The sequence below is a fragment of the Methanosphaerula palustris E1-9c genome, from assembly GCF_000021965.1.
GTDB classification, from domain to species: Archaea; Halobacteriota; Methanomicrobia; order Methanomicrobiales; family Methanospirillaceae; genus Methanosphaerula; species Methanosphaerula palustris.
Window position 1 is genome coordinate 2634794 of record NC_011832.1, and the last position, 53493, is coordinate 2688286.

At 53.6% G+C, this 53493-nt stretch carries 69 protein-coding genes, 2 tRNA genes and 1 pseudogene (1 of these 72 running past the window's edge); 38 read left to right on the forward strand and 34 right to left on the reverse strand.

The window, feature by feature from the left end; genetic code table 11:
- The 8 genes from MPAL_RS12430 to MPAL_RS12465 all read left to right on the forward strand — a co-directional run.
- Nucleotides 1-69: the 3' portion of a hypothetical protein gene (locus MPAL_RS12430; RefSeq protein WP_012619086.1), read on the forward strand. 951 nt of this gene lie to the left of the window's left edge; only the last 69 of its 1020 coding nucleotides appear in the window; its start codon lies beyond the left edge, outside the window; it ends in the stop codon at nt 67-69.
- Nucleotides 70-343: 274 nt separating this feature from the next.
- On the forward strand, nt 344-1297 hold the full coding sequence (locus tag MPAL_RS12435) for an IS5-like element ISMepa1 family transposase (protein WP_012619087.1): 954 nt from the start codon (nt 344-346) through the stop codon (nt 1295-1297).
- 333 nt (nt 1298-1630) lie between these two features.
- Nucleotides 1631-1783 carry a hypothetical protein gene (locus MPAL_RS16365; RefSeq protein ID WP_158303683.1) on the forward strand — a complete coding sequence of 51 codons (153 nt, stop codon included), beginning with the start codon at nt 1631-1633 and terminating at the stop codon, nt 1781-1783.
- Nucleotides 1770-2216 carry a serine hydrolase gene (locus tag MPAL_RS12445; protein WP_048145392.1) on the forward strand — a complete coding sequence of 149 codons (447 nt, stop codon included), beginning with the start codon at nt 1770-1772 and terminating at the stop codon, nt 2214-2216. The genes MPAL_RS16365 and MPAL_RS12445 overlap by 14 nt, the downstream gene beginning before the upstream one ends.
- A 58-nt stretch (nt 2217-2274) precedes the next feature.
- Nucleotides 2275-2535, forward strand: coding sequence for a CDGSH iron-sulfur domain-containing protein (locus tag MPAL_RS17110; RefSeq protein WP_012619089.1), 261 nt, complete (start codon nt 2275-2277; stop codon nt 2533-2535).
- Nucleotides 2532-2819, forward strand: a complete 288-nt coding sequence (locus tag MPAL_RS12455) for a hypothetical protein (protein WP_048145393.1) — start codon at nt 2532-2534, stop codon at nt 2817-2819. The genes MPAL_RS17110 and MPAL_RS12455 overlap by 4 nt, the downstream gene beginning before the upstream one ends.
- A 53-nt stretch (nt 2820-2872) precedes the next feature.
- Nucleotides 2873-3217, forward strand: coding sequence for a winged helix-turn-helix transcriptional regulator (locus MPAL_RS12460; RefSeq protein ID WP_012619090.1), 345 nt, complete (start codon nt 2873-2875; stop codon nt 3215-3217).
- Between the two features lie 24 nt (nt 3218-3241).
- Nucleotides 3242-3601, forward strand: a complete 360-nt coding sequence (locus tag MPAL_RS12465) for a winged helix-turn-helix transcriptional regulator (RefSeq protein ID WP_012619091.1) — start codon at nt 3242-3244, stop codon at nt 3599-3601.
- Nucleotides 3602-3645: 44 nt separating this feature from the next.
- Here MPAL_RS12465 and MPAL_RS12470 read toward each other — a convergent pair whose 3' ends face one another.
- Together MPAL_RS12470 and MPAL_RS15975 are read right to left on the reverse strand one after the other, a co-directional pair.
- Complete coding sequence (locus MPAL_RS12470; protein ID WP_012619092.1) at nt 3646-4203, reverse strand: ferredoxin domain-containing protein; 558 nt, start codon at nt 4201-4203, stop codon at nt 3646-3648.
- A gap of 114 nt (nt 4204-4317) precedes the next feature.
- Complete coding sequence (locus MPAL_RS15975; RefSeq protein WP_012619093.1) at nt 4318-4614, reverse strand: hypothetical protein; 297 nt, start codon at nt 4612-4614, stop codon at nt 4318-4320.
- 188 nt (nt 4615-4802) lie between these two features.
- On the opposite strand from MPAL_RS15975, the gene MPAL_RS12480 reads away from it, so the two are divergent.
- From MPAL_RS12480 to MPAL_RS12490, 3 genes are all read left to right on the forward strand, one after another.
- On the forward strand, nt 4803-5201 hold the full coding sequence (locus MPAL_RS12480; protein ID WP_012619094.1) for a hypothetical protein: 399 nt from the start codon (nt 4803-4805) through the stop codon (nt 5199-5201).
- 66 nt (nt 5202-5267) lie between these two features.
- Nucleotides 5268-6164, forward strand: coding sequence for a metal-dependent hydrolase (locus MPAL_RS12485; RefSeq protein ID WP_012619095.1), 897 nt, complete (start codon nt 5268-5270; stop codon nt 6162-6164).
- 122 nt (nt 6165-6286) lie between these two features.
- Nucleotides 6287-6502, forward strand: a complete 216-nt coding sequence (locus MPAL_RS12490; protein ID WP_012619096.1) for a tautomerase family protein — start codon at nt 6287-6289, stop codon at nt 6500-6502.
- Here the strand turns inward: MPAL_RS12490 and MPAL_RS15980 are convergent.
- The 3 genes from MPAL_RS15980 to MPAL_RS12500 all read right to left on the reverse strand — a co-directional run bounded on the left by MPAL_RS15980 (nt 6471) and on the right by MPAL_RS12500 (nt 9128).
- Entirely contained in the window at nt 6471-6683 is a 213-nt protein-coding gene (locus tag MPAL_RS15980) for a hypothetical protein (protein ID WP_148208244.1), read from the reverse strand. The genes MPAL_RS12490 and MPAL_RS15980 overlap by 32 nt on opposite strands.
- A gap of 16 nt (nt 6684-6699) precedes the next feature.
- On the reverse strand, nt 6700-7503 hold the full coding sequence (locus MPAL_RS12495; RefSeq protein ID WP_012619097.1) for a class I SAM-dependent methyltransferase: 804 nt from the start codon (nt 7501-7503) through the stop codon (nt 6700-6702).
- A gap of 437 nt (nt 7504-7940) precedes the next feature.
- The gene (locus tag MPAL_RS12500) at nt 7941-9128 is read right to left on the reverse strand and encodes a molybdopterin-binding protein (RefSeq protein ID WP_012619098.1); all 1188 of its coding nucleotides are present in this window, start codon (nt 9126-9128) and stop codon (nt 7941-7943) included.
- 1558 nt (nt 9129-10686) lie between these two features.
- Between MPAL_RS12500 and MPAL_RS12505 the strand changes: the two genes are divergently transcribed.
- On the forward strand, nt 10687-10989 hold the full coding sequence (locus MPAL_RS12505) for a helix-turn-helix domain-containing protein (protein WP_012619099.1): 303 nt from the start codon (nt 10687-10689) through the stop codon (nt 10987-10989).
- A gap of 94 nt (nt 10990-11083) precedes the next feature.
- Here the strand turns inward: MPAL_RS12505 and MPAL_RS12510 are convergent, their stop codons facing one another.
- The 4 genes from MPAL_RS12510 to MPAL_RS12525 are packed head-to-tail and all read right to left on the reverse strand — an operon-like array spanning nt 11084 to nt 14404.
- On the reverse strand, nt 11084-11482 hold the full coding sequence (locus MPAL_RS12510) for a Zn-ribbon domain-containing OB-fold protein (RefSeq protein WP_012619100.1): 399 nt from the start codon (nt 11480-11482) through the stop codon (nt 11084-11086).
- A 2-nt stretch (nt 11483-11484) separates the two neighbouring features.
- Nucleotides 11485-12651 (reverse strand): thiolase domain-containing protein, encoded by a 1167-nt coding sequence (locus MPAL_RS12515; RefSeq protein ID WP_012619101.1) that lies wholly within the window; start codon nt 12649-12651, stop codon nt 11485-11487.
- The gene (locus tag MPAL_RS12520) at nt 12648-13700 is read right to left on the reverse strand and encodes a hydroxymethylglutaryl-CoA synthase (RefSeq protein ID WP_012619102.1); all 1053 of its coding nucleotides are present in this window, start codon (nt 13698-13700) and stop codon (nt 12648-12650) included. The genes MPAL_RS12515 and MPAL_RS12520 overlap by 4 nt, the downstream gene beginning before the upstream one ends.
- On the reverse strand, nt 13694-14404 hold the full coding sequence (locus MPAL_RS12525; RefSeq protein ID WP_012619103.1) for a helix-turn-helix domain-containing protein: 711 nt from the start codon (nt 14402-14404) through the stop codon (nt 13694-13696). Before MPAL_RS12525 ends, MPAL_RS12520 begins: the two co-directional genes overlap by 7 nt.
- Nucleotides 14405-14521: 117 nt before the next feature.
- On the opposite strand from MPAL_RS12525, the gene MPAL_RS12530 reads away from it, so the two are divergent.
- Genes MPAL_RS12530 through MPAL_RS12545 form a run of 4 tightly spaced genes read left to right on the forward strand, consistent with a single transcriptional unit; the run spans nt 14522 to nt 16964 of the window.
- Nucleotides 14522-15190 carry a DUF120 domain-containing protein gene (locus tag MPAL_RS12530; RefSeq protein WP_012619104.1) on the forward strand — a complete coding sequence of 223 codons (669 nt, stop codon included), beginning with the start codon at nt 14522-14524 and terminating at the stop codon, nt 15188-15190.
- Entirely contained in the window at nt 15183-15989 is an 807-nt protein-coding gene (ribB, locus tag MPAL_RS12535; RefSeq protein WP_012619105.1) for a 3,4-dihydroxy-2-butanone-4-phosphate synthase, read from the forward strand. The genes MPAL_RS12530 and ribB (MPAL_RS12535) overlap by 8 nt, the downstream gene beginning before the upstream one ends.
- A complete protein-coding gene (ribB, locus tag MPAL_RS12540; RefSeq protein ID WP_012619106.1) occupies nt 15979-16698 on the forward strand; it encodes a 3,4-dihydroxy-2-butanone-4-phosphate synthase in 720 nt (239 codons plus the stop codon). Before ribB (MPAL_RS12535) ends, ribB (MPAL_RS12540) begins: the two co-directional genes overlap by 11 nt.
- Complete coding sequence (locus tag MPAL_RS12545) at nt 16659-16964, forward strand: HEAT repeat domain-containing protein (protein WP_012619107.1); 306 nt, start codon at nt 16659-16661, stop codon at nt 16962-16964. The genes ribB (MPAL_RS12540) and MPAL_RS12545 overlap by 40 nt, the downstream gene beginning before the upstream one ends.
- A 29-nt stretch (nt 16965-16993) precedes the next feature.
- Here MPAL_RS12545 and MPAL_RS12550 read toward each other — a convergent pair whose 3' ends face one another.
- Complete coding sequence (locus tag MPAL_RS12550) at nt 16994-17602, reverse strand: LysE family transporter (protein ID WP_236610393.1); 609 nt, start codon at nt 17600-17602, stop codon at nt 16994-16996.
- Nucleotides 17603-17698: 96 nt separating this feature from the next.
- On the opposite strand from MPAL_RS12550, the gene MPAL_RS14810 reads away from it, so the two are divergent.
- Together MPAL_RS14810 and MPAL_RS12560 are read left to right on the forward strand one after the other, a co-directional pair.
- A complete protein-coding gene (locus tag MPAL_RS14810; protein ID WP_012619109.1) occupies nt 17699-18973 on the forward strand; it encodes a metallophosphoesterase family protein in 1275 nt (424 codons plus the stop codon).
- A gap of 13 nt (nt 18974-18986) precedes the next feature.
- Nucleotides 18987-19721: a hypothetical protein gene (locus tag MPAL_RS12560; protein WP_012619110.1), complete on the forward strand. Its 735-nt coding sequence runs from the start codon at nt 18987-18989 to the stop codon at nt 19719-19721.
- A 424-nt stretch (nt 19722-20145) separates the two neighbouring features.
- On the opposite strand, the gene MPAL_RS16370 is transcribed toward MPAL_RS12560, so the two are convergent.
- Nucleotides 20146-20364 (reverse strand): hypothetical protein, encoded by a 219-nt coding sequence (locus tag MPAL_RS16370; protein ID WP_158303684.1) that lies wholly within the window; start codon nt 20362-20364, stop codon nt 20146-20148.
- A gap of 412 nt (nt 20365-20776) precedes the next feature.
- Here MPAL_RS16370 and MPAL_RS17115 point away from each other — a divergent pair.
- A pseudogene (locus tag MPAL_RS17115) lies at nt 20777-21184 on the forward strand (hypothetical protein).
- Nucleotides 21185-21339: 155 nt separating this feature from the next.
- Here the strand turns inward: MPAL_RS17115 and MPAL_RS12570 are convergent.
- The 12 genes from MPAL_RS12570 to MPAL_RS12625 all read right to left on the reverse strand — a co-directional run bounded on the left by MPAL_RS12570 (nt 21340) and on the right by MPAL_RS12625 (nt 28239).
- Complete coding sequence (locus MPAL_RS12570; RefSeq protein WP_012619112.1) at nt 21340-21870, reverse strand: GNAT family N-acetyltransferase; 531 nt, start codon at nt 21868-21870, stop codon at nt 21340-21342.
- A gap of 89 nt (nt 21871-21959) precedes the next feature.
- Complete coding sequence (locus tag MPAL_RS12575; protein WP_012619113.1) at nt 21960-22232, reverse strand: KEOPS complex subunit Pcc1; 273 nt, start codon at nt 22230-22232, stop codon at nt 21960-21962.
- Between the two features lie 4 nt (nt 22233-22236).
- Nucleotides 22237-22635 carry a Brix domain-containing protein gene (locus MPAL_RS12580; RefSeq protein ID WP_012619114.1) on the reverse strand — a complete coding sequence of 133 codons (399 nt, stop codon included), beginning with the start codon at nt 22633-22635 and terminating at the stop codon, nt 22237-22239.
- Complete coding sequence (locus tag MPAL_RS12585; RefSeq protein WP_012619115.1) at nt 22632-22766, reverse strand: DNA-directed RNA polymerase subunit P; 135 nt, start codon at nt 22764-22766, stop codon at nt 22632-22634. Before MPAL_RS12585 ends, MPAL_RS12580 begins: the two co-directional genes overlap by 4 nt.
- Before the next feature lie 5 nt (nt 22767-22771).
- A complete protein-coding gene (locus MPAL_RS12590; protein WP_012619116.1) occupies nt 22772-23062 on the reverse strand; it encodes a 50S ribosomal protein L37ae in 291 nt (96 codons plus the stop codon).
- A 43-nt stretch (nt 23063-23105) separates the two neighbouring features.
- Nucleotides 23106-23810, reverse strand: a complete 705-nt coding sequence (locus MPAL_RS12595) for a ribosome assembly factor SBDS (protein ID WP_012619117.1) — start codon at nt 23808-23810, stop codon at nt 23106-23108.
- A gap of 7 nt (nt 23811-23817) precedes the next feature.
- A complete protein-coding gene (psmA, locus tag MPAL_RS12600) occupies nt 23818-24543 on the reverse strand; it encodes an archaeal proteasome endopeptidase complex subunit alpha (protein ID WP_012619118.1) in 726 nt (241 codons plus the stop codon).
- A complete protein-coding gene (locus MPAL_RS12605) occupies nt 24543-25025 on the reverse strand; it encodes an Rpp14/Pop5 family protein (RefSeq protein WP_012619119.1) in 483 nt (160 codons plus the stop codon). The genes psmA and MPAL_RS12605 overlap by 1 nt, the downstream gene beginning before the upstream one ends.
- Nucleotides 25022-25660, reverse strand: coding sequence for an RNase P subunit p30 family protein (locus tag MPAL_RS12610; RefSeq protein ID WP_012619120.1), 639 nt, complete (start codon nt 25658-25660; stop codon nt 25022-25024). Before MPAL_RS12610 ends, MPAL_RS12605 begins: the two co-directional genes overlap by 4 nt.
- A gap of 20 nt (nt 25661-25680) precedes the next feature.
- Nucleotides 25681-26271 (reverse strand): 50S ribosomal protein L15e, encoded by a 591-nt coding sequence (locus MPAL_RS12615; protein ID WP_048145397.1) that lies wholly within the window; start codon nt 26269-26271, stop codon nt 25681-25683.
- Nucleotides 26272-26381: 110 nt separating this feature from the next.
- Complete coding sequence (gene moaC, locus MPAL_RS12620) at nt 26382-26846, reverse strand: cyclic pyranopterin monophosphate synthase MoaC (protein ID WP_012619122.1); 465 nt, start codon at nt 26844-26846, stop codon at nt 26382-26384.
- On the reverse strand, nt 26839-28239 hold the full coding sequence (locus tag MPAL_RS12625; RefSeq protein WP_269078493.1) for an NAD(P)H-hydrate dehydratase: 1401 nt from the start codon (nt 28237-28239) through the stop codon (nt 26839-26841). The genes moaC and MPAL_RS12625 overlap by 8 nt, the downstream gene beginning before the upstream one ends.
- A 41-nt stretch (nt 28240-28280) precedes the next feature.
- On the opposite strand from MPAL_RS12625, the gene MPAL_RS12630 reads away from it, so the two are divergent.
- From MPAL_RS12630 to pyrI, 6 genes are read left to right on the forward strand one after another with little or no spacing between them, the layout of a single operon-like run.
- Nucleotides 28281-29687 (forward strand): single-stranded-DNA-specific exonuclease RecJ, encoded by a 1407-nt coding sequence (locus MPAL_RS12630; RefSeq protein ID WP_012619124.1) that lies wholly within the window; start codon nt 28281-28283, stop codon nt 29685-29687.
- Entirely contained in the window at nt 29632-30111 is a 480-nt protein-coding gene (locus MPAL_RS12635) for a PUA domain-containing protein (protein ID WP_012619125.1), read from the forward strand. The genes MPAL_RS12630 and MPAL_RS12635 overlap by 56 nt, the downstream gene beginning before the upstream one ends.
- Nucleotides 30111-30455 carry a nascent polypeptide-associated complex protein gene (locus MPAL_RS12640; RefSeq protein WP_012619126.1) on the forward strand — a complete coding sequence of 115 codons (345 nt, stop codon included), beginning with the start codon at nt 30111-30113 and terminating at the stop codon, nt 30453-30455. Before MPAL_RS12635 ends, MPAL_RS12640 begins: the two co-directional genes overlap by 1 nt.
- Nucleotides 30448-31173 carry a methyltransferase domain-containing protein gene (locus tag MPAL_RS12645; protein WP_012619127.1) on the forward strand — a complete coding sequence of 242 codons (726 nt, stop codon included), beginning with the start codon at nt 30448-30450 and terminating at the stop codon, nt 31171-31173. The genes MPAL_RS12640 and MPAL_RS12645 overlap by 8 nt, the downstream gene beginning before the upstream one ends.
- Before the next feature lies 1 nt (nt 31174).
- A complete protein-coding gene (gene pyrB, locus MPAL_RS12650; RefSeq protein ID WP_012619128.1) occupies nt 31175-32071 on the forward strand; it encodes an aspartate carbamoyltransferase in 897 nt (298 codons plus the stop codon).
- On the forward strand, nt 32068-32535 hold the full coding sequence (gene pyrI / locus MPAL_RS12655) for an aspartate carbamoyltransferase regulatory subunit (protein ID WP_012619129.1): 468 nt from the start codon (nt 32068-32070) through the stop codon (nt 32533-32535). Before pyrB ends, pyrI begins: the two co-directional genes overlap by 4 nt.
- A gap of 4 nt (nt 32536-32539) precedes the next feature.
- Here the strand turns inward: pyrI and MPAL_RS12660 are convergent, their stop codons facing one another.
- On the reverse strand, nt 32540-32998 hold the full coding sequence (locus tag MPAL_RS12660) for a phosphopantetheine adenylyltransferase (RefSeq protein WP_012619130.1): 459 nt from the start codon (nt 32996-32998) through the stop codon (nt 32540-32542).
- Nucleotides 32999-33029: 31 nt separating this feature from the next.
- Between MPAL_RS12660 and MPAL_RS12665 the strand changes: the two genes are divergently transcribed.
- From MPAL_RS12665 to MPAL_RS12680, 4 genes are read left to right on the forward strand one after another with little or no spacing between them, the layout of a single operon-like run.
- Entirely contained in the window at nt 33030-33551 is a 522-nt protein-coding gene (locus MPAL_RS12665; protein WP_012619131.1) for a gamma carbonic anhydrase family protein, read from the forward strand.
- Nucleotides 33544-34818, forward strand: a complete 1275-nt coding sequence (locus MPAL_RS12670) for a CoB--CoM heterodisulfide reductase iron-sulfur subunit A family protein (protein ID WP_012619132.1) — start codon at nt 33544-33546, stop codon at nt 34816-34818. Before MPAL_RS12665 ends, MPAL_RS12670 begins: the two co-directional genes overlap by 8 nt.
- Nucleotides 34819-35871 (forward strand): S-methyl-5-thioribose-1-phosphate isomerase, encoded by a 1053-nt coding sequence (gene mtnA / locus MPAL_RS12675; protein WP_012619133.1) that lies wholly within the window; start codon nt 34819-34821, stop codon nt 35869-35871.
- 2 nt (nt 35872-35873) lie between these two features.
- Complete coding sequence (locus tag MPAL_RS12680) at nt 35874-36572, forward strand: DUF116 domain-containing protein (protein ID WP_012619134.1); 699 nt, start codon at nt 35874-35876, stop codon at nt 36570-36572.
- On the opposite strand, the gene MPAL_RS12685 is transcribed toward MPAL_RS12680, so the two are convergent.
- From MPAL_RS12685 to MPAL_RS12695, 3 genes are all read right to left on the reverse strand, one after another.
- The gene (locus tag MPAL_RS12685) at nt 36534-36947 is read right to left on the reverse strand and encodes a bactofilin family protein (protein WP_012619135.1); all 414 of its coding nucleotides are present in this window, start codon (nt 36945-36947) and stop codon (nt 36534-36536) included. The two genes, MPAL_RS12680 and MPAL_RS12685, sit on opposite strands and share 39 nt — an antisense overlap.
- An 83-nt stretch (nt 36948-37030) precedes the next feature.
- Nucleotides 37031-37876, reverse strand: coding sequence for a geranylgeranylglycerol-phosphate geranylgeranyltransferase (locus MPAL_RS12690; RefSeq protein WP_012619136.1), 846 nt, complete (start codon nt 37874-37876; stop codon nt 37031-37033).
- A 76-nt stretch (nt 37877-37952) separates the two neighbouring features.
- Nucleotides 37953-38027 (reverse strand) — tRNA-Arg (locus tag MPAL_RS12695).
- Between the two features lie 61 nt (nt 38028-38088).
- Between MPAL_RS12695 and MPAL_RS12700 the strand changes: the two genes are divergently transcribed.
- The gene (locus MPAL_RS12700) at nt 38089-39204 is read left to right on the forward strand and encodes a tRNA (guanine(10)-N(2))-dimethyltransferase (protein ID WP_012619137.1); all 1116 of its coding nucleotides are present in this window, start codon (nt 38089-38091) and stop codon (nt 39202-39204) included.
- Here MPAL_RS12700 and MPAL_RS12705 read toward each other — a convergent pair.
- Nucleotides 39191-40303 carry an OBG GTPase family GTP-binding protein gene (locus MPAL_RS12705; RefSeq protein ID WP_012619138.1) on the reverse strand — a complete coding sequence of 371 codons (1113 nt, stop codon included), beginning with the start codon at nt 40301-40303 and terminating at the stop codon, nt 39191-39193. The two genes, MPAL_RS12700 and MPAL_RS12705, sit on opposite strands and share 14 nt — an antisense overlap.
- Before the next feature lie 188 nt (nt 40304-40491).
- Between MPAL_RS12705 and MPAL_RS12710 the strand changes: the two genes are divergently transcribed.
- A tRNA-Glu gene (locus MPAL_RS12710) sits at nt 40492-40566 on the forward strand.
- Between the two features lie 1072 nt (nt 40567-41638).
- Nucleotides 41639-41878, forward strand: coding sequence for a membrane protein insertion efficiency factor YidD (gene yidD, locus MPAL_RS17650; RefSeq protein ID WP_083767059.1), 240 nt, complete (start codon nt 41639-41641; stop codon nt 41876-41878).
- A gap of 124 nt (nt 41879-42002) precedes the next feature.
- Here yidD and MPAL_RS15990 read toward each other — a convergent pair whose 3' ends face one another.
- Nucleotides 42003-43238, reverse strand: coding sequence for a zinc ribbon domain-containing protein (locus tag MPAL_RS15990; protein WP_012619139.1), 1236 nt, complete (start codon nt 43236-43238; stop codon nt 42003-42005).
- 167 nt (nt 43239-43405) lie between these two features.
- Nucleotides 43406-43990 (reverse strand): recombinase family protein, encoded by a 585-nt coding sequence (locus tag MPAL_RS12725; protein WP_012619140.1) that lies wholly within the window; start codon nt 43988-43990, stop codon nt 43406-43408.
- Nucleotides 43991-44223: 233 nt separating this feature from the next.
- Here MPAL_RS12725 and MPAL_RS17655 point away from each other — a divergent pair, with 233 nt between their 5' ends.
- A complete protein-coding gene (locus MPAL_RS17655) occupies nt 44224-44418 on the forward strand; it encodes a helix-turn-helix domain-containing protein (protein ID WP_012619141.1) in 195 nt (64 codons plus the stop codon).
- A 22-nt stretch (nt 44419-44440) separates the two neighbouring features.
- The gene (locus tag MPAL_RS12735; protein WP_012619142.1) at nt 44441-45964 is read left to right on the forward strand and encodes a DNA primase family protein; all 1524 of its coding nucleotides are present in this window, start codon (nt 44441-44443) and stop codon (nt 45962-45964) included.
- A 285-nt stretch (nt 45965-46249) separates the two neighbouring features.
- Here MPAL_RS12735 and MPAL_RS15995 read toward each other — a convergent pair whose 3' ends face one another.
- On the reverse strand, nt 46250-47047 hold the full coding sequence (locus MPAL_RS15995) for a hypothetical protein (RefSeq protein ID WP_012619143.1): 798 nt from the start codon (nt 47045-47047) through the stop codon (nt 46250-46252).
- 271 nt (nt 47048-47318) lie between these two features.
- Between MPAL_RS15995 and MPAL_RS12755 the strand changes: the two genes are divergently transcribed.
- Nucleotides 47319-47642, forward strand: a complete 324-nt coding sequence (locus tag MPAL_RS12755; RefSeq protein ID WP_158303685.1) for a hypothetical protein — start codon at nt 47319-47321, stop codon at nt 47640-47642.
- Nucleotides 47643-47818: 176 nt separating this feature from the next.
- On the opposite strand, the gene MPAL_RS12760 is transcribed toward MPAL_RS12755, so the two are convergent.
- Together MPAL_RS12760 and MPAL_RS14820 are read right to left on the reverse strand one after the other, a co-directional pair.
- A complete protein-coding gene (locus tag MPAL_RS12760) occupies nt 47819-48919 on the reverse strand; it encodes a site-specific integrase (RefSeq protein WP_012619144.1) in 1101 nt (366 codons plus the stop codon).
- 1 nt (nt 48920) lies between these two features.
- Nucleotides 48921-51455 (reverse strand): PAS domain S-box protein, encoded by a 2535-nt coding sequence (locus MPAL_RS14820; protein ID WP_012619145.1) that lies wholly within the window; start codon nt 51453-51455, stop codon nt 48921-48923.
- 232 nt (nt 51456-51687) lie between these two features.
- Between MPAL_RS14820 and MPAL_RS12770 the strand changes: the two genes are divergently transcribed.
- Together MPAL_RS12770 and MPAL_RS12775 are read left to right on the forward strand one after the other, a co-directional pair.
- Nucleotides 51688-51873 carry a hypothetical protein gene (locus tag MPAL_RS12770; protein WP_048145409.1) on the forward strand — a complete coding sequence of 62 codons (186 nt, stop codon included), beginning with the start codon at nt 51688-51690 and terminating at the stop codon, nt 51871-51873.
- Between the two features lie 337 nt (nt 51874-52210).
- On the forward strand, nt 52211-52651 hold the full coding sequence (locus MPAL_RS12775; RefSeq protein WP_012619146.1) for a C-GCAxxG-C-C family protein: 441 nt from the start codon (nt 52211-52213) through the stop codon (nt 52649-52651).
- A gap of 201 nt (nt 52652-52852) precedes the next feature.
- On the opposite strand, the gene MPAL_RS17120 is transcribed toward MPAL_RS12775, so the two are convergent.
- Nucleotides 52853-53299, reverse strand: a complete 447-nt coding sequence (locus tag MPAL_RS17120) for a cache domain-containing protein (protein ID WP_330217450.1) — start codon at nt 53297-53299, stop codon at nt 52853-52855.
- On the opposite strand from MPAL_RS17120, the gene MPAL_RS17125 reads away from it, so the two are divergent.
- Nucleotides 53298-53435, forward strand: coding sequence for a hypothetical protein (locus MPAL_RS17125; RefSeq protein WP_236610395.1), 138 nt, complete (start codon nt 53298-53300; stop codon nt 53433-53435). The genes MPAL_RS17120 and MPAL_RS17125 overlap by 2 nt on opposite strands.
- Nucleotides 53436-53493: the final 58 nt, after the last annotated feature.

The window sequence follows — 53493 nt, forward strand, 5'->3', positions numbered from 1 at the left end:
CTCATCGGGAATTTTTTCGAGCAGAACCGGAGAGTGCCGGAGTACCAGTTCCAGGGCAGAACGGATTGAAGTTCGTATTCACGGAATTTTTATAAAAACGGGCAGGGAGGTCCTCAGCCAGGCAGTCGACAATGCACCGGACTCTCCCTTTGAATCCAGGCCGTTATGATCTCAATCCCATTACGCTTTTCTGCTGAAAATCTCCAGATGGTCTGAGGAGAACCTGTCTTCTTTGGGCTCTGTTGAAACCCTCTGGTACTATGATCCCACGATAAGACAAATATCTAATAAGAATCGTTGCTCCTTGAGTCAATGACAAATTCAACAACAAGGAGCAGAAATAATGTCAACGAACCGGTATATCAAACTTGTCAGATACATCTGTTCAGTACTTCGATCCTCCCATTTCCCTCTTTATTCCTGTAAATATTCTCGGAGAACGTATACTCAGCATCAGCTCATGGCGATCCTTCTCTTTCGTGAAGCCCTTGGTACTGACTATCGTGATGTAGTCGAACTCATCAATCTGATGGGCAGGATCAAAGACATCCTCAATTTTGACCAGGTTCCCCACTACTCGACCATCCATAAGTTCATGGCTCGAACTCCTTCTGCAGTACTCTCGATATTCCTGAATAAAACCCTCAAACTGTTTTATTCCTGGGGTGAAATTGTTCCAACAACTGCCATCGATTCTACGGGATTCACAAGTCCGTACGCCAGTCATTATTACTCCTGGCGTACAGGAAAGACCCGAAAAAACTTCCTGAAAACGTCGATTGCAGTAGATACATGTAAGCAGGTGATCCTCTTTTCCAAGATCTCGCTAAAACCAGTTCACGACACTAAACATGCTGAACCACTCCTCAGGCAGTGCCAGAGGACCAGAAAAACCGGGTGTTATGTGATGGATAAAGGGTACGATTCCGAGAAACTTCATCGACAGATCAGGGAAGAAATGGGTGCTGATTCGGTGATACCTGTCAGAACCTGGAAAGGAAAGATCTATTCGGGGAAATATAGACAAGAGATGTATAACAACTTCGATTCGAAACGCTATTACGAGAGAAACAAAGTTGAAACCGCATTTTCAGTCATTAAAAGAAGATTCGGAGAGGACCTCAAGGCACGAAAATATTGGTACCAGGTCAAGGAGATCAAGGTCAAAATGATCCTCCATAACCTCACGAAGGTGGTTCAATCAGTCGTGATTGTTATCATAGTTGAAGCATTTCAACAGAGCCCTTCTTTGATAAGGATCAGTCAGGTACCGAAAGGGAGATTTTTCTGTGTTTGACTCTTCCCGGAAAGATTGCCCGTCTCGCCCATGAACCCATTCATGCAAAACCCGATGACCAAGTACTGCGGAACAGTGGTCTCCAGAGTGGTGAATTGTTTGAAATTCTTAAAAAGTTCATTCATGCTGTTGAACAGACACCTGAATTGCTTCTCAAAAATGAATAATAACCATCAAATTTTCCATATGTGCCTATCCCGTAACCAAGCAGATGTCGCAACAAAACCCCGCTCTCCATGACCAGTGCGACGACAGGATATGATGCGTTCCGGTCGTCGACAGACCACGTCGGCCTCCACATGATCGGTGCTCCCCAACGGCACCATCGGACCGGTGCCCATAGATCCCGACTGGCAGTTCAATCACTTCACCGACGAGATTGGACCCGCCGTCGGGATCAACGCGGACGTGAAGGACATGGCTGCGTGGCTGATCCTCCTGTTCGGGAACGGAACCTTCGCGGAGAAGCAGGTTGTCAGGCACTGAAAACCTGACCATCATGCACAATCCCCAGACTCCCATCGCCAGGGAGATGACCGCCGACTCCAGGACCTACTTCTGCCAGGGCTGGACCTATGTGGAGAAGAACGGGACGCCTCCGGTTCTTCAGCATACCGGCGAGACCCCCGGCAACCATGCCTACATCATGTTAGTACCGGGTGAGAAACTCGGGATTGTCATCCTCGCCAACGAGGTCTGCCAGAGCCTTCCCGAGGAGATCACGGACTGGTTTTACTGGCCCTATTTCAGCACTTCCGGGCAGAAAGCGGGGCCTGGCACCGATCCGAACCTGGCAATGAAGGCATTTGTCTTCTCCGAGAAGACCCCAAGGCCCGAACACCTGGCATCGCCGCTCTCACTCAAGTCCTATCCGGAACCTTTGCGTGTCCCGTCTATGGTGACGCGACCGTCGCCCTGACCGACGGCAACTTGGTGCTCACGCTCGGGAAGGTGCCCGTGACCCTCTCGCTCTCGCCATGGGATGGGAACATCTGCCAGGCTGCCTGCCCTGCATTGCAGTGAGGGCAGCCTACGACAGCCGGGTCGTCACCGAGGACTTGGAGTACTGGATGGAAGGGCCACTCTGGGTCCGGGGCGGTATCCCGGTGATCGCTGTCGATGGTGAGACCTACGAGGTCCGGAACGGGGTCACGCTCTCCCAGTGTGGGAGGTCGAAGAACATGCTGTTCTGCGACAGGAGCCACCTTGAGGAGTGCCGGCCGGCGATGGTGGCATGAAGAAGAGGGTCGATGGGGAGGGGGAGATCCTTGCGATCACGATCGAGCAGGATGGACCGACGACCCGTGAGGCTGAAGGCCGGTCCGCTGATCGTATCGAGGACCGTGCAGGGATGAACTTTTTTCCCGCCAAACTGGACGAGTTCCGTTTTGATCCCGGCCTTCTCAATCTCGTCCAGCGTGTGTCGGATCAATCAGTTCGTGTTTCCATCCTTGTTGGGATTTCCATTGAATGCGATTACTTTCATATGATTCCTCGTTCGGATTTGTTCCGTGCAGTTTAGTTTAAGTAGTCAGTATATTATAGTAACCAATTACAAGATTGGTATTGAGTAATGTGAAGAGAACTAAGGAAAAATGTCCCTATCACTGTGAAATTGAGGCAGCTTTCGCTGTTATCGGGGGGAAACGGAAAGCCCGTATTATCTCCCATATAGGGGATGGAAAACCACGGTTTAACCAGCTGCGAGATATACTTGAGAATGTGAGCCCTCGGATGCTCGCAAAGCAGTTGAGGGAACTGGAAGAGGACGGCCTTGTGATTCGGAAGATGCATCGTGAGATCCCACCCCGGGTAGAATATGAACTGACGAAAACCGGAAGGGCGTTCATTCCGATCCTTGATAATATCAGTGACTGGGTTATCGAGTACTGTCCTGATGCGGCTCAGAAGATCGAATAATTTTAAAAATTTTGGAGAAAGATTATGGCACAACAATCCTGTCCCTACCAGTGCCCGGTTGAAGCGGCATTTGATTTTATCGGGGGAAAATGGAAAGCCCTCATCATATGGCATATCGGAAAGAGCAGCCGGCGGTATTCCGAGATTAAACAAAAACTGCCGAAAATCAGTCCGCACATCCTCTCCCGGCAGTTGAAGATGCTTGAGGACAACGGGCTCATTCTACGGAAACAACATGAAGGCATCCCCCCTCGGGTTGAATATACTCTGACAGCAGCCGGCCTCGGGCTCCTGCCAATTCTTGATCTAACCTGCGACTGGGCAATAGCGCATTATCCCGAACATATACCGAAAGGTTTTTTCAAACAACCACCCGGGTCATAAAAAAATGGGGAAGATCTCCCGCTTCTGTTTTTAATTCTTTCACATCAGTGCTCGATTGCGGTGGTAAAATAGATGTTCTGCCCCGATGCCTTGAGCGGGATCCCGTATACAATGCTACAACCTTTGATAATCCCGAGTTTCATTGCAGCAACACCGGCGCTGTACATGATACGATTATCCGCATTGTGGATGCTGGCAGTTTTTGCTGCTGAACCGACTGCAATACCGAGATCGGTTACCTTGAAGACGCAGTTCGGGCCGGCATAGTCGGTCTTTTGGGGCTTTGTTTTTTCACATGCCTGTGCCATCTCATTGCAGGTCGCATAACCACATCCCCCGCAGTTCAGCCCAATCGGGTTCTGCCCGGCAATGCCGATCAGGACCAGCGCATCGCTGGCTAGAATCTGCTCGCCATTGGTCCGGAAAAAGTCCATGCCAGTTTCCTTAGCTATCCGGATCATCTCACCGGCTATTATTTCCTGTTCTTTCCTACCGACAACCTCGATGGCAAGAGAATCAAGCCCTACGGCTTTTGGTGCGGTACGTGCTGCCAGTGCCATAAGACCGGCAACGGTTTTTACTGCATCAGTTTCTGCAGACATACATGATTATTCATGACTGGTATGTGAAAAACCGGAGAGTAACCGAATTGTGATCAGATACCAGATCTGGTATCAATTCTGATGCCCGGGAATGTTCGTCACTGTTGATCGTAATCAAGCGGTACTCCCTGACTCGTCCGCGCGACGCATCAGGGGTTCGGACTCCCCGCCGATGCAGCTCGTAACCTTCGCCTCTGATCGGGTCCTGGCACTGTCGGGGATCGATGGCGGACAGTCTGTCGTCTCCCCAATCGAAGGTCCCCTCGATCCCTGTTTCCCGAGGTCCTTATGGCACCACCACGCGATGATCGCCGGCAGGGCTTCACCTTCCACTCTGATCTCGAGGGACGAGCCGGCGCGACGTTCTGCTGATCGGTCGAGGTCTGTAAAAAATAACGGTAGGAGTTTCATATCAATCCCTATAGTCGTCGAACACTATGACGATATCATTGAAATCGACCTGGACGCCGCTACAGAGGAACAGGCCACAGAATCGATATCAGAAAATCGAAGATCTCATGTTGGAATCACCACTTTCACGATCCCTGAATGATCTGGTCTCACGATAATATTTGTTCTTAAAATTATCCCGGGCTTCTGTGGCTGTGGAAGTCCCCGGTCTTCAGGAGAGTAAGAACACGAGCACGATTGTGGTTGCTGATACGCCCAACCTGCTCGGGAACTGGAGCGGGACGATCACCGGGTACACTAAAGGGGCAGGATACGACGCCTTCTCCGACGACACCATGATCATGATGGTCACCGAACAGAAAGGCCGGATCTTCTCGGGAGATATCAGCCTCGCGAACCAGAGCGGAGTCTGGAAGGCGGTCACCTTCGCCGGGGTCATCGGCCGGGATGGCAGGACTCTCTCCATGGTCGAGGGGAAAGGAGGGCATTCTTCCGGCGACCTTATGCCTCCGGGTGAGATCGAGTTCATCTACTCGGATGAGGCCGAGCCCTTCACCATAGCGATCAACTCGCTGAAAAGGGATTGAGCTGCCCCCTCTCTTTCTTTCTCCTCAAACCACACTCATATTAAATCGTACGCGGTAACGAATAGTGTGGATTCACTCACCCATGCGCTGACGGCCGCCGTCCTTGCCTACGCCCTTGGTCTCCCGCAGCTCCTGCCGTTTATGGTGCTCGGTGCGGTCATCATCGACGCGGATGCGTTCTTCTCCCGGGTCTCGGACAGCGATCCCCGGCTCTACCTCTTCACCCATGGGGGGATCGCCCACAGCATCGGAGGGGCGGTCGTCATGGCGGTGCTGGCATGGGCCGGCATCACGCTGGCGAGCCTCGCCGGGGCGATCCCAGCTGCCCTTTTGGCACCGGCTGGCACCGTCGCATTCGCCGCCGTCCTCGGAGGGACATTCCTGCATATCGGGCTTGACTGGCTTGCCTGCCCGGGGATACCCCTCTGTGTGCCATTCTCGGATACGAAGTACACGGCCGGCATCCTCCCCGGGCCGAGCATTCTTCTCGCAGCGGTCAGCATCTTCATCCTGATCTGGATGGGGCTGGGGGTGATCGATCTTCCGACCATGATCCTCCCCTACGTGGCGATCATCTGCGCATTTCTTGCGGTCCGTTTCGCGGCGTTCTGTGGTGTCCGGGTGGTCTTCCGGGCAGACCTGAGTGGGATCCGGCGGGCCGTGCCGATGGTCAGCCCCTTCCGGTGGCTGCTGATCGGTGAGACGCCGGAGACATGGACGGTGCGGGAGTACCGGGCCCTGCTGGGGACGCCGGAGCCCACAGTATTTCTGAAGTACCGGAACACGACGGCAGCGGCGGTCGCACCCTACCTCGTCGACCCGGCGGTCAGGCGGGTCCGGTACCATTCGTACATCACGACGGTTACGCAGGAGGGGGCCGGCCTGGTCGTCGTCGACCCGCTGCGCAAGGCCGGGCTGATCTTCTATCCCCCGTACTTCACCGAGGTCCGGATTCCCCTGTAGGAAGTTAGGTCTCCTTCGCGGATAGTATGCGGCCTTAAAAGAACTGGCGAGAGAATATTGATATGAGAATACTGAGATTATGTCATCGTCGATACTGATAATATCGACAGGATGTGAACGAAATGCCTTTTGTTAAGATCGAGCATGTGGCGGGTGAGTTCTCTGCGGAACAGCGTGCTGACCTCGGCCGCGAGATCACTGACCTGGTCGCCAAAGCGGCGGGGGTACCACCAACACTGGTCTGGATCGTGTTCCACGAAATCCCGGCAGAGAACTGGATGATCGGCCGGAAGACCATCCCCGAACTCATGGGAGAAACGGGAGCGACGAAGAAGTAGGGAACCGGTTCTGCAGTATTTCAAGGGAGCGTCGCCTTACCCTCCGCCCTCGCCGTGAGTGTTGGCCGGCAGCGGCGGTGGTGTAAGGAAGAAGAGCCGGCTGGACATCGACCGAGGAAGGGGCGAAGCATTCGTACACGTTCACGGTGCCGGTGGCCGGCTCGATGACGGACCAGGTCAATCGGTTCAGTTCAGGTTCATGTCACCGACCATACCATCATCCCGATGTATTTTACAGAGTCAGAAATGAACCTGCCACGAATGGAGGCAGATTTATAGAAGTCCCTGATTTTTTCTCTTATCTCATCGGAGAGATCCAGATTGATCTGCAAATAATCCATTGCCTTTTCAGCCGCTTCAGACCAATCCTGTTCCCGATGGTCCGATCTACAGTCGAACTTGATGATCGGATGATAACCCAGGGTATAAAGGTACATGAATGGATATAACAACCCCGTCGTTAAGAGATTCTGCTCGGGTGCAACTCCCAGAATCCTGACATAGATATCACGGGGAATTTTATCCAGATTGTTCCTGATAAAATTACTATAATAACAGTACTTCTTTGAACAAGCCGTCATCCGATCAAAAGTATCCACGTCTTTGATAGCGGGTGTCATCGATGCTATGACAAGATCAAACTTATTTCGAAACCCCAGTTCATCGATATCTGCTGACCACCACGAGCATTCGACCGGGTTGATATGCAGTCCTTCACGCTCTGCCGTCTCCTTGAGGCGGTCGAGCATTCCGGATGAAATATCAAGTGACGTCACCTCTGCACCTGCACGGGCAAGGGGAATAGACAGGGATCCGTAACCACAACCGAGATCCAGAACCGTTGCCCCTGATGGTTGGAAACCAGCTTCATCCAGATGTCTAAAAAATTCAGCGTTCTTCTTCCGTTTACTCTCCTCATCTCCATCATTTCCAAACTGTCCCGCCCGTTTGTTCCACCGGACTGCCTGCAGTTCATCTGTGATCGAGTCGGATTCATCCATTGACGATCTCCAACACTCCACCCAGCATTTTACATTTTCATCCTGAATCATATGTACACCTGAATTTAGTTTCCACCATTATACCGATCATGGAAAAAATTTTCGATATTTGAATGATTGCGCCCCCCGGATCATATCATCTTGCCGAGGAATCCCATTCCTCGTCCGGGTCTACAAAAAATAGAGATTCTTCAGATAACGAGGAGAAGAACAAATAATCGCCCCCTTTGCCTGTCAGATTCATGCACGAACGTTGCGTTATTCAGGGTGATCAGAGTCGAAAACCCTACAGTTGATGCATATCCGGTTCTCCCATCTGGGAAAAGCAGATATGAGAAGAGTCCTAGGGACTCAGCACATAGAGTTACGCATCAAATCCTGGAATATACCAATCTTCGACACTTTTTATGTCTACGATCAAATCAGGGATGGTATGGTCAACACGATAGTTTCTCCGTCCTGAGCATCCGCACCTCAACCTCCTGTCCCCGAGCAAATGAATCAGATCCAGCCTTCTTATGAAGAACTGCATCTGCCCTGACCCCCATCATCTGTCCGAATTTTCTCTTGACGGGGGTGATCAGTGTCTTTCCATTCTTCTGATAGACCTTCATCATCAGGAACAGATCAAACCCCTTAAAAGAGACAATCTCTTCAGTGAGTGTCCCTTTGACACAGGTATCCTGAGGAATCGGCACATCCCATTGCCTGAGCAGGGGGTATACCAATTCATGAAGAGCGGTCAGTGATGCGATTGAGGGACCAGGCATTCCAATCACAGGTCTTCCATTGACCTGAGCCAGGGTCACCGGTTTTCCAGGCCCCATCGCAACCCCATGGAAGAGGAGGGTCCCGCTTTGTTCCAATGCATCAACAGTATAATCCTTCGATCCGGCAGAAGAACCACCAAAGATCAGAACCATGTCACACTCTCTGCAGATCTTCGATACCTCCCGGGCAATAGAGGCAGGATCATCCGGAAGAATCGGATAGATCTCCGGGGTGATCCCGTATTGTTTCAGATACGTCGCAATCATGGACGAATTACTATCTACGATCTGACCGGGGAGCGGGATCTTATCAGGAGAGATAATCTCATCACCGGTTGCGATCAGACCGATCCTCCAGGTCTTAATCCGGACATCAGGTATGCCATAGGTAAGCAGTGCCCCGATATCGAACGGGATGATAATGTGCCCCTTCTCCATGACCAGATCCCCTTTTACAATATCATCTCCGCACGGGATAGTGTTCTGGAAAGGTGAAACCTGAGTATGAATCCGGTATCTCTTCTCGGCAACCAGCGTGATCTCTTCCATAGGGATGACTGCGTCATACCCCTCAGGTATTGGCATGCCGGTGTTTACCCGGGGAGCTTCCAGTTCAATACCGGTATCCTCTCCCGCCCCGATCGTCTCATCACTCTTCACGGCAATTCCATCGGGTCCGGAGAGGATCAGAGGAGGATTGGTCCGGTTCGAGTAGACCAGCTCAGCGAGGACACGACCTGACGCATCGGAAACCGGGATACATTCCGAATGATCCGGTGACTCAAATGACGTAACAATAATCTTTTTTGCTTCTGTCAGTGGCAAAAATTGTGAATTACTACATGTTCGCGGCATAGTGATCACCTGAAGATTGATCACAATAGGATTGGAAGAGTGATAAACTATTCTTTTGAACTTGTTATAATATCAACTGTTTATAATTATAAAAGTGCAGAGTAATTTCGGATGAAGGGCAATGACCGACCTCAATCGATTCAAACTATCTCGAAAAAACAGGCCTTAGTGTGATCGATATGAGAGTGCCCGATCAAGCGTTTCAAAGTGCACCGGGATTACTGATATCTGGTGAGATCAGATCCAAACCCACACCATATATCACTCTTTGATTTGTTCCTCAATTTCCAGTTCACATTTTCGTATGACATGATCCAAGTAACGATGTCCTTGAGTTCAACCGCGAAAACCTATTCATTCCTGTTTTAAATGACTTTGGCAGGGAGTAACTTCTGCAGTCATCTCTAGGTTCCAGCAGCAGGGATACCTGGCGGTCAGGTCCCGACCCGACACCATGCCCCTCGATCTGCTTGCCCGGTCATCCGAAGAGTTGGTGCTGGTCCGAATCGGGTGAGTCCGGTGGTTGTCTCCATCGCTTCATGCGATCCCAGACCTTCACAGAGAGGAGATTCTGATCCTCCGCAGTCTCCCGAACTGGAGGGACCCGCAGTTCGACCGGATCTGACTCTCGGTCTCCTGCCCTTGGCTGGAGGGTCTTCGAAATGATAGTAATTGAAGAGATACGGGATATTTGACCCATTCATCCCCTCTATGCTCTGCTCTTTTTAACTTCTTCTTGCTGTGTTGCATAACTCAAATATGGGCAAAAAAATGGACTTTTTAACTCCATATCCCCACAGTTAATAGGCGATTTTCGCATTATGCAACAAAGTAGATGAGGATATACCCTAGTTATGCAACACAGCAGTGTACTGAAAAAGTTTATATCTTATTACGCCCCCCACAGGGATGGTGAAATAGAATGGTAGAGCATAAGAAGGGTCAGAATGAGGAAACTATGCGTTCCGAACCTGTGCCATCCCGGGAGGGACGCAAAGCCACGGGTAGTGTACGTGGTGGTACTCCTGAACAGCACAGTATGAGTGCCCGTGGAATCAAATCCTCAAAGAACCAGAAGAACTCAAAGGGTTCTGGTGGTGTGCGTGGCGGCACTCCTGAGCAGCACAGCCTGAGTGCCCGTGGAATCAAATCGAGTGGTATGAGCAGGTCGGCTGAGGATTCCTCGCATCATTCTTCCGGTCGAGGATCCTGAAGGTCTTGAAGAGATTTTGGGAAGAGTTCCACAGGTCTGGTGGTCTCTGACCGCGATCAGGTCTGCGGGTTACTTCCCCTGTTGATGCTCGGCCATATCAGTATAGGGCTTTAAGGGTATCTTTATGTCCTGTATGTTCCGCTATTGCTAATGTTTAATAGGTAAAAAGACCAATTCATTCTCATACGACTAGATGATTTTTTTGATTGAGCCAGTTGACAGTACCGTGAATGCTGACACCGGAAAGATGCCATGCCACCCTGCAATGCAGAAAGGCCCGGGGCACCGGCAATTCACCACTGCACCGGTTTGCTTCTCATCTGGTGATCAGGGAGGGATCCCGTTATGGAACACACCCGAGTCAGAGAATTTATAGCCCTCTCCCCAGACAGCAGAGTATGGGGGGAGATCATCACAGAACCACTGTTGACCGTCGCACAGGTGGCCGCGATCCTGCAGATCCGCGAAAAACTGGTCCGGAACCATATCAAGGAAAAACGGCTCAGAGCGGTTAAGATCGGTAAATACTGGCGGATCAAGTCGGAAGACCTTTCAGATTTTATTGAAGGAAGGACCGGGTCATCTGAAAGCACAATCCCGTCCCATGGGGTTGAGGATGATCCTGACCTCAACGCCGATAAAGAATAGTCCCGCCGCTTTTTTATTATTTCCACAGGCTGATTGGAGGAGATCCAAACCAGTCGGATCCTGCAAATATAAAGAAAAAAGATGTGGGGCAGTCCTATGACTGCTCGTCAGGGACGAACTTGGTCCCATAGTAGATCACTCCACTGTTCCCCTCGGTTGCGACCTTGCGGAAGACACTCTTGACCCGCATCCCGATCCTGATCTCTTCTGGAAGGCAGATAACCTGTGCGGTGAACTGAGGGCCCTCGTCCAGTTTTATGATCGCAAGCACATAGGGGGTCTGCTGTGAGAACTGGTCCGAGGCTGACCTGATCACGGTGTGGGTGACGACGGTCCCCTTCCCCTCGAAGGTATGGTCCTCGATGACCCCAGTCCGCCTGCAGTCCGGGCAGAAAGTCCGGGGCGGGAAGAACCTTCTCCCGCAGGTGGTGCACTCAGTCCCGACCAGATTGTACCGCTGCGGGATCTTGCGCCAGAATCGTGCGACCGGCATGATCAGGCCCTCCCGAGGATATGGACAGCCACCGAAGCCCCGGTTCCGCCGACATTCTGAGTCATTCCAATCTCTGCACCGTCGATCTGCCGCTTGCCGGCCTCCCCACGGAGTTGCTTCACGATCTCCCAGACCTGCTTGATCCCGGTCGCGCCGACCGGGTGGCCACAGGCCTTCAGCCCGCCGCTGGTATTGACCGGAAGCTTGCCGTTCAGTGCGGTCACGCCCTCCTCGGTCAGTTTGCCGGCCTCGCCCTTCTTACAGAACCCGAGATCCTCGATCGCACAGATCTCTGCGATCGTGAAGCAATCGTGCACCTCGACCAGATCGATATCCTTCCGTTCGAGCTTCGCCATCTTGAAGGCCCGGTCTCCTGCAGCAACCGTCGCGTCCATCGTACTGATGTCCCGTCGATCATGAAGAGCGATCGTGTCCGATGCCTGTGCGGTAGCAAGCACCTTGATAGGGGTATCGGTGAACTCGTGCGCCCGCTCCAGTGGAGCCAGGATCACCGCGGCCGCCCCATCGGTGATCGGAGAACAGTCAAAGAGTCGCAACGGGTCAGCGACCAGCGAGGAGTTGATGACGGTGTCGATCGAGATCTCATGCTGAAACTGTGCGATCGGATTCCTGGCCCCATTATAGTGGTTCTTGACGGCGACCTGTGCCAGCTGCTCTCTGGTCAGCGGGTACCGGTTCATATAATCAGTGGCGATCATCGCGTACAGCCCAGGGAAGGTGGCTCCGACGAACCCTTCCCATTCCCGGTCTGCTGCCGCTGCCAGGGCGTCCACGCTGGTTGGGGTGTCGACATCGGTCATCTTCTCGACCCCGCCGGCGACCACGATATCCTCCATGCCGCTAGCCACCGCGATGACAGCCTGACGGAACGCAAGCCCGCCTGAACAGCAGGCCGACTCAACCCTCGTCGAGGGGGTGTGCTCTGAGGCGAGACCGGAATAGTCCGCGATCAGGGCGCCGATATGCTCCTGATCGATGAACCGGCCGGCACTCATGTTTCCGACATAGAGGGCATCGATCGTTTCGCCTGATATATTGGCGTCCTCGATGGCCATTCCCCCCGCCTCGACAAAGAGGTTCCTAAACGATGTCCCCCACTTCTCTCCAAAGGTGGTACATCCCACTCCAATCACTGCGACATCTCTCATTCTTGCATCACGATCTTTCCTTTGTGTCTTGCATACAGTGCATAGTCCAGGTAGATAGGGTTCTTCAGCAGGTCCTCCACTGAAGGGGCCGCCTTCCTGTTGATCAGGTCGGATTCGATATGATCAGTTACTTCGATGTCGAACGCATCGCTGCCGGCGCCTGACCCAAACGAGGCGACGAAGATCCGGTCACCTGCCTTCGCGATATCGAGCGTGGCTGCGAGGCCAATCATCGAGGCCCCGGAATAGGTGTTTCCAAGCCGTGGAACCACGAGCCCAGGTCTGATCTGTTCGGGAGTGAACCCGAGCATCTTGGCGACCTTCTGTGGGAACTTCGCGTTGGGCTGGTGGAAGACGGCGTAGTCGTAGTCCTTCGGTGACTTGTCGATCTGATCGAAGAGGAGGTTGACCGCTCCCATCGTGTGCTTGAAATAACCGGGTTCACCGGTGAACCTGCCGCCATGCCGTGGATAACTCTGCCCTTCGCGCCTCCAGAAGTCAGGGGTGTCGGTGGTGAACGAGACGGTGTGGTGGAGTTCTGCAATCGGATCGTCCTTACCAATGATGAACGCCGCTCCGCCTGCCGCTGCCGTGTATTCGAGGGCATCGCTCGGTGCACCCTGCGCAACATCCGAGCCGATCGCCACGCCGTACTTGATCATGCCGCTTCCGACTAGACCCATGCAGGCCTGGATGCCAGCGGTTCCCGCTTTGCAGGCAAACTCATAGTCGGCCGCGGTCATGTTCGGAGTCGCGGCGATTGCCTCACCAACGGTACACGCGGTCGGCTTGACGGCGTACGGGTGCGACTCGCTCCCGACATAGATGGCCCCAATCGCCTCGCGATCCACATCCCGTCGCTTCAGCGCGTTCCTGGCCGCTTCGACCGCCATCGTGGCGGTGTCCTCATCCAGGTCAGGGACCGACTTCTCCTTCACCCCGAGCCCTGATGTGATGTCATGTGCGTTGTCCCCCCAGACCCGGGCGATCTCTTCGAGTTTGATCCTGTACCGGGGGATATACGCCCCGTATGTGATGATGCCTACCATTCCTGACCTCTCAGTACTGCAATAATCTTCTCTATCTCCATACTCGTGCAGAGGACCGTGATCCGGTCTTTGTCTGCAAGCAGTGGTACAATTGGATGCACCTCCTCGGGCGTGATCCCCTGTAGCACCACACATCGTGGTTTAAACGAGGTGACTCTGATCGCAACCATCGGGGATTTGCCATTTGAAACCCCGTTGAAGATCATTGCACGCTCGGTCGACCAACCGTAGAGTCGGTTGAACTCATTTGAGGAGAGCTGCACAATCGCATTCTGGCTGTTGATCACTGTGTATCCGTACAGCGACTGGTCGAGCGAACCGCAGAGGTGGGTCGCATTGATCACCTCTGCAAACTCCCGAAGGGGGACCTGGACTGCGTACTCATGCATATCATAGATCACCTCGTCGTCGAAGTCAGCATAGAGCATCGTGCTGAACTTCTGGATATACCGCCCTCCCTGGGCCTCGTCCATCGAGAGGATCGTGTCGACGATCTTTCCGACGACTGCGGTCCCCGGCGATTTCCTTCGCCCGCTCTCATAGTCGCTGATCACAGATGGGGATACCTCAAGCCGTTCTGCGAGCACACCCTGCGGAATGTCAAAACTCATCCGCCACTTCTTTAGGGCCTTCCCTGGTGAGTCCGAAAGCGTGATCTCACCAGCCATCTTTTCGGCGAGTTGATGACGCAGTCCGGATTTCATAGTATACCATCTGGGCGGGTATATTAAATAATTAACGAATGGTCATTCGACATATCACGTATCTCACCAATATCCCACTCCAAAATCCATAAATAGTAAGCATCTCAATTTTGATATATGCTAGAAGCAGAGGATCTCCAGTGCCTGAAGGCGATTGCACTGATCGGCGGGTGCAATGGCCCGGTCCTGATCTCGTCGCAGACCCTGGCCGGGACACTCGGGATCAGCCCGCAGACCGCCTCCCGCCGGCTCATCGCCCTCGAAGCCGGGCTATTAATCACACGGTCGCTCCATCCTGATGGTCAGTATGTGACGATCACCAGGGATGGCGAGGAGGCCCTGCATCGGGAGTACTCAGATTACTGCAGGGTCTTTGAGCGGAAGGTCGCCCAGTTTCAGCTGAACGGGACGGTGGTCAGTGGCGTCGGGGAGGGGCGGTATTATGTCGGACTGCCCCATTATCGCGAGCAGTTTCATAAGAAACTCGGTTTCTCCCCGTTCCCCGGAACCCTGAACATTCGGCTGAATGGACCGAGCGTTCAGGTCAGAAAGAGACTTGAATCTGTGGACTGGGTGCCAATTGAAGGTTTTACTGCAGATGAACGGACCTTTGGGGGGGCCAGGGCCCTCCCCTGCAGTATACAGGGATATCGGTGTGCGATCGTGGTCCCTGGCAGGACCCATTACCCAGACGATGTGATCGAGGTGATTGCTGCCGAAGGGCTGCGCGAGACCCTGCAATTGAAGGATATGGATACTGTAACCGTGGAGGTACTGGATGATTGATGATGCATTGAACGCACTACGCGAAGGAAAGATGATACTGCTCTATGACTTTGAAACCCGGGAAGGGGAGACTGATTTCGCGATCTGTGCCGACGCGGTCACACCACAGCACATTCTTCAGATGAGGAAGGACGGTGGCGGCCTGATCTGTACCGCAATCGATCCAGTGGCAGCAGAACTGCTTCATCTCCCGTTCGCTACGGACCTGCTGCAGGCTACGGGTGTGGTTGAACAGGACGGGGAGATCCCGTATGATCGGAGCAACCACTCCTCGTTCTCGATCTGGGTGAATCATAAGAAGACCTTCACCGGGATCCCTGACCGCGATCGTGCGCTGACGATCTCGTCGATCGGCGCCCAGGTGAAGAAGGTGCTGGCCGGCGAGCCTGATACCTTTCATGCCGAGTTCCGTACCCCCGGTCATGTGGCGCTGCTGCGGGCCGCAGACGATTTGCTCGCCCAGCGGCGTGGACAGACAGAACTCTCGGTGACTCTGGCCCGGATGGCCGGCGTGACACCGGCTATTGCGATCTGCGAGATGCTCGACGATGAGACCGGCCTGGCCCTGAAGAAGGACGATGCGATCCGATATGCAGAAGAGCATGGACTGATCTTTGTCTCAGGGAAGGAGGTTCTGGACGCCGTCAGGCTCTCCAGCAACAAACAGGGATGCCAGCGTTCGATGGAGGGTCCGGGCAGTTCTCATAACACCAGCGATGTTGTTGCTGCCAGAGGACTGTGTGATACGCTGCATGGAACAGATACCACCGTGACCATGGAGGCTCAGAATGATCGATGATGCCCTGAACGCACTGCGCGATGGAAAGATGATCCTGCTCTACGACTTTGCAGATCGGGAAGGGGAGACCGACTTTGCAATCTGTGCCGATGTGGTCACACCACAGCACATTCTTCAGATGAGGAAGGACGGTGGCGGCCTGATCTGCACTGCGATCGATCCGGTGGCTGCAAAACTGCTTCATCTCCCGTTCGCTACGGACCTGCTGCAGGCTACGGGTGTGGTCGAACAGGACGGGGAGATCCCGTACGATCGGAGCAACCACTCCTCGTTCTCGATCTGGGTGAATCATAAGAAGACCTTCACCGGGATCCCTGACCGCGATCGTGCGCTGACGATCTCGTCGATCGGCGCCCAGGTGAAGAAGGTGCTGGCCGGCGAGCCTGATACCTTCCATGCCGAGTTCCGTACCCCCGGTCATGTGGCGCTGTTGCGGGCCGCAGACGATTTGCTCGCCCAGCGGTGCGGGCAGACCGAACTATCAGTGACTCTGGCCCGGATGGCCGGTGTGACGCCAGCCATTGCGATCTGCGAGATGTTGGACGACGAGACTGGTCTAGCCCTGAAGAAGGACGATGCGATCAGGTATGCACAGGATCACGGGCTGGTCTTTGTCGAGGGGAAGGACGTCTTCGAGGCTACCGGGATCTCTTGCTTACATGAGGGTGTATGCCAGACGAGCGGTACGAACACTACCGTGGACTGCTGATTGATCCCAACCCTACCGCCCGGTGGAAGGGGGCTGAAGCTCTCGGCAGGCTTGGGGACCCCAGGGCGGTCGACGATCTGATCGGGGCGCTTCAGGACGAGGATCGGTTCGTTCGGAAGAAGGCGGTCTGGGCTCTCGGCAGACTTGGGGATCCACGGGCGATTCCCCCGCTCCGAGGGCTCTACCGGACTGAAGACCCTGATATCCAGAATCTGATCCGTGAGGTCCAGCAGATCATTCTCCACACTGTCTCCTCTCGACGTTAAGATCGTCTCCTCTTTTTACTGATCGTGGTTCAGGTGACTGACAGGAGGGTCGATAGGTAGTAACCACCGAAGAGGATCAGCAGCACCCCACACCCCTGCAAGATCATGCGGTAGGCCGGTTCAGGGAGGATCTCTCCTCCCCGGTGGACCCCTGTCGAGACTGCTGTGAACCAGCCAAGGTCTGCAGCCCAGTGACCTGCCATGAAGGCAGCCACGGCCAGGGCTCCGATGCCGATCGAGTCGACCAGAAATCCGCTCCCGATCGAGAGCCACCATATCCAGAAGTACGGATTGGCCACGCTGGTCAGCATCCCGGCAAGAATCGGTCCCTGTGTCGTGACAGCCCCACTCTGGTTCAGCGAGGCCGATGAGACGCCGCGGAGGGTCAGCAGACCAAAACCGATCAGGGCGCAGCCGCCGACCGCCGCGATCAGACTGGTATACCTCTGCACCACCGTCGCGACCCCGGCCAGGATCAGCAGGGCGACCAGCGCCTCGATGGCGATATGCCCGAGCGTGACCTTCGGGCCAGCGGTCCACCCACCCTTCATCGAGGCGGTGATGGTCGCAACCAGGGTCGGCCCCGGGGCCAGTGCACCGGTGAGCCCTATGAGGAAAGAGAAGAGTATGATCCCCACCAGTGACTGCGGCATCATACTCTAGAGATAGATGCTGATCCTATTTTTGTCAAGGGGTCTTCCCTTTATCAGGTCGGGTCTCCGACCATTATTGATATGGAAACGTCCTCCTGGTCCATTGCCCTCACCCCGTCCACCGCGGACTGGCGGCTCCGGCAGCTTCAGCGGGAGGTTATGGAGCGGGCCCCCGGCGAGGTCTCACCGATCCCTCCAATATTGACCCTGACCGGGCCGTTCACCTCCCAGCCGGGCGTCGAGTTTATGAACCTTCAAGAGGCCGTCGCCTCTGCAGGGGTTCTGGGGCCGGTTGGGTACCTGCTCGACGGTTGGGGCTGGAGGCGGGGCATGGAGGGCTGGATCCTTGGCTGCAGGGTCGTCCCCTCAACGGCGCTGATAACTCTCGCCGATACCCTGCATAGAATGATGTTGCCGCTCGTCGGGGACGACGATCTTGCTCCTCCCCATTGGGAAGTGCCGCTGGTTCGGGCCCCTGGTTTTCAACCGCCGGAATCTCTCACCGCGCCTACTGCCCCTCAAAAAGACCAGAGCCTGTTCTCCCGGTTCACCTCATGGGTCCGGCCACGAGAGCCAGCCTCCTTTGAGGTCAATGCGGGAATCCCTCCTCTTTGCCTTCCGCTGGAAGGACTCCGGCTGATGCTTCTTGCAGGGGAGCAGCCCGTCGGCGGGTACGATCTGGTCCTGCAGACCTGGCTGAACCGGTACCGTTCGACCTCTCAGGAGGCATGGTCTGATACCCTCGCCGGCTATCGGGAGCGGATCCTATGGTCATCACCCCGGCGGGGAGGACCACCGTACCTGATCAGTGACCTCCACCTCGGCCACGCCGACATCATCCAGTACTGTAGCCGGCCGTTCCCTGATCGTTCCACAATGAACCAGGCTCTGATCGTCGGTTGGAACCAGGTGATCTCTCCCGGGGATCAGGTACTCTTCCTCGGGGATCTCTGCGGCAGCCCGACCCAGGTTCCAGAGTTCCTGTCCGCCCTCTCAGGGGCGATCACCTGGGTGCAGGGGAACCACGACCCCTCCTCTGGGGAGGTCTGCGAACAGCTGACCCTGACCGTCGACGGGGTCGACCTGCTACTGGTCCATGACCCTGCCGATGCGCCACCGGCGTTCGACGGCTGGGTGGTTCACGGGCACACCCACAACAGGAGGCTGCACCGGTACCCGTTCCTCTCTGTCCGGGGACGGACGATCAACGTCAGTGCGGAGGTGATCGGTTACCGGCCGGTCAGCCTCTCCTCGCTCGTCGCGATGATCCGTACCTCCGATCAGGATCTGCTGGTCTTTCCCCTCCAGGGGGCTGAGGACATATGCCATCCGGAGCCCTTATCTGACCAGACGTGAGATTAGTATATCAATGAAGGAACAGAAGAATCCGGGGGCAGGGAAAGGCAAGAAGCCTTCTCAGAAGGCAACTCAGCCCACCACTGCGAACTGGAAGAAGATTCTGGTCATCGGGGTCGGGGTGCTCTTTGTGGTCCTGATGGTCGTCTCCTCGATGGGGATGAGCTGGCTCAATACATTCAGCACCGTTCAGAACGGCTCCGTGGTGACTGCAGACCTGACCATTCGGGACGATCTCGGACGTCCGATCATCACCTCGGATAAGGTGGTCTACGCTGCTGCAGCCAAACAGAATCAGACGGTCCTGCTGACGAACCAGCTCACCGTCCCTGCAGGCGGGGTCTATGATAATACGAGCATGCAGTCCCTCCCGGTGACCGCACCACAGTCGGCCAACTTCACGGTCTTTGGCGATGAGTATCAGAGGCTGGTGGACGGGCTGATTGGGATGCATGTCAACCAGATGAAGACGGTCCCCTTCGATCAGAACTCCTCTGAGACGCAGAACGTGACGATCAGCTCTGCCCAGTTCGAGCAGCTCGGTATGAACTTCACCAATGCGACGATCAATGAACAGGTCGTCCTCTCCCGTGCAGAGGGGCTCGATGACACGACCGATGTGAATGCGACCCCGACCGGGTACTCGCTCAGGACCACCAAGGTCGTCGACAAGAGTGCCGATAACCTGACGCTGAGCTTCGCCTACAAGGGCGTCGACCTGACGGTAGCCTCCATTGCGTCGACCTGAAGGAACACCTTTTTTTCTATGCCTTTTTTTCTATGTAGTTCTCCTCAAAGGCGGAGAGGGACTGATGGCTCTGGAGAGTCCAAGCTCTCCCCATACTGCAGCGCAACCTCACACCAAGGGCCGTCACAGTGAAAGGGGAGGATCTAGATAGATCGAACATGCCAACGGAGATAGTTCTGCAGATCCTTCGTGTGGATGGGTGAATGAAGCAGGTTGCAGGAGAGGGCATAGGATCAGAAGGAAATTATTTGAATTTCAAACAGTGTGATCTTCTCTCGACTTTATAAAATGTAGGTTAGAGGAATTTTTCCAGATCTGAAATGTTTTTTGCGATCTTCCCTTTGAGAACTCCAAGAATTAGTGGGTTATCCAGATTACCCATTAAATAACGAGAATCAGTCTTTAAACCAATGCATTTTTTTGTTTAAGGCGTATGCAATGCCCAAGTTCTACACATGGCCCTTTCATCTGGAACACGGCCGTCTAATATGAGGAGAAGAATATCCGCCTTTTTAATCTCGTCGACATCAAGATTAAAAATCGTTTGTATTGCGCTTTCTTTTGATTCTCCTTCTCTCAACAACTCAGCCAGTAATTTCCCGTCTCTTTGTGGAAGAAATGTCAAATATCCTTTTGTTTCCACATAATCATTTTTTTCATTAAAGTCTAACTCAGCTCGAGAGAACAGAGGTCCAACAATATAGATCTTTTTTTATCTCTTGATCATCTCTCTTTTTTGAATTCTCTCAGTTATGGTTCTCCGATATTTCTTTAAATCCCATGTTGAGGTTTGATGTGAATGGAACGATTTTATAATTGTGGCTCTGTTGGACCTCTCAAAAATAGACTTATTTACACCTCTCGTTGATGGAGGAAGAGGGATATTGGAGTATGATTGGAATTTTTCAACAGAGCTGAATTATCAATCACTTTCACCCACTATTCTCTTCGGTTTATCTCCTCCTCCATCTCACATTCCTTCATGACAACCAAGTCACCAGCATTCAGACTCGCCGGCTTCATCCTCCTCGTCAGCGACAGGAACAGTCGAAGCGATTCTACGGGATCTCTTCGGGCAGGAGATTGCCATGGATGTCGGACGCAATGTGGGATTCACGAGCGGTCTGGCCCTCTGGCAGAGGGACTACGCCCTGACCGTGATTTATAGAGAGAAAGTTGAGCCCAGGAAGGGAAACGATGTGGAGGTCTACTTCGAGGCAGAAGAGATCGACGAGGTCTGAGAGATGATCCAGGGTCGGGATATCCCCGTCGTCCACGAACTCCGGGAGCAGCCATGGTGTCAGCGGGTCTTCCGGGTCTATGACCCCGATCGGTTCATCGTCGAAGTTGCAGAACCGATGGACGCGGTGGTCAGGCGGCTTCAGAAGGCCGGCAATTCAGAGGAGGAGATCGTGCAGAAGACGATGATGCCGGCGGCGATCATCGGGGCGATCCTCGGGTGAAGGGGGCGTCTGGTCATCACTCTGGATAGTAGTCTCTCTAGCGATGCAACCAAAAAGAACAATGAGTCATTCAAGGGAAACCCTTGAGGTCTCTTGGAATCAATTTTTACTCGAGAACTACTGATGAAAGTGCAGTGACCAATCAGCAATCCTTCTCATTCATAGAACACTTTCGGATACATGACTGTTCCTTTCACCTGATCGAGGCTACCATTCACCAGTTCCAGCGCCATGAACGCTTCTTTCGATACGTCAAACGGGGCCTTGATTCCCCAGGTATGTGCCGGTTTGAACCCGAATCTGGGGTAATAGGTATCGTGCCCGAGCACGATCACCGATCTAAAGTTAAGATCTCTGGCAATCTCCAGGCTCTTCCGGATCAGGGCACTGCCGACCCCTTTCTTCTGATGCCCGGGTACAACGGAGACCGGGGCCAAGGCCAGGGATTCGTGCTGCTTCTCACCATCGCGGATCATGAGTTTTGTGAGCATGATATGTCCGACAATCACCCCCTCATCTTCTGCCACCAGGGAGAGTTGTGGTACAAATACATCGCTCTTTCTCAGATTGGCAACTAAATTATGCTCAGTATGGTCGCTGAATGCAGCATGTTCAAAAGCCTCTTCAACGACCTGTGCTGAGACCAGATAGTCCTTTTCAGTCTCCTGTCTGATGTGTATCGTCATCTCACCATACTCCTTTCAGCGTGGAATAGAATAGAGAAGTGAATCTATCTAAAAATTGCCGTATAAAAACCTGATATGTTCCGGTCAGATCAGGATCGGACGGCCCGGCTACTTTCAAGGGTCGCAAGGCCCATCTCGGTGACCTCGTCTGCGACGTTCACCAGCCGGAGCCACATGTTCAGGGCGGCCCTGAGTGCAGCCAGATCCTCGGCCTCGATCGTCATCACCAGCGTGGTCTGATCAACGCAGGCGAGGTCGACGGTCGACCGCATCCCCTCCTGGTCGATCAGTTCTGGTGCCAGCGCCCGATACAAGAGGGGGGCCGTGGGCGTGCAGAAGGTGAACCATGCCTGATGTGCCATTCTCTCACCTGAGTTTCAGGAGGAACTGCTTCTTCTGTGGGCCATCATATAAGAGGGTCCGAGCTCCGTTCCCTTCACTGAGACTGATCTCAATGTATGGGGAGAGCGCCTCGAAGAGACCCTGGTCCGAGACCGTGATTCCATGGGTGATCGTTCCCATCCGTTCACGCATCTCGGTTGAATCAACCCAGAACTCGGTGATCGTGCTGTTCTCCCGTATCAAGGCGACCCGGATCGACTTCGCCTCACCAGAGACTAAAAAAAGGAGTGGGCCCCATTCATTGAGGTCCTGTACGCCCATCTTCCCACGGGTCAGGTACTGCCATCCCAGAGCAAATGCCAGCCCTTTTGCAAGGGTTCTTACTTCAGGGACCGGTTTACGGGAGGTCGTGACGAAGGTCATCGAGCCTTTAACTCTTTGATCCCGCCGCCCCGTTCCTTGAAGAGGATCCGGTGGCCACAGAAGGGACATCTGACATTGACGTCGATCTCAACCCTGTGCTTGCACCGTGCACATTTGTAGGTGGCTGTCACCTGGATCAAGCCTCCTTCTGGAGGGCCCTCTCGATGGTGCGGAGGGCGACGTTATGAACCGGTGTCTGTGGTACATAGGCTCCCCCGGCGAATTTAAAACCGCACTTGCGGCATTCCCAGATCCCAGTACCCCGTCGCTGGACAGCTACGGTGTCACACCGCAGACAGCGGTGGAGTGCACCTGAGACCTTCTCCATCTCGTTCACTCTCTTCCTTACAAAGCGACCGTACCGGCAGCCGAAACGTCCGGCACTACCAGTGACCTTTCCTTTTGCTTTCTGATGATGGCTGGCCATTCTCTTTCACCCCAAATTTATCTTTATCTATAGGTTCTCAAACTTAATATATCTGATTGAGTTTCTTGACCTCGCCCTCACCCTTGGTGAGCCGGTTGACGGTCGTATAAAACTCGTTCTGGATGCCTGCCGGGATCCTGACCACGCAGATCCATGAGCCGTCCCGCTGCCATTCGTCCTTCTCGATCACAGCACCTGCCCTAATCTCAGGGAAGGACTTGGCTGCATAGTCCGGCGGGATCTTCACGGCGAGCCGGAGTTCCTCAAACCGGATCGGGATCAACGGGCGGAGGGCCTTCATCGTATCCTTGACCAGATCGTCAAGGTGTCTGAACGGGTCGATGTTCACCCTGGCCTCCTCCATCGCCATCTCGATCCGCGTTGGCGGATGCGGGTACCCGGTCTGCGGGTTCACGGCGTTGCGAGCAATGAAGTTCACCACCTGTTTGCGCTTGTCTGCGATCATATGCCTCCGCTGGTCGGAGGTCAGGTGGATCTCCCCCTTCTCGATGATCCTCTTTGCGATCGTTGGAAAGTCCAGCGTTCCAAAGACCTTCATCAGGGTCTCGTCCGAGGCCCTGTCCCCATGGGCGGCATTCTCAAATACATTGAGCGCTGCGACGATATCCTCAATCTCGATCAGCTCCCCCTGCTTGAACCTGCTCGCCTCATCCGGGTCGACGAGCAGTTCAAACCGTTCGGCATGGCTCTCCAGCCTGGCCACCACGGCTTTGTCCAGTGGAATCATGGAAACATCACGACTGTTCGATCTGTTCAACGAACGAGGCGACTTCCTGTCTGCTCATCTTTCTGAACGCAGGCGTGTCATTGTTGACAACCCCGATCTCGACAGTGTTCACATCAAACTTTCCTTCGGTTGCAGCGTGCAGGGCCTTGAGACCGAGCAGAATCGCGTCGCGGATGCTGGCTTCGGGATTGTACTCCTCCTCAAAGACCTTCATCACGGCATTCCTCCCGATCCCGATTCCAGTCGCTTTGTACTCGAGCAGCGTGCCGCTCGGGTCGGTCTCAAAGAGCCTGAACTGACCGTCGCTGATCCCGGCGATCAGCAGTGCCGTTCCGTATGGGCGTGCACCGCCGAACTGGGTGTAGGTCTGCATATGATCGCAGAGTTTCTTTGAGAGCATCTCGACGTCGATCTGCTCATCGTAGCTGACCCGGTTCACCTGGGACTCCACCCTGGCCCGATCGACCAGTGAACGGGCATCCCCGACCAGGCCTGAAGAGGCGACACCGATATGATTATCGATCTTGAAGATCTTCTCTATCGACGAGGGCTCGAGCAACTTGGAGTTCACCCGCTTGTCAACAAGCAGGACGATTCCATCGTTGCATTTGATCCCAACCGCAGTCGTGCCGCGTTTGACCGCTTCACGTGCGTACTCTACCTGATAAAGCCGGCCATCTGGGCTGAACACCGTTATGGCCCGGTCATATCCCATCTGATATTGTGGTTGCATTATCTCTCCTGAAGATCCTGTTCAACAAGGAACAGTAGCTTTTGACTGTTACATCCCTTCTCTATTAAATCAACCTTTTGTGATTCCCTGACATGGACCTCGTAGATCACGCCATCCACTTCCAGGTCCTCACGTTCTGGTCGTTCAACCGGCTGTCGCATCCGTCTGCGGAGGGCATGGATCGTCCCCGATGTCGCGAGGGTCCTGAAGGCAACCCGCTGGCCATCTACCTCGGTGACCACGGCGAGGGCTGTGGCAAGGAACTGCTCGCTCCCCCGACTGCAACGTGCGATCAGGTAGCCGTCACCGGCGAATACGACGGCATGGTGGAGGGCTGCCCCTGCACCATCGCCGTACAGTCCGGTTATCGCCTCTGCGATCGCAACGTACAGGACTTTCGAGTCGATAGAAGGGTAGTTCGGTACTATCGCAGCCAGCACATACCGCTTCTTGATCCGCATCGTCGGCGGTCTGGGTTTCATTCGACCACCCTGACTGGCAGCAGCTGGTGCAGTACCCCTGGCAGCGAGGTGAGTCCCCTGATGACCTCTTCCTTCTCCATCCCAAAGAGGGCACAGAGCAGGGTCATCTCCCTGACCGATCGCTGATCGAGGATCGAGCGTGCGAACGATCCGATCACAAATGGGAACTCATATCGTCGGTGCAGGGTCAGCAGGTCGGCGTACCGCTGCAGCACGCGCTGCCGCTGCAGCCCCTTCAGATACAGCAGGGGAAAGAGGTCGATTGTAACCCCCACATTCTTCTCAGCGGCGAGCCGGGCGGAGACATGGTCGAAGGCGTTCTTCCGCTGTCGCTCGACCCCAGCCAGCAGGTGGACCCCGCGGAGCGGGACCACACCCCTGATGAACGAGGCATCCCCGGCCATGACGATCATAACCTGACCCTCTTTCGTACGCCCGAGGTCCCTGATCACCTCACGGACATGCCGTGTCTCGATCACCCGTGCCGGCAGCACACTGACATTCCCGATGACTGCCGGCTGCTCCACGGGCAGCACGATGGTGTCAAAGCCGAGAGCTCCGGCCTCCATCGTCATTCTGGTCAGGGAGGAGTCTCCTGCCGGATACGAACAGGTACAGATGTCAGTGCAGTGCATGACCAAAAAAAGAGATCGGGTTACTTACCCTTATTTGCATTTGAGCGGATGGACGGACGGGTCTTCTCAGTCCCTCTGCCCCGGGTTCGCATACCACGGCCCTTCATCCCTGCACTGGTCTTACCGCGCTCTGCACGTCCACGCTGGGTTGCATTTCCAAACCAGCTCAGCCGTGGATCGCTCAGCACTACGGGGTGGTGACCGTCGACGAGGATCACTTCATACCACTTCTGTCTGCCGTCCTGGCCGACCCAGTACGAGTTGAGAACCTCCATGTTTGGGTACCGGGACGAAGCACGCTCCTCACCGATACGCTGCAGGCTCTTTCCTGGGGTCAACTTGCGCATCCCCATGTTGGCTGTTCTCCGTCCGCGGATGTACCGTGAGGCTCTCCGCCCACCCCGTCTGACCTTGACCCTGACCACGATGATGCCCTGCTTGGCCTTGAATCCAAGGGAGCGGGCCCGATCGATACGAGTTGGGTGTTCGAGTCTGACGACGGTTCCTTCCCGCCGCCATACCTGCATACGGTCCCAGAGGAGCTTCTTAACACCGGTCTCCTCGGGTTTCTTCCATGCCTCACGAACGTAGGCATACATAGATTTTGACATGATCTTCACCAAGGTTCAGCTCAAATTTTGAGCTACATTCCTTTACGGGACGGATCCCGTATTCCTTTATATGTCGACCACCCGGTTATTAATAACAGCGGTGATCCTGGTCAGCCCTTGATCTTCTCGATCACCCGGATATCGCTGATCCCGGTCACTGGGTACTGTCCGTTCTCGTCCTTCTCCGCCGATTTGACCATGTCCCAGATGGTCAGCAGCGCTACCGAGACCCCGGTCAGCGCCTCCATCTCGACCCCGGTCCGGCCGTACGAAGTGACAGTCACCTCTGCCGTGATCGACACCTCTGTATCAGTGAAGTCGACGGTGATCGCTCCGATTGGGATCTGGTGGCAGAGCGGGATGAGCTGCGGGGTCTGCTTAACAGCCAGCGTCGCAGCGATCCTGGCCGTGGCGAGCACGTTCCCCTTCAGCACGGTCCCGGTTCTGATAGCGGCCACGGTGTCGGACCGCAGGGTGATCGTCCCCTCGGCCCGGGCCATCCGTTTCACCTCACCCTTGGCGGTGATGTCCACCATCTGCACCTTGTCGCCGTTGATATGGGTAAACTCAGGCATCCTCTTCCTCCATGAAGAGTTCGCGGGGAATACACTCAAGCATATCGGAGGCGATCAACCCTTCTCCTCTTTCTGCCGCAGCCCGTTCGCCTGCCCTCCCATTCACATAGGCCGCCACCGTTGCTGCCTCGAATGGGGAGAGCCGGCAGAGGAGGGCCCCGGTGATCCCTGCCAGCAGGTCCCCGGTGCCGCCGACCGTCATCGCCGGCGACCCGGTCCGGTTGAACCTGACCCGTTTCGCATCGGCGATCAGATCGATCGATCCCTTGAGGAGGATCGTCCCGTTCACGGCCGCAGCCGCGGCCCTGACCGCCCGTCCGCGCTCCCGAAGGGAGGACGGCGCTGGGGAGCCGTTCATCCGTGCAAACTCTCCACCGTGCGGGGTGTAGATCGTCTCCTCGGCCACCGGCAGTGGCAGCCTGATGGCATCGGCGTCGAATACCGCCTTTCTGCAGAGCGGCGCCAGATGGGTGATCACCAGCTGGGAGGAGGGGCCGATGCCGTTGCCGGCCACCACCACGTCGGCCCGTCTGACCTCCCCTTCGAGGGTGGCCAGGTGCGCCTCACTGATCGTCGCCCCTGCGAGCGGGATATGGATCAGGTCAGGATACTGCTGGGCGACCGGCGAGGCGACCCTGACAATATCGGCCCCTGCCCGCAGGGCTGCGAGGCCGGCCAGGTACGGCGCTCCCTGGTAGGGTCCGCCGCCAATCACCAGCACCTGCCCGCCGACCCCTTTATGGCTCGCGAACGGCCGCCGCTTCAGCACGGTCAGGTCGCCGGGGCCGATGCAGCACTCGGCCTCTATCGGGATCCCGATATCAGCCACCTCGGACCCTACCACCTTGGGGCGGTGGAATCCCAGGACCAGCGTGGGTCGGATCCCCGGCGTCGGCAGGTCGGCGGCGATGATCGGCACCCCGGCTCGGTTCGCCTCTTCGACACAGCCACTTAAAGGTTCGCGGAGTTCTCCCGACCCCCCGGTGCCGATCATCGCATCGATGATCAGGTCGGCCCCGGAAAAGTGCCCGGCCAGGGCGGCCACGTCCCGGTCGGACCTGACCGGGCAGAGATGGACGGCCGCATGGGTGAGCAGCGCATGCTCGGCAGTCCAGGCGCTGGTCGCGTGGCCGCAATCCGGATAGATGACGGTCGTCTCGGCGGTCATCTGCAGGTACCGGGCGGCCACCAGCCCGTCCCCGCCATTGTTGCCCCTGCCGCAGAGGATCAGCACCGAACCGGGCGAGTACCTGAGCGCCACCTCGGCCAGGGCCCGCCCGGCACTCTCCATCATCTGCAGCACGCCGAGCCCCAGCGCTGTTGCGTTCCGATCGACCGCCTTCATCCGCGCAGGGGTGATGATCCCGCGTTCAGCGAACTCTTTCAGTTTTATCTCCTCCTTCGCGCACTTTCTTGTGCATTGAGATGCCAGTTATGATCAGGATGGGCTTTAATGATGATGTAACTGCAGCCGCAGAGCGGATCGCTGCTGCAGAGGAGGTGACCATCATCTCCCATATCGATGCCGACGGGATCACCAGCGAGGCGATCCTCGCCGAAGCGGTGCAACGAGCCGGGATCCCAGCCACCACACACTATATCCGGCAGCTTGATCCCCTGACGATCCGGACGGTGCCGGAGGACCGGTCGCTGAAGGTCTTTGTGGATCTCGGGGCCGGGCAGCAGAACCTGCTCGAGGAGCGGGGGCTCACGGTCGACGAGGTGCTGATCGCCGACCATCACGTGGCCCAGCCGGCCACCCTCCCGTACCAGCAGGTGAACGGGGTTCCGTACGGGCACACCCGCCTTTCGGCGGCTGGAGTGGCCTACCTGATCGCAAAAGAGATGGACCGGAAGAACACCGACCTTGCCTCGGTCGCGGTGGTCGGGAATGTCGGGGATATGATGGCCCGCGAGACCCTCGGGTTGACGGGGATCGCACGGACGATCGTCGACGACGGGGTGGCCAACGGCTCGATCCGGGCGACGGCCAGGGATCTGAACTGTTATGGAACCTCGACCAGGCCGATTCATGTCTGTCTCTCGTACAACGACGACCCCCTCCTCCCGGGGATCAGCAATGATATCAACGGATCGCTTCGCTTTCTGCAGAAGGTTGGGGTTCCGCTGAAGACCCGGGACGGGCGATGGCGGGTCTGGGAGGAGCTTGAGCCCGATGAAAAGCGGGCGATCACCAGTGCGCTGGTCCAGCAACTGCTCGCCCATGGCGAACCGGTCGACCGTCTCTTCGCCGAGACCTATGTCTTTCCGAACGAGGCGGCCAGGACGCCCCTCCGGAACGCCTCCGAGTTCGCGACGGTGCTGAACGCCTGCGGCCGCTGGGCTCGCCCACTGGTCGGGAGTGCGATCTGCAGGGGTGATCGCGGCACTCAGTACCGTGAGGCCGAGTATATGCTGAACAACCACCGGACGATCATCCGCGAGCTGCTCACGTATATCATTGAGACCGGGGTGACCGAGCTCTCCCACCTGCAGTACCTGCATGTCGGGGACCGGTTCCCCGATACGATCGTCGGGATAGGGGCTGGGATGGCACTATCCAAGTTGAACTGGCGGAAGCCAATCCTGATCATGTGCACCCTGCCCGACGACCCGACCCTGACGAAGGTCTCGATGCGGACCAACGAATGGGCGGTCAGGCAGGGTGTCGACCTGCAGGCGGTGCTGACCGCGGCATCAGCGACGATCGGAGGGGCCGGCGGGGGCCACCCGATCGCAGCAGGGGCATTCATCCCGCACGATGTTGAAGAGGAGTTTGTTTATTGTGTCAACCGATTGCTCGGAGAACAGTTCGCTGTTCCGGATCAGAACCATCGCTGAGTACCAGTTCGGCAGAGGAGCAGGGGAAGCCCTCTTTCCGGAGGGGTGTACGTTTCAGTATTCGACCACCGGCAGGATCCGGCATGCTCTGTACGGAAAGGACCGGCTCGCCACCATTCGCGCGCAGGACGGGCGGCTCACGCTCGGGATCAGAGGGGCTGAACGGCTCCATGAGAGCCTCCCGCCCGACAGGTACCGGGTAGTGATCGCAGCCGATGTGCTGGAGTTCGTCTCTGCCGGGAAGAATGCGTTCGCCCGGCATGTGATCCGCGCAGATCCTGGGATCCGCGGGGGTGACGAGGTGCTGGTCGTGGACGAGGAAGGACAGCTGGTCGCGACCGGCACCGCAATGCTCTCCGGTTTCGAGATGATGGAATTTAAGTATGGGGTTGCGGTAAAAGTTAGGGCAGGAAAGGTGAACTGATGTTACCAGGGAATATTAATCCAAAGCAGATGAAGGCGATGATGAAGAAGATGGGTATGCAGATCGACCCCATCGAGAATGTCGAGAAGATCGTGATCACGACCCCTGAAGGGACCTACACCTTCGATGAGGCCGAGGTGGTCGGGATGACGATGCAGGGGGTCACCACCTATCAGGTGACCGGGACGCCCCGGTTCGATGCGGCAACGCCGGCGATCCCCGAGGAGGACGTCGCCATGGTGCAGGAGCAGACCGGAGCCTCTGAGCAGGCCTCCCGGGATGCGCTTGCAGCGACCAGGGGTGACATCGCTGAGGCGATCCTGAGGCTCGCTTCACATGATTGAGGCCGGCGATCGTGTACTGCTGATTGGGAACAGCAGAGCCTATTACGTGACTGCTGGCGAGGGGATGCTCAGCACGGACCTGGGTATGATCCCTCTCTCTGACCTCATCGGCAGGGAGGGCGGGGACCAGGTCGTCACCCACCTCGGCACCGGGTTCTCTGTACGGATTCCGCGGCCGACAGACTTCTTCGTCCATGCCAAGCGGAGCGGAGCCCCGATGCACCCCAAGGACATCGGGTCTGTGATCGCCTATACCGGGATGAACAAGAAGGATCATGTGCTAGATGCTGGGACCGGTTCCGGGGTGGCGGCGATCTTCTTCGGTTCGATCGCAGCGTCCGTGACCACCTATGAACAGCGGCCCGAGTTCGCGAAGCTGGCCGAGAAGAACCTCCAGGACGCGGCCCTGGACAATGTGACGGTTGTAGCCGCGGACATGCTGACCGCGACCGGCACCTATGATGTGATCAACCTCGACATGCAGATCACGCCGGAGCATATCCAGCACGCCGCGACGCTGCTGAAGCCCGGCGGGTACCTGGCCTGTTATACCCCGTTCCTGGAACATCTTTTTCTGGTATTGGATACGGCGAAGAACCTCTTCTCCGAGGTTGTGACGCACGAACTAATCGAACGGGAGATGACCCGGACCGACCGGGGCACGCGACCGTCGACCCGGGTCTGTCATACCGGGTACATCACCATAGCACGGCGATAACATGAAGGATTTTATCTCAATTCGGGACTTTGACCGGGCTGCGATCGACCGGTTGATTGCAGAGGCCGAGAGGATCGATCACCATCAATACGATCCCCTAGAAATGAAAGGAAAGATCCTGGCCCTCCTCTTCTTTGAGCCGTCGACCCGGACCAGGATGTCGTTCGAGGCCGCGATGGCCAGGCTCGGGGGGACGTCCCTGACGCTCAGTTCGTTCGAGGCATCGTCGATGGCCAAGGGGGAGACGCTGGCCGATACGATCCGGGTGGTCAGCGGCTATGTGGACGCGATCGTCCTCCGCCACCCCCGTGAAGGGGCAGCCAGGCTGGCGAGCGAGGTCTCGTCGGTGCCTGTGATCAATGCCGGTGATGGTGCTGGACAGCATCCCTCTCAGACGCTGCTCGATCTCTATACGATCCGACAGTCGATGCCGATCGATGGGATCAACATCGGGCTGCTCGGGGACCTGAGGTATGGCAGGACTACCCACTCGCTCACCTACGCACTCTCCCTGTACGATGCTGTGATCCACACGGTTGCCCCTGCAGGGCTGAATCTCCCATCCGGGCTGGTGCACGAACTACGGGAGCTTGGCACCGAGGTGATCGAGCACGAACAGATCGAGGATGTGATCAAGGAACTCGACGTGCTCTATGTGACCAGGATCCAGCGGGAACGATTCCCCGACACGGCTTCGTACTTCAACGTCGCCTCCAGTTACCGGATCACGCCGGAGCTGCTCAGGGGGACGAAGGAGCACATGGTCGTCCTCCACCCGCTCCCCCGCGTCGACGAGATCGACCCGCGTGTAGATAAAATGAAGAATGCCCGATACTTCGAGCAGTCGCACAACGGGGTGCCGGTCAGGATGGCCATGCTCAAGCAGGTGATCGCATGACCGACGAGGGCCTCACCGAAGGGCTGCTGATCAGCCCGATCCGGAACGGCACGGTGATCGACCATATCAAGGGCGGCGAAGGGCTGAACGTGCTTCGGATCCTCGGACTCACCGGTACCTGCACCGTCTCGCTCTCGGTGGCCACCAATGTGACGAGCCGGCAGATGGGGAGGAAGGACATCGTGAAGATCGAGAACCGGGAACTCCTCAAGGAGGAGGTGGACCGGATCGCGCTGATCGCGCCGCAGTCCTCGATCAACATCATCCGGGAGTTCCGAGTCTTTGATAAGAAGGGGGTCGATATCCCCAACCAGATCTGCGGGGTTATCCGGTGCCCGAACCCCGGATGCATCACCAACACCAACGAACCGGTCACCAGCCGATTCACCATCCAGCAGTCAGGGCTGCGATGCCATTACTGCGACTGGCTGATCACGAAGGACATCGCGTCCCATATCATCTGATCGATCATCCGATCACACGGCCATGCGGGTCGATCTCGCCGCGGTAGATCCGGGTCGACGAGATCCACCGACCGTCATCGGCCAGCACGCAGGTGATCTGGTGGATGTCGACCTTCCGCCGCCCCTCTTTTCGCCGGAGCGTATTGATCTCCATCGCCACAGGGAGCGTCTCTTCACTGACGATCAGGGCATCGAAGTCGATCTTCAGGGCCGACCCGAACCGGTCCTCAAGCGGCTCCACCGACCATGCCGCCTGGAACCCTGACTCCTCGATGAACCGGGTCAGTTCCTCCTTCCGCTTCTCATATGGCCTGACCGGATGGACCTTTTGCGAAGCGAACCGGTCTGATGTGAGGCCGATGATCACAGTTCCCTTCGGCCCGGCGAGTTGAAACGATCTGGAAAGCAGCCGTTTATGCCCGTCGTGGAGGGGATCGAAGGTGCCCCCTACCATAATCTTCATAGCGTCTGGATTGTTAATTTCTAATGTTATTATGCATACTGGTACAGTGACCGGATCAGAGGTCTTTGTCGCGAGGAATGCGACCGTCATCGGGGACGTGGTGATCGGCGATCATGCAGGGATCTGGTTTGGTGCCGTGATCAGGGCTGACAAGGATAGTATCACGATCGGCAGTCACTCGAACATCCAGGACAACGCCGTCGTCCATACGAGCCGTGGCCACCCGGTCAGGATTGGGAACCAGGTCTCGGTCGGCCATGGAGCGATCCTGCACGGGTGCACCGTTGAGGACCAGGTGCTGGTGGGGATGGGGGCGATCGTGCTGAACGGAGCGGTGATTGGCAGCGGTTCTATCATTGGCGCTGGCGCCGTGGTGACCGAAGGAAAGCAGATCCCGCCCGGTTCGATGGTGCTCGGGGTGCCGGGCAAGGTGATCAAGGAGACGACTCCTCTACAGCAGGAGGAGATCGTGAAGAACGCTGAGAGTTATACCGTGCTCGCAGAAGAGTATATCAATGCCGGGGAGCATGCACAGGAGTATACCCATGCGTGAAGTCGCCGTCATCGGGGCTGGGGTGGCCGGGATTCAGGCCGCCCTCGATATCGCGAATCATCAGGTTCACGTCCATCTGATCGAGCGGGAGCCCTCGATCGGCGGGCATATGGCGCAGCTCGACAAGACCTTCCCGACCAACGACTGCTCGATGTGTATCCTCTCCCCAAAGATGGTCGAGGTGGGCCGCCACCCCTGGATCACCCTCCACACCTGTACCGAGGTGACCGCCATCGAGGGGGAGGTCGGGGACTTTTCGGTCACCCTTCAGACCAACCCCCGATTCATCGACCCAGATCTCTGCAATGGCTGTGGCGACTGCGAGGAGGTCTGCCCGGTCGAGGTCTACAACCGGTTCGATGCAGGGATCGGGGTCCGGAAGGCGATCTACAAGCCGCATGCCCAGGTGGTCCCGAACATCATGATCAAGGACCCGGACCACTGCATCGAGTGCGGGCTCTGCTATGATATCTGCGGCAGAAACGCGGTTCTGCGGGAGCAGTCTCCCGTGGAGACGACGGTCCATGTCGCGAGCGTCGTGATCACCACAGGATACCAGGTCTTTGATCCAACAAAAAAACCACAGTACGGCTACGGGCTCGTCCCTGACGTGATCACCAGCCTGGAACTGGAACGGATGATCAACGCCGGCGGGCCGACGAGCGGGGAGGTACGGCGGGTCAGTGATGGCCAGTCACCCCGCTCGATCGTCTTCATCCAGTGCGTCGGTTCACGGGATCTGCAGGTGAACCGGCCGTACTGCTCGTGTGTCTGCTGCATGGCGGCGATCAAGAACTCGTTGCTGATCCGGGAGAAGCACCCTGAGATCGAGGTCGCGATCTGTTACATGGACATCCGGGCATATGGCAAGGGCTACCAGGAGTTCTATCAGCGGGCACAGGATCTCGGGGTCCGATTCGTCCGTGGGATGCCAGGCGCTGTCATCGACAGTACCGGCCCGATGGAACTGCAGGTCGAGGATACGCTCTCAGGCGAGTTGCTCCAGCTCCATCCCGACCTTGTCGTTCTCTCGGTCGGAATGGAGCCTGCCAGTGATCCTGCGGTGGTTGCCGCCCGGTTCGGTCTTACCTGTGAAGAGAGTGGGTTCCTTGAGGGGGCACACGCGGCTATGAACACCGTCGGCACCATCCGGCCCGGGATCTACATCGCCGGGACCGCGACGGCGCCCAAGGATATTCCTGACTGCGTGACCCAGGGTCAGGCCGCCGCGATGCGGGCCTATACCGACGCGATCAGGGTGAACTAAATGGATGAGATCAGGACCCTCTGGTGGGATCGCCCGTCAGGGGATCTCCGGTACATCGATCAGACTTTGTTGCCAGGAGAGTACAGAATCAGGCCCTGTGCCGATCCCGAAAACCTCGTCCTTGCGATCAAAACCCTTGCGATCCGTGGTGCGCCGGCGCTCGGCGTGGCCGGAGCCTATGGGGTAGCCCTGGTGGCAAAGGCCTGCCGGGCGCTGGGCCATGACGAGGCCCTTTCAAGGATCATCGCAGGTGCCGCCGGCGTGGCCAGTGCCCGTCCGACGGCTGTGAACCTCTCCTGGGGAGTTGGGCAGGTGCTCTCCCAACTCGAAATGGTGGCTGGTGGGGACGGGGCTGACCTCTACCTGGCCGCGATCAGCGCGGCCGATAAGGTCGCCTCGGCAGACCTGCAAACCTGCAAGGATCTCGGGGGATGCGGGGCGACCCTTCTTCCTGGTCACTGCACGGTGCTGACCCACTGCAATGCCGGGGCTCTGGCCTGCAGTGGATGGGGGACGGCGCTCGGGGTGGTCAGGTCTGCAGTGACGGCCGGCAAACAGGTGCAGGTGATCGCCTGCGAAACCAGGCCCCTGTTGCAGGGGGCCCGGCTGACCGCCTGGGAACTGGCCAGGGACCATATCCCTGTGACAGTGATCCCTGACAGCGCTGCGGCTTATCTGATGGCACGCGGGGAGATCGATGCGGTGATCGTCGGGGCGGACCGGATCACCTCTGACGCGGTCTTCAACAAGATTGGTACCTATTCGCATGCGGTGAACGCCCGGCATCATGGAATTCCCTTCTATGTCGCGGCCCCGGCCTCGACCTTTGATTGGCAGTTATCAGCCTGCTCGGTCGTCGTCGAGGAGCGGAGGCGGGACGAGGTGACCGGTTTCTTCGGCAGGGAGACAGTCCCAGCCAGCGTCCCGGTCAGAAACTACGCCTTCGATCAGACCCCGCTCGACCTGGTCACGGCCATCATCACCGAACACGGGGTCTTCTCGCTGCCAGGGGATGCAGAGAAGATGAGAGCGGCGACAGGCGGGCGGTCCTGATCATGGTCGAGCTCACCCTCCTCGATCACTTTCTCTTCATCATCGGCGAGGTGACACTGCTGCTGCTGATCGCACTCGGTCTGCTGATCCTGGTGCTGCTGATCCTCACGCTGGCCTCGTTCCACAGCGGCAGGCTCTACTTTCCAAGGATCTTAAAGCCCGGCTTCACGGCGCTCGAAGGGGTGATGCGGGCGATCTTCAAGTTCATCGGTCTCGACGATCAGGAGATGCTGGCCTTCTCGGTCCGTCTCCTCAATACAATGAACCTGAAGGCCTTCGCCGCGATCCCGGTCAATGAACGGGCGATCTTCCTTCCGCAATGCCTCCGTGCAGCCCGGTGCCCCGCCCACCTGACCCCGGAAGGGCTCAAATGCGTTTCGTGCGGGCAGTGTGGTATCGGGGAGATTCGACCGGCGCTCGAGCACCTCGGTTACCGGGTCTTTCTGGTGCCAGGCTCCTCGTTCATCAAGCGGATGGTAAAACAGTACCACCCTCGTGCCCTGGTAGGGGTCGGGTGTCTGCTGGAGGTGAAGGAGGGGCTTGAGATGGCCGACAAGATGCACCTGATCGGGCTCGGTGTGGTGACGCTAAAAGATGGGTGCGTGGAGACTCTGGTAGATTGGAATGCCCTCTTCGAGGTCGCGACCCTCGGGCTCGATCCATCAACTATTCCCGTAGACCTTCACGTGCCGGCCGCTTAATCCACCACTCTTAATCTTGCCGTAGATCCAGATCGTACCGGTGGTCTGGACGCCATGTGCGACCACGCCCGGCCGGAGGATCACGGTTCCTTGTGCCTCGACCGGTCCGAGGTGGGCGTTATCTGAGATCGTCACATCTCCTGTTGAGGTCAGGCTCCCTTCGATGGTGGCCCATGCCCCAATCACCGCCCGTCCGCACCAGACCGATCCTTTAATCTGTGAACAGGGGCCGAGGTCGACCCTGCCGGAGACGACCAGGCTACCCCAGATATTGGTCTTCGCTGGCAGGATCAGATCTCCATCGATCTTCACATTGCCGGCAAAGACCGCTCCGGGCGGCGCGATATAGGTATCTCCAATCTGACGGATCTTCATTCCATTTCACCTGGAGCCGACTCTATTATGCCGGCCTCGTTTATCTTCTAAACTCTTCGCGCCAGAACCATTTAGCATTAGTATCAGAGGATGAGGGCTGAGGCGGTAAAGGCAGCGAGGGCTGTGAACATCCCGCCCTTCAGCAGGAGGGTCGCGCGACTGTTTCTGAGGGTGGTACTGTCGACAGATCGAAGACCCTGAAGGGCGCCGGCCAGGATCAGCAGGTCCGGGAGAGCGATCAGGACCAGGTACTCCTGCCCCCAGGTCAGGTACGGGAGGAACGAGGCCCCGATCCCGGCCAGGGCAAAGAGGAACGCGACCCACCCGGTCTTCTGTACGCCGATCAGCATCGGCAGGGTGCGGGCCCCTCCGGCCCGGTCCCCTTCGATGTCCTCGCCGTCCTTGAGAAGTTCACGAGCCACCATACCGAGGAAGGTGATCGCAGCGATCGGGAGGGTTATCAGTTCCCCGGTGGTCCCGGAGAGTGCCCCGCCGAAGATGAAGATCGAGCCGGCCAGGTACGAGACGGTCAGGTTCCCGATCAGAGGGACCGCCTTGAGGCGTGCTGCATACAGGACCAGGAGCAGTGTGTTGAAGACAGCCAGGAGGGCACAGAGCGGGGTGGTGCCGAAGGAGAGGAGCACCCCGACGATGAAGAGGAGGATAGCATACCTTCTCGCGCCGGCGAGCGAGACAGTGCCGGAGGGGATCGGACGGTTCGGGCGGTTGACCTGGTCGATCTGATAGTCAAAGTAGTCATTGATCACGTTCCCTGCACCAGTGATCAGGGTCACCACGGCGATCAGCAACGGTACTGGTCCGTCCAGTCTCCCGGTGGCAATCAGCACGGCCAGAGCTGCGGTCAATCCGGAGACAAAGGCATTGACCGGTCGGACCACCTTCAGGTACCCTGTCAACGTCATCATCATGATCGTCGGCAGGGATCTATTAGAAGGATGCGGAGAAAGGGGGAATGCATCAGGCGAAACGATGCAAAAAAATGAACGGGCGTGGAGGGATTTGAACCCCCGACCATTAACTTAGGAGGCTAACGCCCTATCCAGACTAGGCCACACGCCCTGTGGGTATTAGGTTGGCAGAGGAAGGTATAAGTTTAACGCGCTTCTACCTGTCCAGAACCATGGATCTGATCGAGGTGACTGAGGGGAGGACCACATTTCGGATCCCGGTTCAGGATCCGAACTCCCCGTTTCCACCATCCAGTGCACCGGTCTTCTTCAATCCGAAGATGGCCATGAATCGGGACGCGACAGTACTTCTTCTCTCGGTGCTGAACCCTGAGGAATACCTGGACACGATGGGCGCAAGCGGTGTCCGGGGGTTGCGGGTGGCCGGCGAGTGTCGTATCCCTGTGGTGATCAACGACCGGGATCCAGCAGCCGCCGATCTGATCCGCGCCAACCTGGCCGGTGCCGGCCTCGAAGGGAGGGTGACCGTCGAGGATGCGAACGTCCTCCTCTCGCGGGAACGGTTCGATGCGGTGGACCTGGACCCGTTCGGCTCCCCGGCCCCGTTCACCGATGCGGCCTGTCGGAGCGCCAAACGCTACCTCTTTGTGACCGCGACCGATACGGCCCCGCTCTGTGGAGCGCATCTGAAGGCCGGGATCCGGCGGTACGCGACGAAGCCGTTGAACACCGAGTACCATGCCGAGGTCGGCCTTCGGATCCTGCTCGGGTATGTGGCCAGGACGATGGTCAAGTACGACCGGGGGCTCTCACCGCTCTTCTGCTTTGCCAGCGCCCATTTCCTGCGGCTACACCTGCAGGCCGAGAAGGGGGCTGATGCCGCTGACCGGACGGTAGCTAGGCTCGGATTTCTGTATCATTGCCCCTCATGCCCGGAGAGGACTGAGGAACCGGGGGTGCTTCCCCATGACCATGTCTGCCCCCGCTGCGGCACGACGATGCTCCCGATCGGGCCGCTCTGGCTCGGTTCTCTGAGCGATATGGCACTGCTCGATCAGATGAAGGAACGCCTTCCCGACCTCTCTCTCTCGACCGAGCGAAGGCTTGGGAAACTGCTGGACGTGCTCAAGGTTGAACTTCCGACTTCCAGCCACTATGACTATCATCGGATTGCAAAATGGATTGGGGGTTCGCCTCCTGCGATCGATGTGGTGATCGCCCGGCTGATACAGACAGGGTACCGGGCGAGCCGGGCGCACTACTCAGGCACGGCCCTCAAGACCGATGCCCCGCTCGATGCGATCGCTGCGGCACTCAGTGCTCAGTGATGATCGAGAGGATATCACTGTCTATGATCTGATGTGGCAGCCCGACCCGCTGGCCAGGGTGCTTGACCGATCTTCCCCAGACCCGGGCATACCGGAACCTGCTGACAAAGTCACGGTGGAGTTTTCTGCAGATATCGGCGACGGTCGACCCAGTCCTGATGATCAGCGGTTCTTCAAGGTCTGCGACCCCGTTCTGCGGCTTTAAGAAGACCCGCATGAACCCGAGTTTGTTATAGACCTCGTCCTTGAGTTCGTCCATGTGGAGCCCGCTGTGTGCCGAGATCATCAGCGGTTCGACCCCGATCTCATCGACGATCCCTCTCCTTATCTCCTCCTGGGTCTCGGCGTCAACGAGGTCGACCTTGTTGACTGCGATAAATGCAGGAATGTAGACCCGGCTCCCAATCATCGCATCGATCAGGTCGTCCTGGGTCGCACCGCCCCTGACCAGCACATCGGCGTTCATGATCTTGTTCTCTGCAAGGATCGACCTGACCTCCTCGATCTCAAGGTCCAGGGTCCCGACCGCATGGAGCAACACCCCGCCGTTTGAGGTCCTCTTGATGGTGATGTCGGGCTTTGGCTTATTGATCCGGATTCCGGCATCGTACAACTCCTTGAGCAGCACCCCTGCATGGGCGCCATTGAAGACATCAAGGAGGATCACGATGATGTCGGCCGACCGAACGACGCCGATCACCTCCTTGCCGCGCCCCCTCCCCATCGCTGCGCCGGCAATCAGACCGGGGATATCAAGGATCTGGATCTTCGCTCCCTTGTAGTCCATCGACCCTGGCACCACCGTCAGGGTCGTGAACGCATAGGCGCCGACCTCGCTCTTGGTCCCGGTCAGTTTGTTCAAGAGGGTACTCTTACCGACCGATGGGAACCCGACCAGTACGACTGTGGCATCACCTGACTTCTTGACTGAGAACCCCTCCCCGCCACCACTGGCCTTCATTGCCCTGGTGACCGCCTCGTCCTTGAGTTTGGCGATCTTGGCCTTCAGGCGTCCGATATGTTTTGAGGTGGCCTTATTATAAGGGGTCCGCTCAAGTTCAGCTTCCAGTTCCTGTATCTGATCTTCAAGGCCGCTCATTGTCTATCCTAAGAGTTTGTTCTCTCTATTAATAGGAAAGCGGGTGCAATATAAGTGTGGGTTGGGGATCTGGCGGATGATCTCGCGCACCCTTCCATTTCATCAGATTTGAAGTCCAAGCCGGCTGGCATTTCTGGATGTGGTAGAAATGTTTAAATCTCCGGAGATATCATGTTATTAGAAGATCTGCTGCTATAGTGTAGACCGGCCAATCATGAAGGACTCTCACTCCTTCGACCTGGGTTCGAATCCCAGTAGCAGCATCCGTTTTTGGTTAATGCGTCTGCTTCAGTAAGTTTATTTTGGGTTTGTACTTCCATATGTCGTTCTAATGACTGGCGCGCGGTATTTATCTTCTCATTCAGTGATTCTTGAGTAATAACTGATTCTTTTTTGTCCAATGGTAATACGATAAAAGCACCATCAAGGTCCACGATGCCGGCATTTTTCCCGATTAAATTATTGCGCGTGTTCTTTGGGAACCTTAATACGGTGTATTTGTAACCTTTTTTTGGTTCTTCTTTTTTGAATTGGATAACATCAACCTGCATGGAATGGGATTGTAGTAAGATAAGAAGAAGATGACGACTATCGATATCCTCTAAAGTTTCAACCCCTGATGGTGGAGATAAAACAGGAGTAAATCATCTACAATCGCATTCTTGCCATCAAGCATTGAACATAGAGTAAAGGGACTGTCACTCTTCAATCAGGCGAACGTGAAGGTACTTTACTTTGACTTTAATTTTCAGTTCAATGTTCTCTATGTCTTTGGGAAACTTATCTGATAAAATTAATATAGTGACGAGGTATTGCGCTCAATATCCGAAAATAAGCCCGATTCATCGGAAAGTCGAAGGGGGTGGGCCGTTTTTTATGGGTGGTTACATTGCGCATAAAAAATTTTACAAAATTTGAAAGTTGTATGAATAGTATTATGAATTTAATTTGATTGGTTTGAACCGCTTCATGAATCAAGGGATAATCGCCGTTTTGGGATCACCTCTTCAATAATTATTTCGTGACTATAAATTAATCATCTTTTATTGTGTAGGTATTTTATGGTGAAAATTCAGGAATATCAACGGACATGCCGGCATTGTGGAAAAGTCTGGCATTCGTTAGTTTCAAGAGAGAGGTCATTATCTCTCAGGAGAACGGGCGCTGTATTAGGAGAATGTGGAAGTCAAATGCAATCTGCTTCCCTTTGTTTTATGTGCAATTTTGGTGCTCCCCAATATGAAAGAAATGCTGATGCCACTACAAGTGAAATTGATAGATTAAGATCATGCCCGGCATGTGGATCGAAAAACTACTCAGAAAAGATAATGACTTATGACCAATAATCCATTCACAATCGTATCAATTATCTTGATAAAAAAGATTTGGCATGGACGTTTAGGATTCCGGTATAAATCAAAACGAAACATAATCTGCCGGTTCTATCCCACCTGTTCAAATTATGCAATAATGGCATTAGGTAAATATGGTTTTATAAAAGGTTGGGTTTTGACATATAATCGTATAAAACGATGTAATCCAAAAAATACAGATTCTTGTATCGATTTTCCATAAGAACAATAAATTCTCATATTCAGCTAAATCGGAAGTCACCGCCCCTATTTTCGATTTTCTGTTCGCAACATCAAAGATGTCGACAAGGCCCTAGGTAATGATCAAAAAAGGTGAGAGGGATGGCCTATACTGGAAGTTTGGCACCTGCCAGATTCAAGTAAATTGTAGCCTTCTTCAGGTGCTGATTTGCTTCGTCCAACTTGGATGTGAATGCCGAACCTTTTCCATCTTGGAAATATTGCATCGCATCAGCCAATGCGTCGCCGTAGGCTTTCACTTCCGGTAGGGCTTGGAGGTATGCGTCTTCCCCCTCCTGGAAATTCGATGAGACTTGTATAGGGGTTATCTTGTTGTACCAGAACTGCGTCCGAGTGGACAGTTTTGAACCTAGGGTTTTAACTGTCGAATAATGGTAGGAACCCAACTCAGTGTTAATGGCGGTGATGATCGGTGTAAGTTCTTGTCCCGAACTTATGTAAGCATCAATAAATTTCTGATCGTCATTAGCACTCTGATACGTCCTCTGTACCGCTACTGTTTGTTGATATGTGTTCTGCAACGTTGTTGACACAGTTATTGTCTGCCGATACGTCATCTCCACTGTCGGGGAAGTTGAAGGCACCTTGGCACCCTGATGGGACGCATCCGATGCCCAGTCATCACCATTGGCCTTCTTATCTAACAGGGCCTGGAGGTATGAGTACTTCTGATCCTGATAATTCGATGAAACTTGCATGGCGTCGATCTTGTTGTACCAGAATTGTGCATGGGCAGACAAGTCAAACCCCAGGGTTCCGGCTGTTGAATAATCGTTGGCGTTAATTGCATTGGAAAGTTTGTCAACAATCGGATTAAGATCGGCTCCGGATCTCTCCACGGCATTGATAAATGTCTGGTCGTCATTCGTACCCTGCAACGTCGGTGATGTAGACGTTACTGCCACAGTTGTTTGTGAATCTACCACAACTTGGGAATTCCCCGCAAAAGAACTGCTACTCGGCGAGGATGGATGATACAAAATGAGAGAAATTGCTCCGTATAACATCACCAGAAAAAATAACCCAATACCTCCTACACAAATTAATTTGATCACACGACTGGCACTAATTTTATGTGCTCTAATCTCTGTTTGAGGATGATAATCTCTGTTTACTGTATGGCAATAAGGGCAAAACTCAACATTATCATCGTAGACTTTTCCACACTTATGGCAGGGGAGAACTTCTATCCCTTTTCGTGGTTCTTTTTTAACCTTTTCTTGAGGATCTTGGTGAAGTATATTTACTGTATGGCAATATGGGCAAAACTCAACAAAATTATCGTAAGATTTTCCACACTTATGGCAGATACGAGTGGTCATATTTAATTCCTATAACGAAAATCATTGTTGCCATTGCTTTAAAATACATTGATTTGATCTTTTGAAGGTTGCGGGAAAGATAATAATGGGGCGTGGTATATTTGTTAGGCAACACAATTCAAGAAAATTCAGAACAAAAAAGATGTCTAATACGTATTGTAAAATTATTACATGTCATTAAGTCGCTTCATCAGAGTTGAGTACTTAATTCCCATCTTCTTAGCAATTTCAGTATATTTTATTCCTTTCTCATCGTGAAGACGAGCGACTTTCTTCATATCGATATCTACCCAGGGCCGACCCAATGTCTTACCTTGTCTTTTTGCATTTTCCAATCCAAGTTTTGTTCTCTCCACCAAATTTTCGCGTTCCCTCATTGCGCACCAGGACATCACAGATGTGATAAGAGAACGAATTGAAGGATCACATTGGAGCCATGATTCAGTAGGCGAAAGGGACCGTAAACACACGTTCATATTATCGAAGTCTCGTAACACATTCAAGGTGTCAGTAAGATCACGGCTTATCCTTGATAGTTCAAAGGTGTAAATGTGAGTAATGCCGGCGGTTTGAATGGCTTCAATCATCTTCTGAAATCCCGGTCTTTGATGGGGAGGCACTGCACCACTAATACCAACATCAGTGAAGATTAAGTCTGATGGTATGCCGGCTTCAAGCAACTTATGAGTTTGATTCTCAATCTTTTCTGATGCCAAAGAGGTCCGAGCATATCCAACAATTGAGCAATTCATATTAAACCACCTTTAATAGTAATACTAGTGTTACATGATATAAAAACATTTGCAATTTTCGGCCTAAAAAATTCTTATTATCAATCGTTCGATTAATAGAATTTATATATGATGATATAATCATCAAATATCGCATTAATTGGTTGTTATATTGATATTGTAGTTTATTTAGTTAATTATATTCAAGTACTTATATATGCATGTACGTCCAATTATATCAGGAGGTAAAAATTATGAAAACCTTAAGAAAATCGGATTTCTTCACGATTGAAGAAATTGCGAAATTAACGAATCGCTCAACGCATACAGTTTATCGCTGGATTCGAGAAGGACGTATGGAGTCCTTTAAGACAAAATTACGTACCGTTTATGTGAACAAAAAAGAAGTGGAACGGTTTCTGACTGTGAATCAGATTCCGATCTACTAATGATTAAAATTGGTATTCAAATATGATCTATACTTGTAAGTACTTTAATTTTACTCCCTCAAATTCCCCGATTTTAAGGGAATTATTCAAAACCTATCAAGAGTATGCTGAGGAATATGAAAAGACAGTTGAACAAGATGGCTTTCAGGGAAGCATCGACCCGTATACGTACGTGAATGGCTTAATTTCCACTTGGGAAAAGTCGTGGAAGGAAAATCCCTCCCGATTCACTTATCAACCGGATCCAAACAAATCAACAAAGAAGCCAAATCTTGACACAATTATGGATTACGTTATCAAGCATTTTGCTGCTATAACGTTTAAAGATGTAATTTACATTTATGACCAGAAAACAGGGACCTATCGTCCAGATGAAGGAGAAATTAATGGATTAATTATGGATCTTCTTCATTCAGAGGGATATACGAATAATAACAAGATTGCCGAACTGTTTAGGGAAATACAGACTCGAATAAAGGCGCGAAATATAATTACTAAATATCCATTCAATCTGGTTGCTAATCTGATCCCATGTAAGAATGGTGTACTTGATCCACTAACTCAAACAATTGTTCCTCGTTCACCTGCATACGGCTTCACATATATGATAAATGCTGAGTATCTTCCTGAAGTGGATTGCATATTTATTAAAAAATATCTCAGGACTTTGGTAGCACCAAAAGATTATGAGATGCTGCTTAACTTAGGAGCCTCGTGTTTGATCCGTGAATCTCAGAAGAAGATGTACCTCATCTACAACAGGAGTGGAAATAATGGAAAAACAACACTTCTCAATCTTCTAACAGACATGCTTGGGAAAGAGAATACATCTTCATTATCCCTTCAAGATTTTGATAAAGGTGGATTTCGGGTTGCAGAGATCGATGGAAAGATTGCAAATATTTCTGGAGATTTACCTACTACAAGAATCTCGGATACCTCAGTTATCAAGCAGTTAACAGGAGAAGATTTCATTATGATAGAGCGAAAATATGGCCAGCCTTATGAAATCCAAAACCGAGCAATATTGATCTTTGGTGCGAATGAGCCCCCAGTATTCAATGATACAACTGATGCATTTTACTCCAGGATGGTTATGATAGAATTTCCAAATCAATTCAAGGTAGACTTGGATTTTAATAAAAAGCTCAAAGAACCGGAAAATTTAAGCGCACTGCTAAAGGTATTCGTGGATCATATCCCTACGCTCCTTAAGTCAGGGATAACCACAGACACAGAAGCGATGAAGAACCAATACCTAAGGGAGAGCGATTCCGTATATCGCTTCTTTGAAGATAATTTAGTCAAAGATCAATTTGGAGAAATCGATCTTGATCTAGTCTATGACGTATACATAGATTACTGCACAGTGAACAAAGTAAAAAAAGTAGGGAAAAAAGCCTTCAGTGTACGGATGTCAGAGCATTTCGATGTCTCAACAAGACGCAGGGGTTCAACAGGCGAACAGATCGCATATCTGAAAGGTGTCAAGTTTAAGTCTGCTAAACAACAGACATTTGATCAGATTGAGATGACTGCGGCTTGATTATATACCAATATATATCACTCCATTTTTAAATTTAAGCCAATATTTCACATATATTAATATTTATATATAATAAATATAATTTTAAAATTTATTAGAGAGGGTAGATAAGGTGATATACGTGAAATATTTGGTTTAAATCGAAAAAGGAGTGATATATTCGTCTTTTCTCCAAATTTCAATTGAACTTGTTCCGTTCTTTACTCCAGATGGGGGGACGTGATAGCATCCTGCCATCAAGGGTATGATCTAGAATTTATTTCGGAATGGCCTCATGAAGAAAATTCAAACAATCTTTTTCACATTTTCAATCAGTTCCTTAACTTGCCCTTTATTGACCTCAAAGGGATGATCACAGAAATTTCGAATACTCGCCAGATGTTCAATTTTTTTCTTCAAGATAAGATCGATTTTATTTTCATCATAGAGTTTTTGAACCAAAGGAACCATTGTTTCCTTCTTGTTGTAATCGATTTGATTTTTATCACATTGTGTTCTGAGATATTGCTCTAATGCAACGCCCGCTAATGCTCCGGCTGCTCTTTCAAAACCTTTTTCGTATAAATATTCGGATTGTTCAATTTCCCTTTCGATATAATCCCCAGATATTATATCTCGTAATTTATGCTCACTTATTTTTGCAACATAAGGTACTGAATATAAGATACTTCTTTGAATTTCAAATCGATTAACGAATTCATCAATAATTTTTACCTTACTTTCTGCCTCTTGAGAGTGACGGAATTTGAGATAATCCATAATTCCCGGTTGAAACGGCGTACGTCCTCCAGATTCATAGCATTCTGAGAATTCCCTCTCTTTTTCAGGACGAAATTCCTTGATAAAATGCAGCCCCACGGAGTAATATCTTTCATAATCTCGAATTGCAATTCGTTGATTTTCTTTTTGATCATCGTCAACTCTTTGCCAGATATAATATGATTGATCACCAAAATCTCCATATGGATGGGTAATATGTGATAATGGAGTTTCATACAGCAGTTTTCTTGCTGCTTCTTCAGTTTTACAGGCCAATCGTTCTAGTTCATCAATTTCTCTATTAATATAATCAATATCTGACATTATCCGCTCCTATGCTTCCATAACGAATATCCTAATCAGAAAATTCTCCAAGAGTCGTTCATCTCTTTCTTCAGAACCAGAATCTCGTAATAATAGATCATCGGACCTCATGAAAAACTGAACCTCGGATGGGTAGAGTCAAACAATGGTATTCTGTTCATCGGGAAGTGTTATCTGATCTCTTATAGCCACTATCCCGGAAATATCCATTACTAAGTATATTTATAATCAAATAATAATATATAGAAATAAAACCAATTTAATACTCAATATGACGTCCATTTTACCAATAAAATCATTAACGAAGGAATCAGCAAATAAATTGATGGTCCAATTAGTTAATGAATGTATTGCCCCAATGGAAGAACCATATAATTCCAATTATGCCAGGGAGAAATTGGCCAGGATACGTCAGGCCATCAAGGTTTTGGAGTTGTATATCATCCATCAGGAACACCAGGAAATTACATCAAGAGTTGAAGAAATCGAGCGGTTGATTACACAAATCGATGATGTAACGCATGATATAAAGGAAGAGAGATGGGCAGAAATATGGGCAGAAAGACGAGCAAACGAGGCTGCTAATAATGCCTAGAACGAAGTCAAATGATCTAATGCATCGATTATCTCAGGCAGAGGTCCGGTTAAAAAAAATAAAACGTTCTATTGGATGGGGAGGTGATGTAAACATCCCGCGAGAAGCGTGGTTACGAGTAAGATAAAGATATCTGGATGGCTTGCTGCCATCGGAGGTGAAGATACCTAATTGACTCAATTAAGTGTTTTCTTCTCGTTATCCTCAAATTCAATTGGCCCCCATGCTTGTATATATGCTTCATAAATCTGCTGATAAGTGAAGTTCTTATAATGCCGCCACTGTACCGAATTCATCTGATTACTGACAATATAATCTCGATAATCGTTATTGAGGCCGATTGCGGTTGATTTCTGGATGAAATACTTTCGTAAATGCTTCACGAGAATGTACTTGGTAGGAATATTTATTTGGTGTAGCCGATGGTTCTTTAAATAGGTCGCTATCTTTTCTGAATCAAATATTGTATCATTATCATCTTTGCCTTTGATCAACTCATTTAGAATTGGTATTAGTTGCGGGTGAATTGGTACGTAATGTTCTGTTTCAGTTTTATCAATATCAGACTCTACATAGATACAAGGATTAGGGGAGAGAGATAAGGCATCTTTGATGTGTTTTACTGTTAACCTGTCGCATGTTGCCTCACGCATACCTGTATATGACATGAAATATACGAGGGCAATTGCAATATTTGGGTCTGTTATACAATCCTTTCCGTTCTGAATATGGCTGATGAGATTACGAATATCTCCATCAAACATAATATCCCGGTTGATCTGTTTCGGCTTTTTTAATCTAACCAAATCGATCTGCCGTAAAAAAGGTTTGAGATTTATCCCATCTTTCGTGTCGTTTAAATAGTTCAGGTAGCGTTTGAAGAATCCTAACCCTTTATGACGGCTACTATAGGTTGAGTATGTGGTGGTGATCTTATCAATCACAGCACTGGTCGTAGCGTTGTTAATCACACCTTGTGTGCAGGGATAAATAAAGTCTCTCGCAAAGCGTGTATTGGTCTGTTGTGTTGTAATAGCGCGCTCGATGTTGATCTGGTCTACAAAATTATATAGTTCGTCTTCTGTAAAAACTGGGGTATCACCATTATTCGGAATATGAGAGGAGGGAAGAAAATCATTGGTTAGATTTATGCTCTCACTCCTTCGACCTGGGTTCGAATCCCAGTAGCAGCATCCGTTTTTGGTTATTTCTTTATTCAGTCTGTAGATAAGTATTCCTTCTCTTCTCCGGGACGTCGCGCGTTCTTTATCTCTCACGTCATGGCACGATCGGACTGTCGACTACTCTAGAGATACTGCCTGTATATCGGTGAATCGGTAGATAGGCTCCCTTCGGTACCGTGATCTCAAACCGTGCGCCCTTCCCTAACTCGCCAGTTTCGGTGATTGTGATCCCGGTGATGGAGAGGATCTCCTGACTGAGAAAGAGACCAAGGCCGGTGTGCTTCCCAAACCCCCGGGTGAAGAGGCGTTTTTTGTCGTCTGCAGAGATCCCTTTCCCGTCATCCTCGCAGACCAGGATGAGATGCCCCCCTGATTCATGGGATGAGATCCGGATGGTTGTCATCGATTCGCCGCCATATCTGAGGGCGTTGTCGATGAGATTGTAGAAGACCTTCTCAAAGAGGAGATCGGCGAAGATCTCGCAATCGGCACAATCCTTCTTTACGGTCACCTCCCTCATGGGCAACAGAGTTACTGCTTTCTCCACGCTCGCCAGTACGTTCTGCCATGTCGGGGCGTTCACGCCGAGGTCCTGATACTCACCGGTGAAGGTGATCTGCCTTTCGAGAGAATCTGCAATTATTCCTTCATTCCTGATGAACTTCGCCCGCATCTCCTCATCCGGTTCTTCCTCGGAGAGATCGATATACCCCTTGAGTGCAGTGAGCTGGTTCAACATGTCGTGTCGGGTGACACTCGATAGAAGGTTCAATTTTTTGCTCGCCAGCGCCAGTGCATCCTCTGCCTGTTTGCGCTCGGTGATATCCATGGCAACCAGAAGGATTCCAGAGATCGTTCCCTCCTCGTTCCTGAGCAGGATCTTGTCGATCTGGATCCAGAGATGTTCTCCGCTTGCGGTGGTCATCGATTCGATGATGCCGATCTTTGATCTGCCTGAGGCGATCACCTCCAAGTCATCCAGGTAATATTTTTCTGCCAGGTCCGGAAAGAGTTCCGCGGCGTTTTTGCCTTCAATCTCTTCGATGGGTATCCCAAACGCCTGTGCACCAGCCGGGTTGATCCTGATGAAAGTATTCTTCGTATCCTTGTACCAGATCATGGCCGGCGTATGCTCGATGATCGCCCTGTGATCCGCACTCAACTGGCGGAATGCGGCTTCACCCTGTTTGCGCTGGGTGATATCCCTGATCGTCCCTTCGATAGCAGCCAACTCTCCAGCATCATCATAGATCTGGTGGCAGCTGACCGATGCCGGGATAGTGCAGCCGTCCCTGTGCTTGAGGGTGATCTCGTATCCCTGGACCTCACCGGTGCATCTCAGTGTCTCAAGCAGGCCGGCCCTCTCTTCAGGGAAGGGATATAATTCGTAGACCGGGTGACCGATCAGATCCTCCGGTGCCCATCCGGCGAGTCTCTTGACCGAAGGGGAGAGGATGGTGATGATGCCATTTTGGTCGGTCTGATAGTAGAGGTCAGGGAAGGAATTGAAAATCGACCGGTATTTCTTCTCGCTCTCCTGCACCTGTTTCTCTGCTAGTTTCCTCTCAGAGATATCCCGGAGGATATGAACACTTCCGAGGATTGTGCCAGAAGGGTCCCGGATGGGGGATACGGTCAGGACAAAGTCCCCGTTTAATGTTTCTTCACGGATATCTGTCGAATGGTACTGGCCGTCCAGGAGGAGTTTTTTGTGCAGGCAGGTGGCCGGTGGTGTACCGGTGTGATGAACGACTTCATAGCAGGTCAGCCCCACCGTCTCGTTTGGTGAAACTCCCAGATGGTCGGCCATCGCTCTGTTCACCTGGACGATCCGAAAATGATCGTCGATGATGGCGATCATATCCGGGACCGCGTCGAAGGTCCGTTCCCACCGGTCCTTCGCGTTCAGGATCTCGTTCTGGAGCTGCTGCCGCTCGGTGATGTCATGGGCGAGCTCTGATATCCCGATGATCCCCCCGGCATTGCTCCGGATCGGAGAGAGCGAGAGGGAGACTTGTATACGTTGACCGTCTCTGGTGATTCGTTCGGTCTCGACATGTTCGACCATCTCCCCCTGCAGGATCATTTCGAGCATCAGGTGATGTTCTTCCTTCAATTCGGGGGGAATGAGACGGAAGATCGAATTGCCTTTCATTTCGTCTGACGTATATCCATACAACCGTTCAGCGCCGGCATTCCAGTCGGAGACAAAGCCCTCAGGGGTTTTACCGATGATCGCATCACCTGAGGATCTGACCACCGAAACGAGCCGGCGGCAGATCTGGGTGTCGTGATGCATTTGTCCGCTCAGGAATGATACCACCCCAGCGACCACGAGGAATACGCCGGCACGTATGATCGCGGAGAGTATTTCAACGGCTGCCGGGGTGACGACGAAGAATGAGACTGCACAATAACTGGCAGAGAGGAGAGCGGCGAAGAGAAGACCGCGTCGCGGATAGTAGTAGGCGGTCAGGATGATTGGGATGTAGAGCAGGTGCGGGAGCACATAGGTGATACCAAGCCTGAGCCCATACACAATCAGGAGGAAGGATGCAATGGAACTTGCGACGATGAGGGCTGGAACAAGATTTTTTTTCTGTAACTCATCGAAGAATAAGAAGTCCATGTCTGCGCCACTCCGAACGAATGATATGTATAATTTCCAGAATGGCTTAATAATTATTTAGATCTGAACAGTTCGAAATATGACAGAAACGATCAGATCATAGTCCTCCCTCCTCTCCAGTTCTGTTCAGGGTAATCGCTTTTTCCCCCATCGCCACCCATTCCAATCCAGCGATGCCTTCCATGGAATACCGGGTGACAGATGAACGGGACTCGACCTGATCCGGCTGTTCTTGAACCAGCTGAACAGCCATCACCTGAGTCGGTCGACCGTGTTCCGGCGCCATTTCCACGAGCAGACCTTCGAGGACCGGAAGGCGTACTTCACGAGGATCACGGCCGCCGGCTCTCTACGGGTGGACCTCGCCTTCAACCCCGAAGCAGGGCGGTACGTCGGCTCCTGTGTAAGTTCTCTCTAGGCAGAGATAGAGGGGGAGTCGAGTCGATCCTTGTCGAGGAGGGGTACCGGGAGCAGGGGATCGAGTCGACCCCGATGACCCTCGCCCTCTCCTGGCTCGACACAAACGGTTCGATCAGGAACCGGGTCTCTGCCGGGGAGGGGAACGAGGAGGCTTCGGGATTTACGAGCGGTTAGGGTTCTCTCCCCGGCTGACGGTGCTCAAACAGAGGAGGGAGGGATCATTATGGGAGATGGCGGTTCGCTGGCGGTACCGGAAGCCGGTTGGGTTCTGCAGTGGAACATTCCCGGGATCGGATTGGCAAAACGTGATACAGTGATCGATCGAAAACTATGGTATGGCAAAAGCAGACGAGGCGGTCACCTCATTCAAGAGGGGTTTCTCCTGCTCACAGGCGGTGCTCTCCTGTTATTCAGAGGAACTGGGGCTGGACCGGGATGTCGCGAACAGGGTTGCCTGCGGATTCGGGGGCGGCATTGCACGGATGGGGAACATCTGCGGTGCGGTAGCCGGCGCCATCATGGTCATCGGTATGAAACGGGGCACGACCCGGCCGGATGATACTGCCGCACGGGAGAGGACCTATGCCCTCGTTCAGCAGTTCATCAGGGACTATACGACGAAGAACGGATCGATCGCCTGTCCGGACCTCCTCGGGCATGATATGGCTGACCCGGTGCAGTTCAAAGAGGCTCTGGAGAAGAAGGTCGCCGCCCGAATATGCCCTGGGTTGGTAGAGGATGCCGTGACCGTCCTCGAGCGTATTCTGAACGAGTGATGGGATGGACTCCGGGATTTCGATCCGTTTCGGCTAAGGGTGCAGATGCCTATATTCAATGGTTTCAACGAATCTGGAATTTAATTAACTTCACTATACCAGAAATAATTGACTTTTTTCCCACCTTTCATCACCGTTTCCCCTGACGCTGGCGACGTTACCAGCCGGACCAGGCAGTTGCTGGGGAGATAGGAAAAAAGGTTATGGCTGATTCCTGGCCTTTGTCGCATTCAGACCATTCGTGGTGACCGTCACTGCCGGCCCGCTGTAAACACAGGAGCCGAGGAACCAGTCGTCGTCCACCTTCTCTACATACCCGAGCTTCGCTTCGACCGTATTGTTCTGGGCGGAGTTGGCGTAATAATACCAGGAATAACCGCTTCCGTTCCTGGCCGCGTCGCTCATGTTCCAGATGAAGAATTCTCCCTGTGGGTCGATCTCATTCATACGGTTGATGCCGATCTTCTCTGGGTTGAACGGGAGGGCCAGGGTGGTGCCGTTGAAGTCATAGGCATAGATGTAGAGTTCGCCTTTGATGAACGAACCGTTCGGGTTGTTGAATTCTGCCAGGGCCTTCTCCCTGCCGTTGGTCTTTACATAGGCGACGGCGCTGTCGACAAAGGAGACGAGCGAGGCATTTGAGGTGATGTTCCCCTGCTACAGGGGAGTGGTTCCCGCCGGCAGTGTGGTGGTTGTCGGGGTGGTTGACTACGGGCTGGTTCTGGACGCAGCCGGCGATAAGGAGGGATGCGCTGATGACGAGCAGGATCAAAAACGAAAGTGACTTCTTTCATACGTGAGATGAAGTATTCCTGATATTATAAACAGGCGGGTTTCATCCA

Excerpts from the sequence above, each read along its gene's own strand:
- MPAL_RS12640 (WP_012619126.1), top strand. The coding sequence starts at position 30,111 with ATGTTACCAGGGAATATTAATCCAAAGCAGATGAAGGCGATGATGAAG.
- MPAL_RS12520 (WP_012619102.1), bottom strand. The coding sequence starts at position 13,700 with ATGGTAGGCATCATCACATACGGGGCGTATATCCCCCGGTACAGGATC.
- MPAL_RS12615 (WP_048145397.1), bottom strand. The coding sequence starts at position 26,271 with ATGTCAAAATCTATGTATGCCTACGTTCGTGAGGCATGGAAGAAACCC.
- MPAL_RS12490 (WP_012619096.1), top strand. The coding sequence starts at position 6,287 with ATGCCTTTTGTTAAGATCGAGCATGTGGCGGGTGAGTTCTCTGCGGAA.
- MPAL_RS12515 (WP_012619101.1), bottom strand. The coding sequence starts at position 12,651 with ATGAGAGATGTCGCAGTGATTGGAGTGGGATGTACCACCTTTGGAGAG.
- MPAL_RS12605 (WP_012619119.1), bottom strand. The coding sequence starts at position 25,025 with ATGAAACCCAGACCGCCGACGATGCGGATCAAGAAGCGGTATGTGCTG.
- MPAL_RS12530 (WP_012619104.1), top strand. The coding sequence starts at position 14,522 with ATGCTAGAAGCAGAGGATCTCCAGTGCCTGAAGGCGATTGCACTGATC.
- MPAL_RS15975 (WP_012619093.1), bottom strand. The coding sequence starts at position 4,614 with ATGAAACTCCTACCGTTATTTTTTACAGACCTCGACCGATCAGCAGAA.
- MPAL_RS12700 (WP_012619137.1), top strand. The coding sequence starts at position 38,089 with ATGGATCTGATCGAGGTGACTGAGGGGAGGACCACATTTCGGATCCCG.
- MPAL_RS12670 (WP_012619132.1), top strand. The coding sequence starts at position 33,544 with ATGCGTGAAGTCGCCGTCATCGGGGCTGGGGTGGCCGGGATTCAGGCC.
- MPAL_RS12630 (WP_012619124.1), top strand. The coding sequence starts at position 28,281 with ATGATCAGGATGGGCTTTAATGATGATGTAACTGCAGCCGCAGAGCGG.
- moaC (WP_012619122.1), bottom strand. The coding sequence starts at position 26,846 with ATGCCTGAGTTTACCCATATCAACGGCGACAAGGTGCAGATGGTGGAC.
- MPAL_RS12435 (WP_012619087.1), top strand. The coding sequence starts at position 344 with ATGTCAACGAACCGGTATATCAAACTTGTCAGATACATCTGTTCAGTA.
- ribB (WP_012619106.1), top strand. The coding sequence starts at position 15,979 with ATGATCGATGATGCCCTGAACGCACTGCGCGATGGAAAGATGATCCTG.
- MPAL_RS12595 (WP_012619117.1), bottom strand. The coding sequence starts at position 23,810 with ATGATTCCACTGGACAAAGCCGTGGTGGCCAGGCTGGAGAGCCATGCC.
- pyrB (WP_012619128.1), top strand. The coding sequence starts at position 31,175 with ATGAAGGATTTTATCTCAATTCGGGACTTTGACCGGGCTGCGATCGAC.
- MPAL_RS12495 (WP_012619097.1), bottom strand. The coding sequence starts at position 7,503 with ATGGATGAATCCGACTCGATCACAGATGAACTGCAGGCAGTCCGGTGG.
- MPAL_RS12510 (WP_012619100.1), bottom strand. The coding sequence starts at position 11,482 with ATGCCGGTCGCACGATTCTGGCGCAAGATCCCGCAGCGGTACAATCTG.
- MPAL_RS12575 (WP_012619113.1), bottom strand. The coding sequence starts at position 22,232 with ATGGCACATCAGGCATGGTTCACCTTCTGCACGCCCACGGCCCCCCTC.
- MPAL_RS12560 (WP_012619110.1), top strand. The coding sequence starts at position 18,987 with ATGAAGGAACAGAAGAATCCGGGGGCAGGGAAAGGCAAGAAGCCTTCT.
- MPAL_RS12545 (WP_012619107.1), top strand. The coding sequence starts at position 16,659 with ATGCCAGACGAGCGGTACGAACACTACCGTGGACTGCTGATTGATCCC.
- MPAL_RS12470 (WP_012619092.1), bottom strand. The coding sequence starts at position 4,203 with ATGTCTGCAGAAACTGATGCAGTAAAAACCGTTGCCGGTCTTATGGCA.
- MPAL_RS12505 (WP_012619099.1), top strand. The coding sequence starts at position 10,687 with ATGGAACACACCCGAGTCAGAGAATTTATAGCCCTCTCCCCAGACAGC.
- MPAL_RS12660 (WP_012619130.1), bottom strand. The coding sequence starts at position 32,998 with ATGAAGATTATGGTAGGGGGCACCTTCGATCCCCTCCACGACGGGCAT.
- pyrI (WP_012619129.1), top strand. The coding sequence starts at position 32,068 with ATGACCGACGAGGGCCTCACCGAAGGGCTGCTGATCAGCCCGATCCGG.
- MPAL_RS12525 (WP_012619103.1), bottom strand. The coding sequence starts at position 14,404 with ATGAAATCCGGACTGCGTCATCAACTCGCCGAAAAGATGGCTGGTGAG.
- MPAL_RS12645 (WP_012619127.1), top strand. The coding sequence starts at position 30,448 with ATGATTGAGGCCGGCGATCGTGTACTGCTGATTGGGAACAGCAGAGCC.
- yidD (WP_083767059.1), top strand. The coding sequence starts at position 41,639 with ATGACCAATAATCCATTCACAATCGTATCAATTATCTTGATAAAAAAG.
- MPAL_RS17125 (WP_236610395.1), top strand. The coding sequence starts at position 53,298 with ATGTTCCCCTGCTACAGGGGAGTGGTTCCCGCCGGCAGTGTGGTGGTT.
- MPAL_RS12465 (WP_012619091.1), top strand. The coding sequence starts at position 3,242 with ATGGCACAACAATCCTGTCCCTACCAGTGCCCGGTTGAAGCGGCATTT.
- MPAL_RS12705 (WP_012619138.1), bottom strand. The coding sequence starts at position 40,303 with ATGAGCGGCCTTGAAGATCAGATACAGGAACTGGAAGCTGAACTTGAG.
- MPAL_RS12735 (WP_012619142.1), top strand. The coding sequence starts at position 44,441 with ATGATCTATACTTGTAAGTACTTTAATTTTACTCCCTCAAATTCCCCG.
- psmA (WP_012619118.1), bottom strand. The coding sequence starts at position 24,543 with ATGCAACCACAATATCAGATGGGATATGACCGGGCCATAACGGTGTTC.
- MPAL_RS12610 (WP_012619120.1), bottom strand. The coding sequence starts at position 25,660 with ATGCACTGCACTGACATCTGTACCTGTTCGTATCCGGCAGGAGACTCC.
- MPAL_RS12665 (WP_012619131.1), top strand. The coding sequence starts at position 33,030 with ATGCATACTGGTACAGTGACCGGATCAGAGGTCTTTGTCGCGAGGAAT.
- MPAL_RS12690 (WP_012619136.1), bottom strand. The coding sequence starts at position 37,876 with ATGATGATGACGTTGACAGGGTACCTGAAGGTGGTCCGACCGGTCAAT.
- MPAL_RS12755 (WP_158303685.1), top strand. The coding sequence starts at position 47,319 with ATGACGTCCATTTTACCAATAAAATCATTAACGAAGGAATCAGCAAAT.
- MPAL_RS12580 (WP_012619114.1), bottom strand. The coding sequence starts at position 22,635 with ATGACCTTCGTCACGACCTCCCGTAAACCGGTCCCTGAAGTAAGAACC.
- MPAL_RS12685 (WP_012619135.1), bottom strand. The coding sequence starts at position 36,947 with ATGAAGATCCGTCAGATTGGAGATACCTATATCGCGCCGCCCGGAGCG.
- MPAL_RS12590 (WP_012619116.1), bottom strand. The coding sequence starts at position 23,062 with ATGGCCAGCCATCATCAGAAAGCAAAAGGAAAGGTCACTGGTAGTGCC.
- MPAL_RS12725 (WP_012619140.1), bottom strand. The coding sequence starts at position 43,990 with ATGAATTGCTCAATTGTTGGATATGCTCGGACCTCTTTGGCATCAGAA.
- MPAL_RS17110 (WP_012619089.1), top strand. The coding sequence starts at position 2,275 with ATGGGATGGGAACATCTGCCAGGCTGCCTGCCCTGCATTGCAGTGAGG.
- ribB (WP_012619105.1), top strand. The coding sequence starts at position 15,183 with ATGATTGATGATGCATTGAACGCACTACGCGAAGGAAAGATGATACTG.
- MPAL_RS15990 (WP_012619139.1), bottom strand. The coding sequence starts at position 43,238 with ATGACCACTCGTATCTGCCATAAGTGTGGAAAATCTTACGATAATTTT.
- MPAL_RS17655 (WP_012619141.1), top strand. The coding sequence starts at position 44,224 with ATGAAAACCTTAAGAAAATCGGATTTCTTCACGATTGAAGAAATTGCG.
- MPAL_RS12680 (WP_012619134.1), top strand. The coding sequence starts at position 35,874 with ATGGTCGAGCTCACCCTCCTCGATCACTTTCTCTTCATCATCGGCGAG.
- MPAL_RS14810 (WP_012619109.1), top strand. The coding sequence starts at position 17,699 with ATGGAAACGTCCTCCTGGTCCATTGCCCTCACCCCGTCCACCGCGGAC.
- MPAL_RS12455 (WP_048145393.1), top strand. The coding sequence starts at position 2,532 with ATGAAGAAGAGGGTCGATGGGGAGGGGGAGATCCTTGCGATCACGATC.
- mtnA (WP_012619133.1), top strand. The coding sequence starts at position 34,819 with ATGGATGAGATCAGGACCCTCTGGTGGGATCGCCCGTCAGGGGATCTC.
- MPAL_RS12570 (WP_012619112.1), bottom strand. The coding sequence starts at position 21,870 with ATGACGATACACATCAGACAGGAGACTGAAAAGGACTATCTGGTCTCA.
- MPAL_RS14820 (WP_012619145.1), bottom strand. The coding sequence starts at position 51,455 with ATGGACTTCTTATTCTTCGATGAGTTACAGAAAAAAAATCTTGTTCCA.
- MPAL_RS12500 (WP_012619098.1), bottom strand. The coding sequence starts at position 9,128 with ATGCCGCGAACATGTAGTAATTCACAATTTTTGCCACTGACAGAAGCA.
- MPAL_RS15995 (WP_012619143.1), bottom strand. The coding sequence starts at position 47,047 with ATGTCAGATATTGATTATATTAATAGAGAAATTGATGAACTAGAACGA.
- MPAL_RS12775 (WP_012619146.1), top strand. The coding sequence starts at position 52,211 with ATGGCAAAAGCAGACGAGGCGGTCACCTCATTCAAGAGGGGTTTCTCC.